This is a genomic window from Nonomuraea wenchangensis (genome assembly GCF_900111685.1).
Lineage (GTDB): Bacteria > Actinomycetota > Actinomycetes > Streptosporangiales > Streptosporangiaceae > Nonomuraea > Nonomuraea wenchangensis.
This window is the reverse complement of sequence record NZ_FOHX01000009.1, coordinates 225,224-282,894: the sequence shown is the minus strand read 5'-3', so window position 1 is coordinate 282,894 and position 57,671 is coordinate 225,224. Positions and strand designations below refer to the sequence as shown.

At 71.9% G+C, this 57,671-nt stretch carries 44 protein-coding genes, 1 tRNA gene and 1 pseudogene (2 of these 46 running past the window's edge); 29 read left to right on the top strand and 17 right to left on the bottom strand.

Features of this window, described 5'->3' with window-relative positions:
* The 6 genes from BMW85_RS27580 to BMW85_RS27555 form a co-directional block, all read left to right on the top strand.
* Positions 1 to 602, top strand: partial view of a class I SAM-dependent methyltransferase gene (locus BMW85_RS27580; RefSeq protein WP_177240913.1) — the 3' portion only. It extends 175 nt beyond the left edge of the window; 602 of the gene's 777 nt are visible here — the last part of the coding sequence; the start codon falls outside the window, past its left edge; the stop codon is at positions 600 to 602.
* A gap of 174 nt (positions 603 to 776) precedes the next feature.
* Positions 777 to 3,068 (top strand): hypothetical protein, encoded by a 2,292-nt coding sequence (locus BMW85_RS27575; protein WP_143082418.1) that lies wholly within the window; start codon positions 777 to 779, stop codon positions 3,066 to 3,068.
* Positions 3,069 to 3,071: 3 nt separating this feature from the next.
* The gene (locus BMW85_RS27570; RefSeq protein ID WP_091086916.1) at positions 3,072 to 4,889 is read left to right on the top strand and encodes a UvrD-helicase domain-containing protein; all 1,818 of its coding nucleotides are present in this window, start codon (positions 3,072 to 3,074) and stop codon (positions 4,887 to 4,889) included.
* A gap of 47 nt (positions 4,890 to 4,936) precedes the next feature.
* Positions 4,937 to 6,781, top strand: a complete 1,845-nt coding sequence (locus BMW85_RS27565) for a sigma factor-like helix-turn-helix DNA-binding protein (RefSeq protein ID WP_091086915.1) — start codon at positions 4,937 to 4,939, stop codon at positions 6,779 to 6,781.
* Between the two features lie 22 nt (positions 6,782 to 6,803).
* Positions 6,804 to 7,931, top strand: coding sequence for a cysteine--tRNA ligase (locus tag BMW85_RS27560; RefSeq protein ID WP_091086912.1), 1,128 nt, complete (start codon positions 6,804 to 6,806; stop codon positions 7,929 to 7,931).
* A 169-nt stretch (positions 7,932 to 8,100) separates the two neighbouring features.
* Entirely contained in the window at positions 8,101 to 10,560 is a 2,460-nt protein-coding gene (locus BMW85_RS27555) for a penicillin acylase family protein (protein WP_245775102.1), read from the top strand.
* Between the two features lie 15 nt (positions 10,561 to 10,575).
* Here BMW85_RS27555 and BMW85_RS27550 read toward each other — a convergent pair whose 3' ends face one another.
* From BMW85_RS27550 to mshB, 5 genes are read right to left on the bottom strand one after another with little or no spacing between them, the layout of a single operon-like run.
* On the bottom strand, positions 10,576 to 11,004 hold the full coding sequence (locus tag BMW85_RS27550) for a hypothetical protein (RefSeq protein WP_091086908.1): 429 nt from the start codon (positions 11,002 to 11,004) through the stop codon (positions 10,576 to 10,578).
* Between the two features lie 59 nt (positions 11,005 to 11,063).
* Entirely contained in the window at positions 11,064 to 11,627 is a 564-nt protein-coding gene (locus BMW85_RS27545; RefSeq protein WP_091086906.1) for a dihydrofolate reductase family protein, read from the bottom strand.
* Positions 11,628 to 11,667: 40 nt separating this feature from the next.
* Entirely contained in the window at positions 11,668 to 12,162 is a 495-nt protein-coding gene (locus BMW85_RS27540) for a flavin reductase family protein (RefSeq protein ID WP_245775101.1), read from the bottom strand.
* A 17-nt stretch (positions 12,163 to 12,179) separates the two neighbouring features.
* Entirely contained in the window at positions 12,180 to 12,596 is a 417-nt protein-coding gene (locus BMW85_RS27535; protein WP_091086902.1) for a DUF6113 family protein, read from the bottom strand.
* Between the two features lie 10 nt (positions 12,597 to 12,606).
* Positions 12,607 to 13,512 carry an N-acetyl-1-D-myo-inositol-2-amino-2-deoxy-alpha-D-glucopyranoside deacetylase gene (gene mshB / locus BMW85_RS27530; RefSeq protein ID WP_091087137.1) on the bottom strand — a complete coding sequence of 302 codons (906 nt, stop codon included), beginning with the start codon at positions 13,510 to 13,512 and terminating at the stop codon, positions 12,607 to 12,609.
* 44 nt (positions 13,513 to 13,556) lie between these two features.
* Between mshB and BMW85_RS27525 the strand changes: the two genes are divergently transcribed.
* On the top strand, positions 13,557 to 15,632 hold the full coding sequence (locus BMW85_RS27525) for a S9 family peptidase (RefSeq protein WP_091086899.1): 2,076 nt from the start codon (positions 13,557 to 13,559) through the stop codon (positions 15,630 to 15,632).
* 38 nt (positions 15,633 to 15,670) lie between these two features.
* Here BMW85_RS27525 and BMW85_RS27520 read toward each other — a convergent pair whose 3' ends face one another.
* The 3 genes and pseudogenes from BMW85_RS27520 to BMW85_RS27510 form a co-directional block, all read right to left on the bottom strand.
* Positions 15,671 to 17,422, bottom strand: a complete 1,752-nt coding sequence (locus BMW85_RS27520; RefSeq protein WP_091086896.1) for an ABC transporter ATP-binding protein — start codon at positions 17,420 to 17,422, stop codon at positions 15,671 to 15,673.
* 3 nt (positions 17,423 to 17,425) lie between these two features.
* The gene (locus BMW85_RS27515) at positions 17,426 to 19,129 is read right to left on the bottom strand and encodes an ABC transporter transmembrane domain-containing protein (protein ID WP_091086893.1); all 1,704 of its coding nucleotides are present in this window, start codon (positions 19,127 to 19,129) and stop codon (positions 17,426 to 17,428) included.
* 56 nt (positions 19,130 to 19,185) lie between these two features.
* Positions 19,186 to 20,403: pseudogene (locus BMW85_RS27510) on the bottom strand (MFS transporter).
* 45 nt (positions 20,404 to 20,448) lie between these two features.
* Between BMW85_RS27510 and BMW85_RS27505 the strand changes: the two are divergent.
* Genes BMW85_RS27505 through BMW85_RS27495 form a run of 3 tightly spaced genes read left to right on the top strand, consistent with a single transcriptional unit; the run spans position 20,449 to position 26,101 of the window.
* The gene (locus BMW85_RS27505) at positions 20,449 to 23,949 is read left to right on the top strand and encodes a nitrate reductase subunit alpha (RefSeq protein ID WP_091086890.1); all 3,501 of its coding nucleotides are present in this window, start codon (positions 20,449 to 20,451) and stop codon (positions 23,947 to 23,949) included.
* On the top strand, positions 23,949 to 25,565 hold the full coding sequence (gene narH / locus BMW85_RS27500) for a nitrate reductase subunit beta (protein WP_091086888.1): 1,617 nt from the start codon (positions 23,949 to 23,951) through the stop codon (positions 25,563 to 25,565). The genes BMW85_RS27505 and narH overlap by 1 nt, the downstream gene beginning before the upstream one ends.
* Positions 25,562 to 26,101 carry a transglycosylase family protein gene (locus BMW85_RS27495; protein ID WP_245775100.1) on the top strand — a complete coding sequence of 180 codons (540 nt, stop codon included), beginning with the start codon at positions 25,562 to 25,564 and terminating at the stop codon, positions 26,099 to 26,101. The genes narH and BMW85_RS27495 overlap by 4 nt, the downstream gene beginning before the upstream one ends.
* Before the next feature lie 19 nt (positions 26,102 to 26,120).
* Here the strand turns inward: BMW85_RS27495 and BMW85_RS48645 are convergent, their stop codons facing one another.
* Together BMW85_RS48645 and BMW85_RS51345 are read right to left on the bottom strand one after the other, a co-directional pair.
* Positions 26,121 to 27,338, bottom strand: coding sequence for an FG-GAP repeat protein (locus BMW85_RS48645; protein ID WP_177240912.1), 1,218 nt, complete (start codon positions 27,336 to 27,338; stop codon positions 26,121 to 26,123).
* Positions 27,335 to 29,539, bottom strand: coding sequence for a serine/threonine protein kinase (locus BMW85_RS51345; protein ID WP_342743441.1), 2,205 nt, complete (start codon positions 29,537 to 29,539; stop codon positions 27,335 to 27,337). Before BMW85_RS51345 ends, BMW85_RS48645 begins: the two co-directional genes overlap by 4 nt.
* A 67-nt stretch (positions 29,540 to 29,606) precedes the next feature.
* On the opposite strand from BMW85_RS51345, the gene rsmA reads away from it, so the two are divergent.
* Both rsmA and BMW85_RS27465 read left to right on the top strand, forming a co-directional pair.
* Positions 29,607 to 30,446: a 16S rRNA (adenine(1518)-N(6)/adenine(1519)-N(6))-dimethyltransferase RsmA gene (gene rsmA / locus BMW85_RS27470; RefSeq protein WP_425434378.1), complete on the top strand. Its 840-nt coding sequence runs from the start codon at positions 29,607 to 29,609 to the stop codon at positions 30,444 to 30,446.
* 435 nt (positions 30,447 to 30,881) lie between these two features.
* Complete coding sequence (locus tag BMW85_RS27465; protein WP_091086878.1) at positions 30,882 to 31,553, top strand: NlpC/P60 family protein; 672 nt, start codon at positions 30,882 to 30,884, stop codon at positions 31,551 to 31,553.
* On the opposite strand, the gene BMW85_RS27460 is transcribed toward BMW85_RS27465, so the two are convergent.
* Complete coding sequence (locus BMW85_RS27460; RefSeq protein ID WP_245775112.1) at positions 31,526 to 32,587, bottom strand: arginase family protein; 1,062 nt, start codon at positions 32,585 to 32,587, stop codon at positions 31,526 to 31,528. The genes BMW85_RS27465 and BMW85_RS27460 overlap by 28 nt on opposite strands.
* A gap of 171 nt (positions 32,588 to 32,758) precedes the next feature.
* Here BMW85_RS27460 and BMW85_RS27455 point away from each other — a divergent pair, with 171 nt between their 5' ends.
* Complete coding sequence (locus tag BMW85_RS27455) at positions 32,759 to 33,661, top strand: 4-(cytidine 5'-diphospho)-2-C-methyl-D-erythritol kinase (RefSeq protein WP_091086874.1); 903 nt, start codon at positions 32,759 to 32,761, stop codon at positions 33,659 to 33,661.
* A 340-nt stretch (positions 33,662 to 34,001) separates the two neighbouring features.
* Here the strand turns inward: BMW85_RS27455 and BMW85_RS27450 are convergent, their stop codons facing one another.
* Positions 34,002 to 36,239: an Orn/Lys/Arg family decarboxylase gene (locus tag BMW85_RS27450; protein WP_091086871.1), complete on the bottom strand. Its 2,238-nt coding sequence runs from the start codon at positions 36,237 to 36,239 to the stop codon at positions 34,002 to 34,004.
* 133 nt (positions 36,240 to 36,372) lie between these two features.
* Here BMW85_RS27450 and BMW85_RS27445 point away from each other — a divergent pair, with 133 nt between their 5' ends.
* A complete protein-coding gene (locus BMW85_RS27445) occupies positions 36,373 to 38,187 on the top strand; it encodes an ABC-F family ATP-binding cassette domain-containing protein (RefSeq protein ID WP_091086870.1) in 1,815 nt (604 codons plus the stop codon).
* A 198-nt stretch (positions 38,188 to 38,385) separates the two neighbouring features.
* Here the strand turns inward: BMW85_RS27445 and BMW85_RS27440 are convergent, their stop codons facing one another.
* Positions 38,386 to 38,892, bottom strand: a complete 507-nt coding sequence (locus tag BMW85_RS27440; protein ID WP_091086866.1) for a MarR family winged helix-turn-helix transcriptional regulator — start codon at positions 38,890 to 38,892, stop codon at positions 38,386 to 38,388.
* Positions 38,893 to 38,947: 55 nt separating this feature from the next.
* On the opposite strand from BMW85_RS27440, the gene BMW85_RS27435 reads away from it, so the two are divergent.
* From BMW85_RS27435 to BMW85_RS27425, 3 genes are read left to right on the top strand one after another with little or no spacing between them, the layout of a single operon-like run.
* Entirely contained in the window at positions 38,948 to 39,718 is a 771-nt protein-coding gene (locus BMW85_RS27435; RefSeq protein WP_245775099.1) for a trans-aconitate 2-methyltransferase, read from the top strand.
* A complete protein-coding gene (locus tag BMW85_RS27430) occupies positions 39,715 to 40,062 on the top strand; it encodes a VOC family protein (RefSeq protein ID WP_091086861.1) in 348 nt (115 codons plus the stop codon). The genes BMW85_RS27435 and BMW85_RS27430 overlap by 4 nt, the downstream gene beginning before the upstream one ends.
* A gap of 52 nt (positions 40,063 to 40,114) precedes the next feature.
* Positions 40,115 to 41,596, top strand: coding sequence for a CYTH and CHAD domain-containing protein (locus tag BMW85_RS27425; RefSeq protein WP_091086859.1), 1,482 nt, complete (start codon positions 40,115 to 40,117; stop codon positions 41,594 to 41,596).
* Here BMW85_RS27425 and BMW85_RS27420 read toward each other — a convergent pair.
* The 4 genes from BMW85_RS27420 to BMW85_RS27405 all read right to left on the bottom strand — a co-directional run bounded on the left by BMW85_RS27420 (position 41,571) and on the right by BMW85_RS27405 (position 46,485).
* Complete coding sequence (locus BMW85_RS27420) at positions 41,571 to 42,425, bottom strand: NUDIX hydrolase (protein WP_245775098.1); 855 nt, start codon at positions 42,423 to 42,425, stop codon at positions 41,571 to 41,573. The two genes, BMW85_RS27425 and BMW85_RS27420, sit on opposite strands and share 26 nt — an antisense overlap.
* Positions 42,415 to 44,475 (bottom strand): RNA degradosome polyphosphate kinase, encoded by a 2,061-nt coding sequence (locus BMW85_RS27415; protein WP_091086857.1) that lies wholly within the window; start codon positions 44,473 to 44,475, stop codon positions 42,415 to 42,417. The genes BMW85_RS27420 and BMW85_RS27415 overlap by 11 nt, the downstream gene beginning before the upstream one ends.
* Before the next feature lie 119 nt (positions 44,476 to 44,594).
* Complete coding sequence (locus BMW85_RS27410; RefSeq protein ID WP_425434377.1) at positions 44,595 to 45,503, bottom strand: TetR/AcrR family transcriptional regulator; 909 nt, start codon at positions 45,501 to 45,503, stop codon at positions 44,595 to 44,597.
* Positions 45,504 to 45,546: 43 nt separating this feature from the next.
* Positions 45,547 to 46,485 (bottom strand): acyl-CoA desaturase, encoded by a 939-nt coding sequence (locus BMW85_RS27405; protein WP_091086852.1) that lies wholly within the window; start codon positions 46,483 to 46,485, stop codon positions 45,547 to 45,549.
* Positions 46,486 to 46,751: 266 nt separating this feature from the next.
* Here BMW85_RS27405 and BMW85_RS27400 point away from each other — a divergent pair.
* The 12 genes from BMW85_RS27400 to BMW85_RS27345 all read left to right on the top strand — a co-directional run.
* Positions 46,752 to 46,823 (top strand) — tRNA-Gln (locus BMW85_RS27400).
* 135 nt (positions 46,824 to 46,958) lie between these two features.
* A complete protein-coding gene (gene glmU / locus BMW85_RS27395; RefSeq protein WP_091086849.1) occupies positions 46,959 to 48,410 on the top strand; it encodes a bifunctional UDP-N-acetylglucosamine diphosphorylase/glucosamine-1-phosphate N-acetyltransferase GlmU in 1,452 nt (483 codons plus the stop codon).
* The gene (locus BMW85_RS27390; RefSeq protein WP_091086847.1) at positions 48,407 to 49,384 is read left to right on the top strand and encodes a ribose-phosphate diphosphokinase; all 978 of its coding nucleotides are present in this window, start codon (positions 48,407 to 48,409) and stop codon (positions 49,382 to 49,384) included. The genes glmU and BMW85_RS27390 overlap by 4 nt, the downstream gene beginning before the upstream one ends.
* Positions 49,385 to 49,484: 100 nt before the next feature.
* Positions 49,485 to 50,117, top strand: coding sequence for a 50S ribosomal protein L25/general stress protein Ctc (locus BMW85_RS27385; RefSeq protein ID WP_091086845.1), 633 nt, complete (start codon positions 49,485 to 49,487; stop codon positions 50,115 to 50,117).
* A 64-nt stretch (positions 50,118 to 50,181) separates the two neighbouring features.
* Positions 50,182 to 50,766 (top strand): aminoacyl-tRNA hydrolase, encoded by a 585-nt coding sequence (pth, locus tag BMW85_RS27380; protein WP_091086842.1) that lies wholly within the window; start codon positions 50,182 to 50,184, stop codon positions 50,764 to 50,766.
* A 116-nt stretch (positions 50,767 to 50,882) separates the two neighbouring features.
* Positions 50,883 to 52,319, top strand: a complete 1,437-nt coding sequence (locus BMW85_RS27375) for a sugar transferase (RefSeq protein ID WP_091086839.1) — start codon at positions 50,883 to 50,885, stop codon at positions 52,317 to 52,319.
* Positions 52,319 to 53,083: a 3'(2'),5'-bisphosphate nucleotidase CysQ gene (locus tag BMW85_RS27370; protein WP_177240910.1), complete on the top strand. Its 765-nt coding sequence runs from the start codon at positions 52,319 to 52,321 to the stop codon at positions 53,081 to 53,083. Before BMW85_RS27375 ends, BMW85_RS27370 begins: the two co-directional genes overlap by 1 nt.
* A 19-nt stretch (positions 53,084 to 53,102) precedes the next feature.
* Entirely contained in the window at positions 53,103 to 54,017 is a 915-nt protein-coding gene (gene cysD / locus BMW85_RS27365; RefSeq protein WP_091086835.1) for a sulfate adenylyltransferase subunit CysD, read from the top strand.
* Entirely contained in the window at positions 54,018 to 55,280 is a 1,263-nt protein-coding gene (cysN, locus tag BMW85_RS27360) for a sulfate adenylyltransferase subunit CysN (RefSeq protein WP_091086833.1), read from the top strand.
* Between the two features lie 114 nt (positions 55,281 to 55,394).
* A complete protein-coding gene (locus BMW85_RS27355; protein ID WP_177240909.1) occupies positions 55,395 to 56,297 on the top strand; it encodes a sulfotransferase family protein in 903 nt (300 codons plus the stop codon).
* Positions 56,294 to 57,205 (top strand): glycosyltransferase, encoded by a 912-nt coding sequence (locus BMW85_RS27350; protein ID WP_091086830.1) that lies wholly within the window; start codon positions 56,294 to 56,296, stop codon positions 57,203 to 57,205. The genes BMW85_RS27355 and BMW85_RS27350 overlap by 4 nt, the downstream gene beginning before the upstream one ends.
* Positions 57,202 to 57,671, top strand: partial view of a WecB/TagA/CpsF family glycosyltransferase gene (locus tag BMW85_RS27345; RefSeq protein ID WP_091086828.1) — the 5' portion only. Its footprint extends 313 nt past the window's final position; 470 of the gene's 783 nt are visible here — the first part of the coding sequence; the start codon lies at positions 57,202 to 57,204; the stop codon falls past the right edge of the window. The genes BMW85_RS27350 and BMW85_RS27345 overlap by 4 nt, the downstream gene beginning before the upstream one ends.

The following is a 57,671-nucleotide window of genomic DNA, read 5'->3' as shown; positions in this document are numbered from 1 at the left end:
GCGGCGCCGAGGTCCTCGGCATCGACGGCTCGGCCGCGATGATCGAGAAAGCGCTGGCCCAGTACCCCGGCATCAACTTCATCGCCGGGGACGGGCACGACTTCTCCGTGGTGGACCCGTACGACGCGGTCTTCTCCAACGCGGCGCTGCACTGGATGAGCCGCGACCCCGACACCGTGATCGCCAACGTGCGCGAGGCGCTGACGCCCGGCGGGCGCTTCGTCGCCGAGATGGGCGGGGCCGGCAACTGCGCAGAGCTGACCGCCGCGATGCTGACCGCCTGGCGCGAGTACGGCCTGCGCGAGCCCGAGCTGCCCTGGTACTTTCCCTCGCCCGCGGAGTACGCCCGCCGCCTGGAGAAAGAGGGTTTCGTCGTCCGGTTGCTGGAATACTTCGACCGGCCGACCCCGCTCGACGAATGCCCTGGCGGAGCCGCCGACTGGGTGCGGATGTTCGCCTCGTCGGCCATCGCCGGGCTGCCCCCGGAGATCGTGGAGCCCCTGCTTCATCGCGTCAACGAACTGGCGGCGCCCGCGCTTCGCAGGGAGACTGGCTGGATGGCCGACTACGTGCGTCTACGCTTCGCCGCCGTACGGCGCTGATGCGTAGTGCATGATGCGTAGGGCTAATTTGCCGGACTATGGTCTGTTCCGTGGGCGGCGAGATGACGGCTGCACCGCCGCGGCGGCGTGAGGGGTGAACGGAACGGGATGAATTTCTGCCTGAGCGACCTCGTTCCACCGTTGAGGTGGAGCGACGCGTCGACGATCACGCTGTTGACCGGGCAGCCGGATCTGCCGGATGCGTGGTGGCGCACTCTGCCCGTGCCGCACGTCCTCGCCGCGATCGGCCCCGAGGCCCTGGCCGAGCTGCTCACGGAGATCGCCCTTGAGCACTGGCCGGCGGCGGCGGTGGGCGATGTGCTGCCCGCGCTGCACGTCCTCGACCCCGAGGAGGCCGACGAGCCGCCGGTCGCCATCGCGCTGGACCGTGCCGGATCGTGGACGGGGCTGCTCGCGCTGACCGGGCGGGAGCTGGCCGACCAGCCGTTCATCAGGGCGCGGCCGGTGCTGAGCACGTTGTTCGCGGCGGTGTTCACGCGGCTGGCGCAGCCGTACGCGGGCGCGGCGGGCGTTGGGTCCGCCGCCGCGGTGCCCGCTCCGCGGAGCGAGGCCGCGCCGGCCACGGCGGACGAGGCGCCGGCCCTCCTCGCGGTCCCCGCCCCGGCGGACCCGGAGCCCGCACCCGCCCAGGACGACCAGCGCCTTGCGGCCTCCGAAGCCCCGGCAGTCCCCGAGACTCCCGAGGCCCCGGAGCCGACCGACGCGACGCCCGCGGCCGAGGCGGACGCCGCGCCCGCAGAGGACGTCGCCGAGGAGGCCCCACGGCCCGAGGACGCCGCGCCGGTGGCGGAGGAGGCTCCCGTCCAGGAGCTCGCCGCCGTGGCCCCCACCGGGGAGGCGGAGCCCAGGGACGCCGACGGGGAGGAGGCGTCAGAGGGCGCCGCCCCCGCCGAGGAGCACGAAGCCGCTGCTGAGACCGCCGCCCCCGAGCCCCGGGCTGCCGAGGAGGGCGAAGCCTCCGAGGACGTCGCATCCGGCTCCGCGGAGGGCGAGCGGGCCGCGCACGCTTTCGCCGCCCTTGGGGAGGCCCCCGCGCACGCCTTCGCCGCCTCGGACGACGGCCCGGCGCACGCCTTCGCGGCCGCCGTCCCCCTGAAGGAGGAGGGCGAGCGGCCGGTGCTGGACGCGGACGCCGAGCCCGCCGCCGACGCGGGTGACGGTCCCGAGCCCACGCCCGACTCCGTCGACGAGCCCGCTCCCGAGCCCGCCGCCGCGGAGGCCGAGGCACTGGAGGCGGACGGCCCCGCGTCCGGCGCTCCCACCGAGGACGACGAGGTGGAGAGCCAGGAAGGCCGGGAGCTGCCCGAGCTCATCGAGGCCGCCTTCGCCGGCCTGGACGACAAGAGCTGGGCCGTGGCCCAGAACCGGGTCTTCACCGACGAGCCGTCGGCGGTGGACCAGCTCGCCAAGCTGTTCGCCGTCCCCCCGGCCGAGATCGCGGCCACGGAGAAGGAGTTCCGCGTCCGCCTCGGCGAGTGGCTGGACAGCGACGAGGCCGCCCCCTACCGGGCATATCTGGACGAGCTGCGCAACACGCTCGGCCCGGAGGCTCCCAGGGAGCGGGTGATCGGCGCGGCCGACTGGCACAAGGTCGAGATCCGCGCCCTGGAGGTCCCCGCCTGGCAGTTCGTGCTGGCGACCCTTCCCGGCAAGCAGGCGGTGCTGGCCGTGCCGGCCGCCGGGGCGGCCGGTGCCGGCGCCGCGGCCCCGCCGCCCCCGGTCGAGCTGCCGCCCCCTCCGTCCCCGAGGCTCGACCCGGTGCTGCACTTCGACGCGCCGCGGCAGCCGCCGATGGACATGCCGCCGCAGTCGGCGTTCGGGCCGGTGCCGCTGCCGCCGTCGCCGCCTCCTGGCCCGCCGCAGTTCCAGGCGTTCAAGCCGGTGGCGGCCCACGAGCAGAACGGCGGCTCGGGCGAGCAGAAGCCCTACCAGCCGCTCAAGGACGTCTCGCAGACCAGGCGCTGCTTCCGTCAGCCGGACGGCCGCTGGTGGTTGCGCGTGGACGTCACCGCCGAGCAGATGGCGGGCGGCGAGTGCGCGCTGCCGACGGGCTTCGCCGCCTACCTGGGGCTGTCGCCGGGCGAAACGAGGACGGTCAGGAGCGCCGCGGGCGAGCTGACCATGACCTGGCACGGCCGCCCGGTGCTGGAGTCCATCGAGCACCTGCTCGGCGACGTGGGCGCGCGCGAGGGCGGGCACCTGTTCCTCACGCTGTCGGACGAGGGCGTGCTGCGGGCCCGGCACCTGCCGGTGGCCGCCCAGGGCGCCGAGAAGATCACCAAGGCGCTGCGCCTGGTCGGCTACACCGCTCCGGGCGGCACGCGGGACCAGGCGGCGCGGGTGATCGCCACGAGGATCGGCATGACGGGCCCGGTCAGCCTGCCGGACCTGCTCACCAGGCTCCGCGAGCGCGGGGACCGCGACCTGCTCGCCCTGCTGGACTGAGCCGTGCCGCGGCTCGCGATCGGCCCTGAGTTTCCCAGGGAGCTCAGCGCACTGGCCCAGCCGGTGCGCAGGGACGCCGTGGTCGCGCTGCGCCGGTTCCTGCTCAACGTGGCCGGCGCTCCGCATCCCGAACGGGTGCGGGGCGCCAGGGACCCGCGGGTCGCCACGCTCCGGCTGGCCGACGGGCACCGGGGGGTGGTGGTGCGCCGCCGGGACGTCTACTGGCTGCGGACGGTGCTGCCGGACGCCGCGGCCTGGTCGTACGCCCGCCGCCACCGCTACACCGTCAACCCCGCGCTCGGGGTGGTCGAGGAGTGGGACGCCGAGGCCCTGGAACGTGTCGAGCCCGCCTTACGCCGCTCGGCCCGCTCGTCCGGGCTGTTCGCGCCGGTGTGCGACGGCGACCTGCTCTCGCTCGGCCTGGACGTGCACGCGCTGCCGCTGTTCCGCCTGATCACGACCGAGGCCGACGTGGCCGCGCTCGAACCGCTGCTGCCGCCCACCCAGCACCTGCCGCTCGCGGTGCTGGCCAGGGGCGGCTCGCTGGCGGAGGCGTGGCGCGAGCTGGACTCCTGGCGGGCGGCCGACGATCCGGGGCCGATCGATCCCGACGACCTCTACGCGGCCCTGCGCCGCACTCCCGACCAGGCGGCGTTCGCGCCGGACAAGGTGGCGCTGGACCGGGTGCTGGGCGCGCCGGGGTGGTGCACGTTCCTGCATCCGGCGCAGCACCGGCTGGCCAAGGCTCCCCGCTACGACCATCCGGTGCTGGTCGTCGGCGGGGCGGGCACCGGCAAGACCGTGGTGGCCCTGCACCGCGCCGCCTACCTCGCCGCGCACGGCAGCGGCCCCGTCCTGCTGGTCACGTTCTCGCAGGGGCTGGCCGAGGAGCTGTCCGCGCGTCTCGACACGCTCGTCGAGGACGAGCTCGTACGCAAACGGATCGAGGTGGACAACCCGGAGCGGCTGGCGCTGCGCATCGTGGCCGACGCCGAGGGCCGCCGTCCCGCGCTGGTGGGGCCGGGGGCGCGGACCCTCGCCCAGCTCACGGACGAGGCGCTGCGGCTGATGTCGTTGTCCACCGGCGACCTGCTGGACGACGTGGAGCCGGGGCGCAAGCCGTACCGGCACGTGGTGGTGGACGAGGCGCAGGACGTCAGCCCGGCGCAGTGGCGGCTGCTGCGGGCGGTCGCGCCGCACGCGCCCGACGACCTGTTCGTCGTGGGCGATCCGCACCAGCGGGTCACCGACACACGGGTGGCGCTCGGCGCGGTGGGGATCCCGGCCGAGCAGCACACGCTGAGGACGAGCTACCGGCTGCCGCAGGAGCTGTTGTCGTTCGTGGTGCGGCTGCGCGGCGGGGGTCTCGCGACGGGGCTGGCGAGGGGCGCGACCGACATGTACGGCTACCGCGCCACCCACAACGGCGAACGGCCGCGCGTGCGGGCGTACGAGTCGGCCGAGGCGGAGCTGGCCGGCCTGCGCGCCACGGTCGAGTCGTGGCTGGCCGACGGGGTGCCGCCGGGCGAGATCGCGGTCGGGGCGCGTACGACGCGGCTGGTGGGGCAGGCCAGGAAGGCGCTGGAGGGCCTGGACGTGCGGGCCGCGACCTTCCGGAATCTGAAGGGGCTGGAGTTCGAGCGGGTGGCGCTGGTCGGCGTGGCGGAGGGCGTGGTGCCCGAGCCGCCGCCCGAGGATCCCGGCGCGCGGGCGAGGATTCTGCAGCGCGAACGGAGCATACTGTTCGTCGCCTGCACCCGGGCCCGTGCCATGCTCTATATCTCCCATTACGGAAGAGGCAGCCCCTTTTTACCACTCTGATCACATAGTCTGAACTGCGGATACTTCCCATTGCCGGTTGGACCTCAATGAACCTCAGCCTGAGCGACCTCGCGCCACCCGTGCGCTGGACCTCCCCTGGGCAGGTCGCACCTGTCCTGGAGGAGCCACAGCTGCCCGAGGCCTGGTGGCAGGCGCTCCCCCTCGACCGTGCCTGCGCCGTCGTCGGCACGCAGACCGTGGCCGGCCACCTGGCCGACCTCGCCGTGGCCTTCTGGGGGCACCTGCAGCTGGGCGACATCCTGCCGCTGCTGCGCTTCTCCGACCCCGCCGAGGCCGAGCGGACGCCGGAGACGCTGGGCAAGGACGTGGCGCAGAAGTTGTTCGCCGGCGTGTTCGAGCGGCTGCTCGAACCCGTCCCCGAGGCGGCCCCGGCTCCCGCCCGGCCGGACCGGCCGCTCCCCGAGGTGATCGACGAGCTGTTCGCCGCGCTGGACGACCGGCAGCGCGCCATCGCCCGCGACCGCCTGTACGCCGCGCAGCGCGCCACGCTGGACGAGCTGGCGCAGCGGTTCTCGGTGACGCGCGAGCGCATCAGGCAGATCGAGCGCGACCTGCGCGACCACGTCGAGAACTGGCTGACCGGCCAGGACGCCGCGCCGCTCGTGGCCCACGTGTCATGGCTGCGCGGCCGGCTCGGCTCCGCGGCGCCCGCCGACGACCTCCAGGCCACCGTGCCCTGGCACCGCACCGAGCTGCGCTCCCTGGGCATCCCCGCCTGGCGGTTCGTCCGCACGCTGCTGACCGGCTACGAGCAGTCCGACGGCTGGCTGGTCGCGGGCGGGGCCGACGAGCTGCGCGAGAAGACCCGTCAGCTCTTCGCCGACGGCCCGCGCCCGATCGCCGAGGCCGTGGGCATGGTGTCCGGCCTAGGCGTGCGCGAGGACATCGCCGAGCGGTGGATCCAGGACGTGCCGCACCTGCGCGTGCTGGGTCAGCACGTGGTGCCGTGGCCGCGCAGCATCAACGAGAAGGCCGAGGCGGTGCTCGCGGTGGCCGGCACGCCGCTGTCGCCCGAGGAGATCCAGGAGCGCATCGGCGAGGACTACAGCCTGGTCGGCATCCGCAACCAGCTCACCGCCGACGACCGCTTCCTGCGGGTCGACCGCAACAAGTACGGTCTGACCCGCTGGGGCGGCGACGAGTACCTCGGCATCAGGGAGATGATCGCCCGCGAGATCGAGCGGGCCGGCGGCGAGGCGTCGGTCTCCACGATCGTGACGAACCTGACCTCCCGCTACGACGTCAGCGAGAGCTCGGTGCGCGCCTACTCCGGCGGTCCCGGGTTCGAGCGGACGCAGCGGGGCTGGATCCGGGTGGCGGGCACCTCGCCGAGCGGGGAGTCCGAGCCTTACCAGCCGCGCAAGGACGTCTCGCTGACCCGGCGCAGCTTCCGCTCCCGCGACGGGCGCTGGTGGCACCGGGTGGACGTCAACGCCGAGCACCTGCGCGGGTCGGGCTCGCCGCTGCCGACGGGGTTCGCGGCCTACCTGGGGATGGCGCCCGGCGGGCAGCTCACGGCCTCGGCGACGTCCGGCGACGTGGTGATCAGCTGGCACAACCAGCCCACCATGGGGTCGATCCGCAACGTGCTGTCGGAGTACAAAGCGAGCGAGGGCGACCACGTCTTCCTGACCGTCTCCGACGGCGGCGAGCTGCTGACCCGCTACCTGCCGGCCGCGCCGGTCGGGATGCCGCCCGTCAACCGGGCCCTCTACCTGCTCGGCTACACCGCTCCGGTCAGCTCGGAGATGGAGGGCCTGCGGCTCGTCGGGGCCAGGATCGGGCTGCCGGACACCGCGGCGCGCGAGGAGATCCTGGGGCGGCTGCGCGAGCGCGGCGACCGCGACATCCTCGGTTTCCTGGGCGGATGACGCCCCGGCTAGGCTCGGGAGAATGCTGCGGATCCACGACACGCGCGCCGGCCAGGTCGTCCCGGTCCAGTTCGGCAGGCTGGTGCGGATCTACACCTGCGGGCCTGCCGTCCATAGGCGGGCCCACCTCGGCGACCTGCGCACGCACGTGCTGTCCGACCTGGTGAGGCGGATCCTGGAGCGGCGGCGGGCGCGCGTGCTGGCCTGCCGGAACATCACCGACGTCGGCCACCTCAACGACTCCGAAGGCGACCACGAGGACGCCTTCCGCGCCGACGCCACCGCGCTCAACCTCCGGCCGCCGGAGCACACGCCGCGGGCGAGCGAGAACGTCGAGCCCATGATCGAGCTGGTCGCGAAGCTGGTCGAGCGCGGCCACGCCTACACGGCGCCGGACGGCTCGGTCTTCTTCGACGTACGCACGTTCCCGGCCTACGGCGAGCTCTCCGGCGACCGGCCGGAGGCGCCGCGGCCCGCCGACTGGGCCCTGTGGGAGCCCGGTGACGGCGAGCTGAGCTGGGACTCTCCCTGGGGGCGCGGGGTCCCCGGCCGGCACGTCGCGTGCTCGGCCCTGTCGCTGCGTTTCCTCGGCCCGGCCGTCGATCTGCACCTCGGCGACATCGAGCGGTGCTTCCCCCATGACGAGGCCGAGCGGGCGCAGTCCGACGCGGCGACCGGGCACGAGGTGGTGCGGCACTGGGTGCACGGTGAGCGGCTGCTGTTCGACGGGCGCGCCGGGTCCGACGTGGTGCTGCTCTCGGACGTGACGGCCGCCGGGCTCGACCCGCTGGCGGTGCGGATGGCGTTCCTGGAGCACCACTACCGCCGGCGGCTCGACCTCACCTGGGACACCCTGCGGGCGGCCGACCGCACGCTGCGGCGCTGGCGCTCGCGGGTCGCCGAGTGGGCCGAGTCGCCCAGCGCGCCGATGGCGGCCGGGCACGTGGAGCGGGTGGAGTCGGCGCTCGGCGACGACCTCGACACCCCGGCGGCGCTGCGCGTGCTGGGCGAGCTCGAACGCGACGGGTCGGTGCCTCCCGGGGCGAAGCTGGAGGCTTTCCTGCACGTCGACCAGGTGCTGGGGCTCGACCTGCCGATCGACATCGGCAAGGCGCCCACGCTGCCGGCGGGCGGCCAAACCTGGGCGTGAACCGGCAGACCCTGCCAATCCACTGCGAAGGTGAACGAAGACGGACGAACACGTCCGGAGTAGTGATCAAGGGCTGCCAGACTTAGTGCCAGTTCCGGGAAGTTGGAGGTGTCGGTCGGTGAGGCCCTATGCGTGGTTGCCGCGGCCGTTGCGGTGGTTCGCTCGGGTGGTGACCGTTCTTCTGGTGCTGGCGCTGGTGCTGGCCGGTGTGCTCGTCTTCATCGTGCGGCAGTCGTTCCCGCAGGTGGACGGGTCGGTGCGGCTCTCGGGGCTGTCCGGCAGCGTGGAGATTTATCGCGATAAATCAGGAATCCCGCACATTTACGCTTCCAGCCCGGACGACCTCTTCATGGCACAGGGCTACGTCCACGCCCAGGACCGCTTCTACGAGATGGACTTCCGCCGTCACATGACCGCCGGACGCCTGTCGGAGCTCTACGGCAAGTCCACCCTGGACACCGACAAGGCCCTGCGGACCATGGGCTGGCGGCGCGTCGCCGAGCAGGAGCTGCCCCTGCTGTCCGAGGACACCCGCGAGTATCTGGACGCGTACGCCAAGGGCGTCAACGCCTGGCTCAGCGCCAACCCGAACGCCTCCGACCGCAGCCTCGAATACTCCATTCTGAAGATCCAGAACGGCGACTACCACCCCGAGCCGTGGGGCCCCGTCGACTCCCTCGCCTGGCTCAAGGCCATGGCTTGGGACCTGCGCTCCAACATGGAGGACGAGATCGACCGGGCGCTGATCGCCGCGAAGCTGCCCCGCGACCGCGTCGAGCAGCTCTACCCCGGCTACCCGTTCGAGCGGCACTCCCCCATCGTCACCACCGGCGCCATCGACCGCGAGCGCTTCGACCAGGAGGCCGAGCCGCGCCTGCGCCTCGGCACCGGCGCCGTCTTCCAGTCGGCGGCCCGGACCCTCGACGCCGTGCCGAGCACCATGGGCACCGCCGACCGCGAGGGCATCGGCTCCAACTCGTGGGTGATCTCCGGCGCGCACACCAAGAGCGGCAAGCCGCTGCTCGCCAACGACCCGCACCTGTCGCCGCAGCTCCCGTCCGTCTGGTACCAGGCGGGGCTGCACTGCCGGCAGGTGAGCCCGGAGTGCCCGTACGACGTGACCGGCTTCACCTTCTCCGGCGTGCCCGGCGTGATCATCGGTCACAACGCCAAGATCTCCTGGGGCTTCACGAACCTGGGGCCCGACGTCGCCGACCTGTTCCTGGAGAAGGTGGACGGCGAGACGTACCTGTACCGGGGCGAGCGGCGCAGACTGGAGACCCGCAAGGAGCAGATCAAGGTCGCCGGCGGTTCCACCGTCACGATCACCGTGCGCAGCACCGTGCACGGCCCGCTGATCAACGAGGTCATGCCTGACGCCAAGCCCACCGACGAGGCGAACGCGGTCGCGCTCCAGTGGACGGCGCTGACGCCCGGCCACACCGCCAGCGCCATCTTCGCGCTGAACAAGGCGGGCGACTGGGCGCAGTTCCGCTCGGCGGCCTCGCTGTTCGAGGTGCCCGCCCAGAACCTCGTGTACGCCGACACCTCCGGCAAGATCGGCTACCAGGCGCCCGGCCGCATCCCCGTACGCGCGAAGGGCGACGGCAGGTGGCCGGTGCCCGGCTGGACCGGCGAGTACGACTGGCAGCCCGGCCCGATCCCCTTCGAACAGCTCCCGTCCGTCGAGGACCCCGCCGAAGGCTTCGTGGTGACCGCCAACAACGCGGTCATCGACCCCTCACGCTACAAGCCGCTGCTGACCGAGGACTGGGCCTACGGCTACCGCTCCGAGCGCATCCGCGCCCTCGTCGAGGAGGCCGTCGGCAAGGGCAAGGTGGACGCCGACACCATGTCCGCCATCCAGGCCGACACCCGCAACAACTTCGCCGCGACCCTGGTGCCCGTGCTCGCGAAGGTGGACCTGGCCGGCCCCGCCAAGCAGGCCAGGGAGCTGCTGACGTCGTGGGACGGCTCGCAGGGGCTCGACTCGGCGCCGGCCGCGTACTTCAACGCCGTGTGGCGGCAGGTGCTCGCCCTGACCTTCCACGACGAGCTGCCGGAGCAGGCGAGGCCCGCGGGCGGCGACCGCTGGTACGAGGTCGTCAGGCGGCTGCTCGACGCCCCCGACGACCCCTTCTGGGACGACGTCACCACCAAGAACGTCACCGAGCGGCGGGACGACGTGCTGCGGCAGGCGATGGCGTCGGCTTACCAGGAGCTGGCCGACCGGTTCGGCGAGAAGATCTCCGACTGGCGGTGGGGCGACCTGCACCAGCTCGACCTGGTCAACGGCTCACTCGGCACGTCCGGCATCGCGCCCGTGGAGGCGCTGTTCAACCGCGGGCCGATCGCGGTGCCGGGCGGCAAGGACGCGGTGAACGCGACCGGATGGAACACCCAGAAGGGCTACGCGGTGACCGCGGTGCCGTCGATGCGGATGGTGGTGGACCTGTCCGACCTGGACAAGTCCCAGTGGATCAACCTGACGGGCGCGTCGGGGCACGCCTTCCACGAGAACTACTGGGACCAGGCCGAGATCTGGGCCGGGGGCGGGCTGCTGCCGATGCGTTCCAGCCCCGACGCCGTACGCAAGGCGGCCGAGCACACGCTGAAGCTGAGTCCCTGACCTGACCGCCCGGAGTCATCCTCCGGCCCCGCCGTGCCGCCGCCGCCAGCGCGGCGGCACGCGGGGATATCCGCCGTCCTCCAGGTCGGCCAGCCGCTCGAAGACGTTGTACGTCGCCTGGTGCCCGCAGACCACCACCGAGGTCAGCATGGCGAGCAGGTAGAGGGGCAGCATGGGCAGCCCGACGCACCAGGCCCACTGCGTGGCGTGCCGCCCCTCGTGCAGGATGAGCCGCTCGTCGAGCGAGTCACGCCTGGTCAGGACCACGTTCCCGACGGTGAAGGCGCCCGCGACGGGGAAGCGGTAGCGGTAGCCACAGGCGAGGATGAGCCCGTCGGGGCCGGGTCGGCGGGTGGCGCCGCCGACGACCGAGATCAGCAGGCCGAACGGCGTGGCGAGGTTGACGTAGTTGGCCGCCCGCCGGACCCGATAGCGCCTTTCCATGAGACCCCTCCCACCGCCGATGATGCCGTGTTCACGGCGGTGGTCAAGGGCAGGACGGGTCAGCGGTGCCGGCGGTACCGCAGCTCCAGGATCCCGTTGTCGGAGGTGGCGCTGGAGACCAGGTCGAGCCGGTAGGAGCTGGGGTCGCCGTCGAACAGCCGGGTGCCCTCGCCCGCGACGTAGGGGAACACGCTCAGCCGGAGCTCGTCGATCAGGTCGAGCCGCATGAGCGAGCGCCAGAGGCGGACGCCGCCCCAGACCAGGATGTGGCCGTCGCCGCCCTGCCTGAGCCTGTCGACCTCTTCCTTCGTGTCGCCGGCGGCGATGGTGGTGTTGGCCCAGTCGGCCGTCTTCAGCGTCCTGGAGAAGACGACCTTGCGGGCGGGGTTCAGGATGCCGGCGAACGGGTGGTCGGTGGCGGTCGTCATGGCCTTGGAGATGGACTCGTAGGAGGTGCGGCCCATGACGTGCGTGTGGGTGCTCCGGAGGAAGTCGAGGTAGGCCGGGTCGTCGGGCCGGTCGTTCTCCGGCAGGCCGAAGCAGAACTTCCAGAAGTCGGTGCCCTCGTCGGCGAGCAGGCCGTCGAGGGAGTAGTTGAACACTGTCGCGATCAGTTTCCGCATGTGTTTGAGACCCCGGCGCCGCCGGGAAGTCATCGGCGCGCTAGAGACTTTTGTAGCGGCCTTCGTGGTAGAGCAGCGGCGGCCCGTCCGACGGCATCCCCAGGGACGTCACCTCGCCCACCACGATCGAGTGGTCACCGGCGTCGTGCACCGCGCTCGTGGCGACCTCCAGCGTGGCGATGGCCCCGTCGAACAGCGCCACCCCGGAGTCCCCCCGGCGGTGCGGCCACCGCACCAGTTGCCCGTCCACGGGCCGGCCGCGATGGGCGAAGAAGCGCGAGGCGTCCTCCATGTCGGCGGGCAGCACCGACACCCCCCACACCCCCGCCTCCAGCACCGCGCCGTGGAACCTGGCCACCTTCTCGGCGCAGAACAGCACGAGGAGCGGATCGAGCGAGACGGACGTGAACGAGTTGACGGTCATGGCGTGATCGAGGTCGCCGACCCTGGTGGTCACGATCGCGACCCCGGTGGCGAAGCGGCCGACGACCTTGCGGTAGGTGTCCGGGTCCACGTGCCGCTCTGTCGAATGCACGAAGTTACTTTATGCCCCTAAGTCTGGTTCTTTGCTGGGTACCCTCTCAAAAGCCACGAACCCCTGCTAGACGATGGCGAAAGCAGATAAGCCACCACAAGTGCCACCAGACACCCGTACAGGTAGACATATCCCGGCAATCCGCTGGCGATGACCAGATCACCCGACGCCAGCTGCACCGTGAACGGCATCGTCACCAGCAGCCACCCGGCCCCGGGCACCGCCGCCGCCAGCCGCGCCCGCAGCAGCCTGCCCGCCCCCAGACACACCAGGAACAACATCAGCACCCACACCACGGCCGCCCCCGGCAGCGGACCGACCGGCCACAGGGGATGCGTGAACCCGCCCACGACCCCCATGACGACCCCCAGCACGAACAGCATGCCGTACGCCGCTCCACCCAGGGCCGACTCGGCCTGGCTGCGATGCTCCATGCCGCTGAGGTTAGTGGATGCCCGCGAAGAGATCGTTCTCGCGGTTGTGCGGCTCACCCAGCCCGCCCGCCTCGATCGGCGGCCCCGGCACCGGCCGGCCCGGCACGCCGGCCGCCAGCACGAAGTGCTCGACGCCCAGCACCTCCTGCCCGATGTTGTTCGACAGCGCGAACCACGGCTCGCGGACGGTGATCTGGGTGACGTGCGCCCGCATCGCCGCGATCTTGTGCCCGAGCCACGGCCGGGCGTCGATCTCGGTGGTGACGTCCTCGTCGCGGTTGCCGAAGGGCATGTCCTCGACGTCCTCCAGCAGGAACCCGGTGCCGGCCTCGTGCAGCGCCTCCGCCGTGCGCCGCATCACGGACCTCGGCAGGGCGGTGTGGTAGAACTTCGCGATCTGCCACGGCTCGCCGTCGCCGAAGCCCGGCTTCGCGGCCAGCTCGACCGCCCTGCGCGCCACCCGGTGTGCCTGGATGTGGTCGGGATGGCCGTAGAAGCCGTTGGCGTCGTAGGTGACCAGGACCTGGGGGCGTACCTCGCGGATGACCTTGACCAGCTCGCCCGCCGCCTCGTCGAGGTCGGCGCGCCAGAACGCCCTCGGGTGGTCGTTGGTGGCCGCGCCCATCATGCCCGAGTCGCGCCAGCGGCCCGGCCCGCCGAGGAAGCGGTGGTCCTCGACGCCGAGCGCCGCGCAGGCCGCGGCGAGCTCGCCGACCCGGTAAGGGCCCAGCCGGTCCTCCCCGTCGGCGGACAGGTGCGCGAGCTCGGCGGGGATGACCTCGCCCTCCTCGCCCAGCGTGCAGGTGACCAGCGTGACGTGGGCGCCCTCGGCCGCGTACTTGGCCATGGTGGCGCCGGTGCCGATCGACTCGTCGTCCGGGTGGGCGTGCACGAGCAGCAGGCGTCGATCCGTCATGGTCACGAGCGTAACAAGGGCGCGTTCCTGGCAGGATTGGCCCCATGAGTGAGAGCTTCCCGCGTCTGTCTGCCAGGACCCGCCGGTTCACCCTCGGGGTGCCCAGGGGCTTCACCATCTCCCCCGAAGGCGGCCGGGTGGTCTTCCTGCGCACCCGCACCGGCACCGACTCGGTGACCTGCCTGTGGGAGCTCAACACCGCCACCCACGTCGAGCGGCTGGTCGTCGATCCGCGGCTGCTCCACGGCGACGAGGAGGAGAACCTCCCGCCGGAGGAGCGGGCGAGGCGCGAGCGCAGCCGGGAGGCGGCGGGCGGCATCGTGGCCTACGCCACCGACTCGATGGTGGCACGGGCCTCCTTCGCGCTGTCCGGCGGCCTCTACGTCGTCGAGCTGGCCACCGGTGAGACCCGCCGGCTGGAGACGCCGGGCGCGGTCATCGACCCCCGGTTGTCGCCCGACGGGCGGCACGTCGCCTATGTCACCGGCGGCGCACTCCACGTCCAGGACCTCGTCTCGGGCGAGGACCGCGCGCTCGCCACCCCGGAGTCGGAGACGGTGACGTACGGGCTGGCCGAGTTCATCGCCGCCGAGGAGATGGACCGGCTGCGCGGCTACTGGTGGGCGCCGTCGAGCGACGCGCTCCTGGTCGAGCGGGCCGACGAGGCGCCGGTGCGGATCTGGCACATCGCCGACCCGGCCAACCCCGACCGCACCCCGGTGGCCCACCGCTATCCGGCGGCCGGCACGCCCAACGCCGGCACCGAGCTCTACGTGCTCGGGCTCGACGGGTCGCGGGTCGCGGTGCCGTACGACGAGGAATACCTCACCACGGCCGCCTGGGACGCCCACGCGCTGTCCATCGTGACCCTGACCCGCGACCAGAAGACCATGCGGCTGTTCACGGTCGACCCGGCCACCGGGGCCGCCACGCTCGTGCGCGAGGACACCGACCCGGCCTGGGTCGACATCGTGACCGGCGTGCCCGCGCACCTCGACGACGGCTCCCTCGTCTGGGTGGCCAGCGGAGAGGGCGGCCACCGCCTGCACGTCGGCGACCGCGTGGTGACGCCGCCGACGCTCCAGGTGCGGGCGGTGCTGGACGTCGACCACGACAGCGTGCTGTTCAGCGCGAGCGGCGACCCGACCGAGATCCAGCTCTGGACCTGGGACGGGCACTCGCTGCTGCCGGTCTCGACCAGGTCCGGGGTGTTCTCGGGGCGGATGGCCGGCGGGGTCGGCGTGCTCGCCGAGCAGAGCCTCGACGCCGAGGGCGTGTCGGTGACGGTGGTGCGGCGCGACGGCATGGCGGTGCCGATCCCGTCCTACGCCGAGCGTCCCGGCCTCGACCTGCGGGTGTCCATCGGGCGTTCCGGGCGGCGCGAGCTGGCCACCGCCGTGGTGCTGCCCTCCTGGCACGAGCAGGGCTCGGGCAAGCTGCCCGTGCTCATGGACCCGTACGGCGGGCCGCACGCGCAGCGGGTGCTCAACCGGCGGGGCGCGTTCCTGGAGAGCCAGTGGTTCGCCGAGCAGGGCTTCGCCGTGGTCGTGGCCGACGGCCGCGGCACGCCGGGGCGGGGCACGGCGTTCGAGCGGGCGGTGCTCAACGATCTCGCCACCCCGGCCCTGGAGGACCAGGTCGACGCGCTGCAGGGCGTGGCCGAGCAGTACGGCGACGACCTCGACCTGTCGCGGGTGGCCATCCGGGGCTGGTCGTTCGGCGGTTTCCTGGCCGCGCTGGCGGTGCTTCGGCGGCCGGACGTCTTCCACGCGGCCGTGGCCGGGGCGCCGGTGATCGACTGGCGGCTGTACGACACCTGCTACACCGAGCGTTACCTGGGCCACCCGGACGAGCAGCCCGAGGTGTACGAGAACTCCTCGCTCCTCGCGGACGCCGCCAAGCTGGAGCGCCCGCTCATGATCATTCACGGGCTCGCGGACGACAACGTGGTGGCGGCCCACTCTCTGCGCCTGTCGTCGGCGCTGCTGGCCGCCGGCCGCCCGCACACGGTGCTGCCGTTGTCGGGCGTCACGCACATGACGCCGCAGGAAGTGGTGGCGGAGAACCTGCTGCTGCTCCAGGTGGACTTCCTGAAGAAGTCGCTGGGCATCGCCACCTGACCTCCTGGGGCCGTGCCGGGGTCACCCGGTCACCGAGGTCACCGGGGGACGGGGGCGCCGTGCCAGCTCGCCCACAGCGCCGCGTAGGACCCTCCCTCGGCGACCAGCTCCTCGTGCGGCCCCAGCTCGCTGATCCGCCCGTCCTCCACCACGGCCACCCGATCCGCGTCGTGCGCGGTGTGCAGCCGATGCGCGATCGCGATGACCGTCCGCCCGTCCAGCACGGCCGCCAGGGACCGCTCCAGGTTCCTGGCGGCCCGCGGATCGATCAGGGACGTGGCCTCGTCCAGCACCAGGGTGTGCGGATCGGCCAGCACCAGCCGCGCCAGGGCGAGTTGCTGGGCCTGGGCCGCCGGGACGGCCTGCCCGCCGGACCCCACCTGGGTCTCCAGCCCTTCGGGCAGGCCGAGCACCCAGTCGAGGGCGTCCACGGCCTCCAGCGCCTCGCGCACGGCCTCGTCGCCCGCGTCGGGCCGGGCGATGAGCAGGTTGTCCCGTACGGTGCCCTTGAACACGTGGTGCTCCTGGGTGACCAGGGCGACGTGCCCGCGCAGCTCGTCCAGCGGCAGGTCCACGAGCGGCACCCCGCCCACCGTCACCGACCCGGCGCGCGGCCCGTGGATGCCCGCGAGCAGCCGTCCCAGCGTGGACTTGCCCGCCCCTGAGGGCCCCACCATCGCCAGCCGCTCACCGGGCCGCACGGTCAGGGACACGCCGTGCAGCACGTCGTGGCCCTCCCGGTAGGCGTAGCGGACGTCCTTGGCCTCCAGCAGCTCGCCCGCCGGGCGCTCGGCGGCGGGCGAGCGGTCGTCGCGGACGTTGGCCACGCCGAGCAGCCGGGCCATGGCGGCGCCGCCCACCTGCAGCTCGTCGATCCACATCAGGAACCGGTCGAGCGGGTCGATGAGCTGCTGTGCGTAGAGCGCGGCGGCGGTGACCTGTGCGAGCGTCACCCAGCCCTCGGTGTAGAAGAGCCCGCCGACCAGCAGCGCGCTCACCACGGGGATGACGTAGCCGAGCTCGACCGCGGGATACCAGACGACCCGCAGCCCCAGCGTGTAGCGCTCGGCGGCGTAGGAGCGGGCGATGTCGTCGTCCGCGCGCGCCCGGCGGCGCTCCTGCAGCCCGAGCGCCTCGATGGCCCTGGCCCCCTCGACGGTCTCGGCGAGCCCTTCTGTCATGTCCGCGTAGGCGGCGTTCTCCCGGAGGTAGCCGTCCCTGGCCCGCTTGAGATACCGGCGGGTGGCGACGTAGATGACCGGCCCCGCGAGCAGCATCGGCAGCATGAGCAGCGGGCTGACCAGCACCAGCGCGCCCATGGTGATGAGGAACGTGACCCCCGCGATCAGCGTCTCCGGCACCGCGTGCCGCACCGTGCGCGACAACGAGTCCACGTCCCGGGAGGTGCGGGTGATCAGGTCGCCGGCCCCGGCCCGCTCGACGGTCGACAGCGGCAGCGCGAGCACCTGGTCCACGAACTCCTCGCGCAGCTCGGCCAGCACCCTCTCGCCCAGCTTGGCCGAGGCCAGCACGGCGTAGCGCATGAGCAGCCCCTGCACCAGCAGGAAGCCGCCGATGGCCACCGCCACGACGGCGACGTCGACCGCGACGCCCCGCTCGATTTCGTCCACCAGCCCGCCGAGCTGCCACGGCACCACGAGCCCCGACACGGCGGCCAGCGCGTGCAGCGCCAGCGCCGTGGCGAGCTGCCGCGGGTATTTGAGCGTCAGCCGCCTGGCGTAGGCGCGCACCTGCCTGCGGTCGGCGATCGGCAGGATCTCTCTGGCCATGGATCAGCCCTCCCCTCGGGTGACGGTCGCCGCGTACGCCGGCGAGCTGTCGAGCAGCTGCCGATGTGTCCCCTCCGCCAGCACCCGCCCGTCCTCGACATAAACCACGTGATCGGTGCGGTCGAGCACGAGCGGACTGGTCGTGCAGACCAGCGTCGTCCTCCCGACCCGGCTCTCCGCCAGCCGCTGGGCGATCCGCGCCTCGCTGTGGGCGTCGACCGCGCTGGTCGGCTCCACCAGGATCAGCACCTCGGGGTCGGCCAGCAGCGCGCGGGCGAGCCGCAACCGCTGCTGCTGCCCCCCGGAGAACTCCCGCCCGGCCTCGGCCACCCAGGTGTCGAGCCCGTCGGGCAGCGCCTCGACGATGTCCTCCGCGCAGGCGACGTGCAGCGCCTCCTTCACCCGCCCCTCGTCGCCGGGGGCCGCACCGTTCTGGGGGCGTACGTCCAGCTCGTCCCGCAACCGGCCGGTGAAGAGGCGGTCGCCGTTGTGGGCGACCAGGATCCGGCGGCGGATCTCGTCGAGGGGCAGCGAGCTCAGGTCGGCCGGGCCGAACGTGACGTCGCCGTCGGCGTAGCGGCCGAGGCGGTCGGCGATGGCGACGGCGTCCTCGGGGGAGCTCGCGGCCACCGCCGTCAGGACGCCCGGCTGGACGGTCACGCCGCTGTAGGAGTCGCGCAGCACCCCGCCCCCGCTGCCGCCCTTGCCTCCTTTGATCTCGGGCTCGATGGCCAGGATCCGGATCACCCGGCCGGCCGCCACGTGGCCCTTGGTGAGTTTGTCGGCGGCCTCGGTCAGCGTCCGCATGGGGCCGATCAGGAAGACCGCGTACAGGTAGAACGCGACGAGCTGGCCGGTCGGGATCTGGCCGGCGACGGCGAAGGAGGCGCCGACGCCGGTGACGATCGCGATGAGCAGGCCGGGCAGCAGGATCTGCGCGCCTTCGAGCACCGACTCGACGCGCGCGACCCGCACCCCGGCGTGCCGCACCCGCTGGGACTCCTCGCGGTAGCGGGTGGCGAACACCTGCTCGCCGCCGATCCCGCGCAGCACCCGCAGGCCCCCGACGATGTCGGCGGCCCTGGTGGACAGGTCGCCGGTCAGCTCGCGCTGCCTGGCCTGCCGCCGGTGCAGGGGTTTGAGCAGCGGCCCGACGGCGACGGCCATGAGCGGGACGCCGAACAGCACGAGCAGCCCGAGCGGCAGCGACGTCGAGATGAGGATCACGGTCACGGTGACGATCGCCACGACGGAGCCGGTGGCGCGCAGCAGGATGTCCATGGAGCTGCCGATGTGCGCGATGTCGGAGTTGCCGACGCTGACGACCTCGCCGGTGGACAGCCGCTTCGGCAGCGTCGCGCCCAGCCTGGCGGCGTGGCGGCTGGTCAGCTGCACGGTGCGGTAGGCGGCGGCCAGCCAGTTGTAGACGGCCATCCGATGGCGCATGATCCCGCTGAACGCCTGCACCAGCCCCAGCCCGAACAGGACGGCCGCCCAGGTCAGCAGCGCGTCGGTGTCCTTGGCGGTGACCGCTTCGATGCCCTTCCCGAGCACGTACGGCATCAGCGCCTGCACCAGCCACCAGAGGATGGCGTAGCCGATGCCGGCGAGCAGGGCCGGAGCCTGTCGCCGGGCGTTCCACCACAGGTAACGGAGCGGGCTGCGGAGGTCGGGCACGCCGGGATCGGCGTCAGGTAGGGAGCGCATAGCCTGACAACCTTGACAAGCGTCAGGCCGCACGGCAAACGATTTTCGCCGGGTGCCTACGCCTGGCGAAACGCCAGCCACGTGTACAGCAGGGCGGCCGCCGCGGTGATCGCCAGCAGCACGTACCCGATCGTGTACGTGCCGGTCGCCGCGTAGACCGCGCCCATGACGAGGGGCGGGAAGTAGCCGCCGAGCCCGCCCGCGGCGCCCACGAGGCCGGTGACCGTCCCCACCTTGGACGCCTCGACGAGCTTGGCGACGAGCGCGAACACGCCGCCCGTGCCCAGCCCCAGAAAGCAGGCCATGAGGACGAAGCTCACCCCCGCGGGCAGCTCCACGGGCGGCCGGAACAACAGGACGACCGCCATGACCACCACCCCGCCGAACGCGGCCATCAGCACCCGTACGGCCCCCAGCCGGTCGGACAGCGCGCCGCCCAGCGGCCGGGACAGCACGGCCGCGATCGAGAACCCGGCGGTGCGCATGCCCGCCTCGGTCTGGGCGAAGCGGTAGGCGTTCTCCAGCAGCGCCGGCAAGTACGTCGAGAAGGCCACGAACCCGCCGAACGACACCGCGTACAGGAAGGAGCACTGCCAGGTGGCCTTGACCTTCAGCGCCTCGCGGATGCGCGGCAGGGCGGGGGCGGTCGCCGGTGACCAGAGCGGCGAGGTACGGCTCGCGCCCAGCATGAGCACCCCGGTCAGCGCCAGCACGGCCGCCATCAGCAGGTGCGTGCCCGGCCGGCCGAGCTCGGCGGCCAGGCGCGGGGTGAAGAAGGCCGACAGCGCGGTCCCGCCCATGCCGGCCCCGAAGACGCCGGTGGCGAAGCCGCGGCGGGCGGGCTCGTACCAGGCGTTGACGAAGGGGATGCCGATGGCGAACGACGTCCCGGGGATGCCGAGGAGGAAGCCTCAGAAGAGCAGCCAGCCGTACGAGCCGGACCAGCCGACGAACAGGACGGGGATGATCGAGACGAAGCAGACGGCGGCGAACATGCGCCGTCCGCCGAACCGGTCGGCCAGCACCCCGACGGGGATCCGGCCCAGGGCGCCGACCACGACGGGGATCGCGACGAGGAGCGAGGTCTGGGTGGGGGTGAGCCCGAGCTGCCGGTTGTAGGTGGCGGCGAGCGGGCCGATGAGGTTCCAGGCCCAGAAGGTGACGGCGAAGGCGAAGGTGGCGAGGACCAGGTTGCGGGTCTGACCGGCGCGCAGGACGGCCAGGCCGGGGTCGCGGGAGCCGGGACCCTGCGAACCTTTACGAAGCTCAGACATACACCCTGTGTAACAGAGAATCACTCTCTGTGATGAAGTGGGGGTATGAGCGCCCAGGACGTCCTACTCAAGACCGGCCGTTTCCTGCGCAGATCGGCGGCCACCAGCGGTGACCTGCACACCCTGCGCCTGGCCGGCGGCACGGAGGGCGACGCCTTCTACCGGGACCGGTGGAGCCATGACAAGGTCGTCCGTTCCACGCACGGGGTGAACTGCACGGGTTCGTGCTCGTGGAAGGTGTACGTCAAGGACGGCATCATCACCTGGGAGGCCCAGGAGACCGACTACCCGAGCGTGGGCCCCGACCGCCCCGAGTACGAGCCCCGAGGCTGCCCGCGCGGCGCCGCCTTCTCCTGGTACACCTACTCCCCGACCAGGATCCGCTACCCGTACGCGCGGGGCGTGCTGGTGGAGATGTACGCCGAGGCCCGCGAGCGGCTCGGCGACCCGGTCGCGGCCTGGGCGGAGGTCACCGGCGACCCGGAGAAGCGGCGCGCCTACCAGTCGGCCCGCGGCAGGGGCGGGCTGGTCAGGATCAGCTGGGACCTGGCGGCCGAGCTGGTCGCCGCCGCGCACGTCCACACGATCAGCGCCTACGGCCCCGACCGGATCGCCGGCTTCTCGCCGATCCCGGCCATGTCGATGGTCTCGCAGGCGATCGGCTCGCGCTTCGTGTCGCTGCTCGGCGGCACCATGCTCTCCTTCTACGACTGGTACGCCGACCTGCCGGTCGCCTCGCCGCAGGTGTTCGGCGACCAGACGGACGTGCCGGAGTCCGCCGACTGGTGGGACGCCGCTTACCTGATGATGTGGGGCTCCAACGTGCCGGTGACGCGTACGCCGGACGCCCATTGGATGGCCGAGGCCCGCTACCGGGGCCAGAAGGTCGTGGTGGTCAGCCCCGACTTCAGCGACGCGGCCAAGTTCGCCGACGAGTTCCTGAGCGTGCGCCCCGGCACGGACGGCGCGCTCGCGATGGCGATGGGGCACGTGCTGCTGAAGGAGTTCTTCGTGGAGCGCGACACGCCGTTCTTCACCGGCTACGTCAAGCGTTTCACGGATCTGCCCTTCCTCGTCCGCCTGGAGCGGCGGGACGGCCGGCACGTGCCGGGCAGCTTCCTCACGGCCCGCGATCTCGGCCTGCGGGAGGAGGCGGCGGAGTGGAAGACGGTCCTGCTGTCGCGCAACGGCCGCCCGGTGGTGCCGAACGGCTCGGCCGGCTTCCGCTGGAGCGAGTCGGGCAAGGGCCGCTGGAACCTCGATCTCGGCACCGACCCCAAGCTGACCGTGATGGACGGGTGGAGCCAGGCCGTCGAGGTGCTGCTGCCCCGGTTCGACGGCGGCGAGCCGCTGGTCAGGGGCGTTCCGGTGACCAGGATCAACGGGCATCTCGTCACCACGGTCTACGACCTGCTCCTCGCCCAGTACGGCGTCCGCCGCCCCGGCCTGCCGGGCGACTGGCCGGAGGGCTACGACGACGCGGCGGGGCCGTACACGCCGGCGTGGCAGGAGCCGATCACCGGCGTGCCGGCGGAGCGGGCGGCCCGCGTGGCCCGTGAGTTCGCGCGGACCGCCGAGGCCACCGAGGGCCGCTGCATGATCGTGATGGGGGCGGGCGCGGCGCAGTGGTTCCACGGCGACACGATCTACCGGGCGTTCCTGTCGCTGCTGTTGCTGACCGGCTGCCAGGGCCGCAACGGCGGCGGCTGGGCGCACTACGTGGGCCAGGAGAAGTGCCGTCCGCTGGCGGGCTGGCAGGTGCTGGCGAGCGCCGCCGACTGGTCGCGGCCGGCCAGGCTGGTCCCTGGCACGCCGTTCTGGTATCTGCACACCGGCCAGTGGCGTTATGACCGTTTCGACGCGGGCGAGCTGGCCTCGCCGGTGGGGCGCGGCGCGTTCCGCGGGCGGCGCACGGCCGACCTGGTGACCGAGGCGGTGCGCAACGGCTGGATGCCGATGGCTCCGGCGTTCGACCGCAATCCGCTGGAGCTCGGGGAGGCCGCCGATCCGGTCGCGTACACGCGGGAGGAGCTGCGCGCGGGCCGGCTCCGCTACGCCGCCGAGAACCCGGACGACCCGCGTAACTGGCCGCGCGTGCTCACGCTCTGGCGCTCCAACCTGTTCGGCTCCAGCGCCAAGGGCAACGAGTACTTCCTGCACCACCTCCTCGGCGCGACCTCCAACCTGGAGCACCCGGATCCGGAGGCGGCGAGCGGGAAGCTGGACCTGCTGGTCACGCTCGACTTCCGCATGACGTCCTCGACGGTCTTCTCCGACGTGGTGCTGCCGGCCGCCACCTGGTACGAGAAACACGACCTCTCCTCGACCGACATGCACCCGTTCGTCCACGCCTTCAACCCGGCGATCAGCCCGCCCTGGGAGACCCGTACGGACTTCGCCGCCTTCCACACGATCGCCCGCGCCTTCAGCGGCCTGGCCCGCGAACGCCTCGGCGTGCGCAGGGACGTGGTGGCGACCGCCCACCAGCACGACACGCCGACCGAGCTGAGCCACGCCCGCGAGCCGGCCCTGCACGTCGTCGAGCGCGACTACGGCGCGGTCGCCGACCAGCTCGCCGCGCTCGGCCCGCTGACGGAGCGGCTGGGCCTGCCGGTCAAGGGGGTGACGTTCCGTCCTGACGAGGAGGTGGCCTGGCTCGGCGTGCGCTGCGGCCTGGTGCCGCGCGGCGTGGCGAAGGGACGTCCCGAGCTGGACACCGCCGCCAAGGCGTGCGAGGCGATCCTCGCGCTGTCGGGCGCGAGCAACGGCAGGCTCGCCGTGCAGGGCTTCCGTGAGCTGGCCGAACGCACAGGGACCGACCTGTCGGGGCTGGCCGATGAGGGCCACAGGATCGTCTTCTCCGACGCGCAGGCGCGGCCGGTGCACGTCTCGACGAGCCCGGAGTGGTCGGGCAAGGAGTCGACCGGCCGCCGCTACGCGCCGTTCACGATCAACGTCGAGCACGGCAAGCCGTGGCACACGCTGACCGGCCGGATGCACTTCTTCCTCGACCACGACTGGATGCACGAGTACGGCGAGGCGCTGCCGGTCTACCGTCCGCCGCTGGACCTCGCCGCGTTGTTCGGCGAGAGCGGCCGGCTGCGCTATCTGACGCCGCACAACAAGTGGTCGATCCACTCGGAGTATCAGGACAACCTGCTCATGTTGTCGCTGTCACGGGGTGGCCCGTCGATCTGGATGTCGGACGAGGACGCGGCCCGGCTCGGCGTGGCCGACAACGACTGGGTGGAGGCCGTCAACCGCAACGGCGTGGTCGTGGCCCGCGCCATCGTCTCCCACCGCATGCCGCCGGGGACGGTCTACATGTACCACGCCCAGGACCGCCTGATCGACGTGCCGCTGTCGGAGGCGACCGGCCGCCGCGGCGGCATCCACAACGCGCTGACCAGGGTGCTGATCAAGCCGACGCATCTGATCGGAGGGCACGCCCAGCTCTCGTACGGCTTCAACTACTTCGGCCCGACGGGCAACCAGCGCGACGAGCTCACGACCATCCGCCGCCGCTCCCAGGAGGTGCGCTACTGATGCGGATCATGGCCCAGATCGCCATGGTGATGAACCTGGACAAGTGCATCGGCTGCCACACCTGCTCGGTGACCTGCAAGCAGACGTGGACGAACCGTCCCGGAGTCGAGTACGTCTGGTTCAACAACGTCGAGACCCGGCCCGGCCAGGGCTACCCGCGCCGCTACGAGGACCAGGACCGCTGGCGAGGCGGCTGGACGCTGGACCGCAAGGGCCGGCTCCAGCCCCGGGCGGGCGGCCGGCTGCGCAAGCTCCTCACCATCTTCGCCAACCCGCTGCTGCCCTCCATCCAGGACTACTACGAGCCCTGGACCTACGACTACGAGAACCTCACGCGGGCCCCGCTGTCGTCCGACGTGCCCGTGGCGCCGCCGAGGTCGCTGCTGAGCAACCAGCCGACCAAGATCGAGTGGAGCGCCAACTGGGACGACGACCTCGGCGGCGACCCGTCGCCCGACCCGGTGCTGGCGCAGGTGTCTGAGCAGGTCAAGCTGTCGTTCGAAGAGGCGTACATGTTCTACCTGCCGCGCATCTGCGAGCACTGCCTCAACCCGTCGTGCGTGGCCTCCTGCCCCTCCGGCGCGCTCTACAAGCGTGAGGAGGACGGCATCGTGCTCGTCGACCAGGACCGGTGCCGGGGCTGGCGCATGTGCGTGACCGGCTGCCCGTACAAGAAGGTGTACTTCAACCACCGCACCGGCAAGGCGGAGAAGTGCACGTTCTGCTTCCCGCGGGTCGAGGTCGGGCTGCCGACCGTCTGCTCGGAGACGTGCGTCGGCCGCCTGCGCTATCTCGGCGTCCTGCTGTACGACGCCGACCGGGTCGCCGAGGCCGCCGCGGTCCCTGACGAGCGCGACCTGTACGAGGCCCAGCTCGACCTGTTCGCCGACCCGCACGACCCGGTCGTCGCGGCAGCGGCCCAGGCCGCGGGGCTGCCCGCCGAGTGGCTGGAGGCCGCCCGCCGCTCGCCGGTGTACGACCTGGTCAAGCGCTACCGGGTCGCGCTCCCCCTGCATCCCGAATACCGCACGCTGCCCATGGTCTGGTACGTCCCGCCGCTCTCGCCGGTCGTGGACGCGCTCGCCGGCACCGGCCACGACGGCGAGGACGCGGTCAACCTGTTCGCCGCCATCGAGGCGCTGCGCATCCCGGTCGGCTACCTGGCCGGGCTGTTCACGGCGGGCGATCCCGCGCCGGTGACCGCGGCGCTGCGCAAGCTGGCCGCGATGCGGTCGTACATGCGGGCCGTCAACCTGGGCCGCCCGCCGGTCCTGCCGCCCGAGGCGGGCATGAGCGAGGAGGACCTGGCGGCCATGTACCGGCTGCTCGCCCTCGCCAAGTACGACGAGCGCTACGTCATCCCGACCGCATACGGCAACCAGCCCGGCGTCGTGGACGAGGCCGGCTGCAGCCTCGACTACGACGGCGGTCCCGGCATGCAGGGGCCGTTCGGCGAGGCGTCGGGCCGCCCGCAGCCGGTGTCGGTCGAGAGCTTCCACGGGCTGAAGGAGCGCCAGACCGGCGACGAGGTCACCCATCAGCGGGTCAACCTGCTCAACTGGGACGGCCGGGGCATCCCTCCGGGGATGTTCCCGTCGAGGAGGCGGCGGCCGTGAAGGTGCTCTGGCAGGCCGCGGCCCACCTGCTGGCCTATCCGGACGAGCGGTTCTGGCGGCGGCTGCCGCTGATCAGGGAGGCGGCGGCGCCGTACTTCGCCCCGTTCCTCGACCGGGTCGCCAAGCTGGGGGCGGGCGAGCTGGCCGCGCACTACGTGGAGACGTTCGACCTGGACCGGCGCTGCTGCCTCCTGGTGGAGCCGCCGCTCTCCAGCTTCCCCAAGGACGGGACGGTCATCACGGTCAGGCCGCCGCGTACCGACCCGGTCGAGCCGTGGGTCGCCGCGCTCAACTGGCCGGCGCTGGCGGCGTGCGTGTCGAAGGGCGACCCGCGGGCGTACAACGCCGAGGGGCCCTACTACGGGATGTACCAGTTCAGCGTGCCGATGTGGAAGGTCGTCGGCGGGCCGGGGCTGCCGTCGGACTGGCCGGAGGAGGAGCAGACGTACCGGGCGCAACTGCTCTACCAGCATGTGGCGGGACGCTGGCAGGGCCAGTGGCCGACCTGTGGCGCCCGCCTCTTCACCCGCCCCTGACCCGGCCTCCGGCGGGGTCTCATCCGGCGACGGACACTCCGAACTGGGCGCCCTTGGGTGGTTTGACCGTCTCCAGGTTCTCGGCGTTGCGCCCGGCCACCGCCACCTGCCCGGCCGGCCGCGCGTCCGGCTGCCCCACGAACAGCTTGTTGCCGCTGAAGGCCACCGACCAGCCGAACAGCCCCTCGGCGTCCGTCAGCCTGCGGTCCTCGGCGGCGTCCCGCCACGAGACGACGCGCACGCCGCCCCCGTACGGGGCGCCGACGGCCAGCCTGCCGTCGGCCGAGGCCGCCAGCGCGAAGCCGAACCCGTCCTTGCCGCCCTGCTTGACCGTCCTGATGACCTTTTTGGCCGGGTCGAGCAGTTGCACGCTGCCGGCGCCCGGCGAGCTGATCGCGTACCCGGAGCCCTCGGAGTAGGCGACCGCGTAGCCGTAGCGGTCGCCGCTCCTGGCGGTGGGGGAGTCGAGCTTGAGACTGGTGAGCTTCGCCGCGAACACGTCGTCGAGGAACACCGCCGAACCCGAGTTGATCTTGCCGGCCTCGACCTGGCGGCCCGCGCCGTCGTCGTTCTCGTACGGCACGCCGACGAGCAGCGCGTTCTTCGGCCCCCACGCCATCGACCAGCCGAACTGGTCGCCGACCTCGCTGTTGCCGCGTACGTCCACGCTCTCCTGGCTGATCCTGCGCAGCTCGCCCTCGCCCTTGCGCACGTAGACGGCGCCGGCGTCGGTGAACTGCTTGTCGTCCTCGTACGGCGCGCCGATCGCCAGCAGGTCGCCCCGCGCCGCCAGCGACCAGCCGAAGTGCGCGAACCGCTGCGGCCGCGCCGCCGTCAGCCGCACCGGCGCGCGGGTGCCGCCGCCGTAGACCACGTACACCGCCCCCGCGTCCTGCTCGCCGCCCACGTCCGCGTACGGCGCCCCGACGACCAGGTCGGCGCAGGGGTCGCCGTCCACGTTCGCCAGCCGTACCGACCAGCCGAAGCCGTCGCCCGTCGCCAGGCCGGGAACGGGCACCGGCACCACCTTGCCGCCGGACACCACCTGCACCGCGCCCTTGTCGTCGTCGCCGAACGGGTCGCCCACCGCCACGTCGTCCACGCCGTCGCCGTCGAAGTCGGCGGGTGTGGCGCAGGCCGCCGCCGCCCGCCCGGTCAGCGCCCACGCGGCCGTCACCGGCGTCACCGTCGTCCCCACGATCAGCAGCAGCGCCGCGGGCACGCCCCCGAGTCTCACAACGCCACCTCGATCTGCTTGCCGTTCTCCAGCATCGTCGCCGTCAGCTTGACCGGCCTGCGGTACGTCGCCAGGTCGAACACGAACGCGCTGTCCACCCGCGCGCCCGGCAGGATCGCCGGAGGCAGCGTGACGGCGGCCGGGTCGTGCTCGCCGCCGCGGTCGTCGAGCAGCGTGACCACCGGCTGGACCAGCGGCCTGCGCTCGCCGCCCGGGTTGAGCATCGTCCAGCGGATCACGCAGAGCTGGCCCTGGGTGGCGACCTTGCCCTCGTACTCCTTCAGCCCGCACCGCGGTGCGGACGAGATGATGGCGATCGGGTCGTCGAGCTCGCCGCCCAGCGGGAACCTGCGGCCCACGTCGTTGGGCGCGGCGCCGGCGCCGGTGGTCGCGGTCCGCGACGGGCCGCCGCCCGCGGTCGAGGTGCCGGGGCCGCGGCCGGACGTCACGATCAGCACGCCCACCGTGACCACGATGGCCAGCACGGCCGCCGCGGCGGCGATCAGCCACCGGGTGCCCGCGGTACGGTCGCCGCCGAGGGTGTCGGGCTCGTTCGGCAGCGGCTCGGGGGAGATGGCGGTGCGCCGGTCGCCGGGCTGGGTGTCGGCGGCGCGCTGCTCGGAATGCGCCATGCGCTGCAACTGCTCCCGCGCGGGCACCCCCCCAGGCCCCCACGCCTCACCCGCCCGCCCGGCCGGCCCCTGACCCGCCCAGCCGCCCCGGTCCTGAACCGGCCGGCCAGCCGTGTCCTGGTCCGCACGTCCGGTCCCGCCCTGCGGCGGACGACCTGGCGTGTCCTGTCGCGTTCGGGCTAAGGGCTCGCCGGGGTGCTCGGTGGCCGAGAGGGTGGCTGCTGTGCCGGTCGGCGGAACCCTCGTCCCGTCGCCCTTCCGCTCGCCCTCGCCACCATCCCCTTCGGACGCGCGCTCGTCGCCCTTGTTGCGCTTGAACAGGCCGCGTACACGTCCGGGACCAGCGCCGGCGTCCTCCTGCCCGCCGCCCTGGGAGGCGGGCCAGCGGGCCAGCTCTTCTTTGGCCGCCAGCTCCTCCCTCCGCGCCAGCTCCTCGAACGCGGCCTGCCCCCGCCCCGAGGATTCGGCCGGGGGCCCGGTGGATGCGCCGGACGGTGACCGCCCGGCGTTGGATAAGCCGCCTGTCCCTGCCGCCGCACCGGTCGGCCCTCGTTGGGCCCCGCCGCTCGCGCCCGTGCCCTTGCCGGCCGCGTTCTCCGGCGGCGGCGTCGTCGTGAACGTGGCCGTGATGTCCGGCTCGTCCACCACGTTCCTCGGCGGCTGCCAGTCGCTGAGCATCTCGGTGGCGACCAGCGTCGGCGGGTTGATCGACGGTGCCGGGGTGTTCCCGCCCACCAGCGCGATCAGCAGGTCCTGCGCGGTGGGGCGTGCCGCCGGGTCCATCGAGGTGGCCAGACGTACGAGCTCGTTGAGCGGAGCGGGCAGCGCGCCCAGGTCCGGCGGCGTGTTGAGCACGCGGTGGGCCATCGTGATGGGGTCGCCACGGCCGAACGGGTGCCGTCCGTTGCCCGCGTACGCGATGAGACAGCCCCAGGCGAAGATGTCGACGGCCGGGCTGATCGCCTCTCCGCGTACCTGCTCGGGCGCCCACCACCCGGGACTGCCCAGCAGCTCGCCCGACATCGTGAACCCGGTCTCCCGGTCGAGCGCCCGCGCGATCCCGAAGTCGATCACGCGAGGCCCGGACAGGGAGAGGATGACGTTGGCCGGCTTGAGGTCGCGGTGCACGAGCCCGGCCACGTGGATCGCGGCCAGCGCCGCCGCCACACCGAGACCGACGCCGTGTAACGGCCCCGGGTCCAGCGCTCCGAACTTGGCGATCTGCTCGGAAAGCGGGGTGCCCGCGATGTACTCGGTCACCATGAAGGGGCGGCCGTCGCCGGTGTTGCCGTTGTCCAGCACCTGAGCGGTGCAGAACGACGCCACGCGGCGCGCGTTCTCCACCTCCGCGTGGAACCGGGCCGCGAACCCCTCCTGGTTGGCGAACTCCGCCTTCACGACCTTGAGCGCGACGAAACGGCCCGTCGGCGCGCGGGCGAGGAAGACGGTCCCCATGCCGCCTTCGCCGAGTCGCCCCAGCAGGCGGTACGGGCCGATCTCCCGCAGGTCTGTTGGGCGGAGCGGCGCGGCGCCCGTTGGCTCCATGAGGGACGTCCCTTCCTGTTCCACGCCATCCTCTCCTTTGGTCTCCCCATCCGCCATCTCCAGTTCTTCGATGCGGGAGACTGGTTGGATGATGAGCCTGTTGGGCCCGGCAGAAATACGTATTTTGGCGGACAAGCTGAATCTTCGTCCGACAAAAAAGCTCGGCCAGAACTTCGTGATCGACGCGGGGACCGTCCGCCGGATCGTCCGGGTGGCCGACCTCTCGGCCGACGACGTGGTCATAGAGGTCGGCCCCGGGCTCGGCTCGCTCACCCTGGCCCTGCTGCCGTCGGCCGCGCACGTGGTGGCCGTCGAGATCGACCCGGTGCTCGCGACCCAGCTCCCTCTCACGGTCGCCGAACGCGGTCTGGCCGACCGCCTCACGGTGGTCAACGCCGACGCCATGAGGATCACGCCCGGTGACCTCGGCGGTCACGTACCGACGGCCCTGGTGGCGAACCTGCCGTACAACGTGGCCGTCCCCGTCGTCCTCCACCTCCTGGAGGCCCTTCCGTCCCTGCGCAAGGGGCTGGTCATGGTGCAGTCGGAGGTGGCCGACCGCCTCGCGGCCGGCCCCGGCTCCAAGGTGTACGGGGTGCCGTCGGTCAAGGCCGCCTGGTACGCGGACGTACGGCGGGCCGGTCCGGTCGGCCGTACCGTCTTCTGGCCCGTCCCCAACGTCGACAGCGGCCTGGTCTCCCTCGCCCGCCGCGAGCCGCCGGCCACGAAGGCCACCCGCAAGCAGGTCTTCGCCGTCGTGGACGCCGCCTTCGCCCAGCGCCGCAAAACCCTGCGCGCCGCCCTGGCGTCCTGGGCGGGCAGCGCCCCCGAGGCGGAGAACATCCTGCGCGCGGCAGGTGTGGACCCGTCCGCGCGCGGCGAACAACTCGACATCACCGCCTTCGCCCGCATAGCCGAACTCAAGCCCTAACCCCGACCACCCACACCCCCCACCTCGTACAGCCACCCCGCTCCCACGCCACGGGGTCCAACGCCCTGCGCCGTTCGCCCCCGCGCCGTTCGCCCCCGTGCCGTTCGCCCCCGTGCCGTTCGCCCCCGTGCCGTTCGCCCCCGTGCCGTCGGAACCCATTCCACTGGACTCCCCTGTGCCGTTAGGGCCCCTGCCCATGCGGCCGGGCGTCAGCCTGCTCCCACAAAGCCGCTGAGGCAGCCGCCCGTGCACCGTCCAGCCGCCGAGTAGCGGCGAGGTGGTCAGGCGCCCGCCGCCTGCCACTCCCTGTCCACAGGCATTCACCTCACCCGCCCTCTCATCCACAGAACCCCGTTCGGCCCTTCGGCGGCCCGCCATCCCGCAGGACCCTGGCCTCGTTCTCGTTCGTCCTCGTTCACGACCACGGAGGCCCGAATGTCCCGCACCAGCACCGCAGCGTCGCTCTCCGCCACCTCACCCGCCGCCTCGCCCGCCGCCCCTGATGCCCGCGCGGCCGCTCCCCGCCCCCTGGCCCGCATCGCCGCCCTGACCTGCGCCCTCTTCACCGCCACCACCGCCCTGGCCACCACCACAGAAGCCACGGCGACAACGACCATGGCGGCGACGACGGCAGCCGAAGCCACCCGCCACACGAAGAAACGCCTGGCCAGAAAGAAATCCATCAAGAGGAAGCTCACGAGAGGCCAGATCGCCGCCTCCGCGGCCCTGGCCCAACTCGGCGTCTCCTTCTCCTGGGGCGGCGGCTCGACGAAAGGCCCCACTCTCGGCATCGGCAGAGGCGCGGCGACCCGCGGCTTCGACTGCAGCGGTCTCACCCTCTACGCCTGGTCCAGAGCCGGCGTGCGGCTGAGCCACTACACCGGGGCCCAGTTCCGCCAGGGCCGCAGGATCGCCCGCACCGCCCGCCGCGCCGGCGACCTCCTCTTCTTCGGCGGCGGCGGAGGCGACCCCACGCACGTGGCCCTCTACCTGGGCGGCGGTTTGATGGTCCACGCACCCAAGACCGGCGACGTGGTCCGCACGACGAGCTTCCTCAACTCCTCCTACTACCGCGCCGTCTACCGGGGCGCCGTACGCCCTGGATGACCAGCGACGGCAGCCACCACCCCGCCGACCAGCTCCGCCAGCACTTCCCGATCCCCGTCCGCCTCGTCCTCCAGGTCGCCGGCCTCATACTCCATGAGCCCGAGCCCGGCCACCTCGAATCGACCGCCGATCGCCGTCACCAACGAAAGCAGCCGCTCAGGATGCATGCCACCAGGTGTAGGACATCCCACGCTCCGGAAGACCTCCGGGTCGAGCACGTCGAGGTCGATGTGCACGTACACAGCCGCATCGGGGCCGCCGACCGCCTCGATCGCCGCGAGGAGAGCTTCCGCCGTCCCCGTCTCCGCCATCGTCACCCACCGGATTCCGGCATGGGTCACGAAGGCCGCCTCCGGCGGATCGAGATCCCGCACCCCGGCCAGCACGATGCGCCGAGGGTCCAGCGGCTCCTCGGCCGCCAGCCCCTCCGGGCCCTCGCCCGTGAGCGCCCGCAGCACCATCCCGTGATAGGCGCCTGACGGCGACGACTCCGGCGTGTTCAGATCGCCGTGGGCGTCGAACCACACCACCACCAGCCGATCGCCATACCGCCTGCGCGCCGCAGAAACCGGCTCCAGCTCGACCCCGCAGTCCCCGCCCACAGCGACGACCAACACGCCATCGCCAACCCCCTCAACGGCAGCCCGCACCCGACCCGCCGCAACCCCCAAACTCCCATCCTCAACCGCCGCCCGCACCCGACCCGCCGTCGCAGCAGGCCCATCATCCTCTACGGCAGCTCGCACCGGAGCCGCTGTCGCGGCAGGACCGCCATCCTCAACGGCTGCCCGCACCCGACCCGCTGTCGCGGCAGGCTGGCCGTCCTCGATCGCTACCCGCACCCTGTGCGCGACCTCGCCCACCACCCGCACCGTCGCCGCGTCGACCAGGTCGGCGACGACCCGTGCCCCTTCGCGCAGCCGCTCCGCCGTAGGCGACCCAGACCCCCGCCACTGCGGCACTTCGACAACCGCAACTTTCCGCAACGTCGCCACAATCCCGTCCTTAACCTCACGAGACCCCACGTCTGCCATCACCCGTCGTAACTGCAGAGCATGGGGGCAAATGGTCACCAACCTGACTGTACGTGTCGAGGATCCGACCGTTCCACGGCTCATCTTTCGAGAACCGCATGTCAGGGCTCCGGGCACCGATAACATCGAGTGTCCTTGACCCCGGCAAGCGATGAGAGTGGCAGAAGATCGATGAGTTCGGTGACCGTACGTGTGCCCGCGAAGGTCAACGTGCAGCTTTCTGTCGGCCCGCTCAGGGATGATGGCTACCACGACCTGGTCAACGTCTTCCATGCCGTGTCGATCTTCGACGAGGTGGTGGCCAAGGAGTCCGAGTCCATCACCGTGTCGGTCAACGGCAAGTGGGCCGACCAGGTGCCGGTGGACGACGCCAACCTGGCGATCCGCGCTGCCCGCGCCCTCGCCAAGCACGCGGGACGCACCTACGGCGCACACCTGATCATCAACAAGGACATTCCGGTGGCGGGCGGCATGGCGGGCGGCAGCGCCGACGCCGCCGGCGCCCTGGTGGCCTGCAACGAGCTCTGGGGGCTCGGCCTGCCGTTCGACGATCTGATGGAGATCGCCGGGGATCTCGGCAGCGACGTCCCGTTCTCCCTGCTCGGCGGCACTGCCGTCGGCACCGGCCGGGGCGAGCAGCTGAGCGAGCTGCCGACGGGCGGCACGTTCCACTGGGTGTTCGCGCTCGCCGACGGCGGCCTCTCCACGGCCAGCGTGTACGCCGAATGCGACCGGCTCCGGGCCGCTGAGGCGGCGGAGGTGCCCTGGCCGCAGCTCAACGACTCTCTCCTGGAGGCTCTGGGCACCGGCGACGCCTACGCCCTCGGCTCCCACCTCAGCAACGACCTCCAGCCGGCCGCGCTCAACCTGCGTCCGGAGCTCGCTCCTACGCTGGAGGCCGGTCGCCAGCACGGCGCGCTGGGCGCCATCGTCTCCGGCTCCGGCCCCACCTGCGCGTTCCTCGCCATCGACGCCCTCCACGCCCGTGACCTGGCCGGCAGCCTCACGGCCACGGGCGCCGCGCACACCGCCGTCCCCGCCCACGGCCCCGTCCACGGCGCGACCCTGGTCTGATCCCGCGATTGCGCCGCTTCGCTTCCGTGGGTTGGAACGGTCGATGCGCCGCGAGCAGTCCGGCGGGGTCGGGGGCGGGGTCGGGGCGGCGACCAGGCCGGTGCGCAGATCGAGCCCCGATCATGACCGGCTCCTCACAGTCGGTCCCACGTCTCCGATCAAGACCGGCCGTTCACAGCTCTCGCTCGCAACCGTTCAAGCCTCCGCACGAGGCGCGCGTGCAAGGGACGGCCGGGAGCGTCACCGCCTCGGCGCGCGTGAGGGCGGTGTGAGTTCGAGCGCACGTCACAGCCTTGAGAAGGGGGTCAGTCGCGGGCGGGGGCGGGGCGGGAGGGAGTGGTTAGTTTTTGAGGACTTCCAGCCAGTAGCGGCCGTCGGTGTCGCGGTGGGCGCCGTGGATGTCGGTGGCCAGGTCGGGGAAGGCCCGGTCGAAGTCCTCCAGGACGCGCAGGTAGGTCATCAGTGGCCCGTCGGCGGGGCCGGTCGCCTCGCCGGGCATCAGCATGGGGATGCCGGGCGGTGTGACGACCACCGTGGCCGCGGCGGCCCGGCCCGGCAGGTGGCTCAGCGGGACGCGTTCGGTGCGGGCTCGGATCATGGCCTGGTAGCAGTCGGCGGGTGTGGCGACGGGCTCCGGCAGGAAGGTGAAGACCTGGTCGAGGAGCTTTCCGGCTCCGGAGTCGCGCAGCTTCTCGTGGACCAGGGTGCAGAGCTTCTGGAGCGAGATCGCGGGCGGGCCGAAACCGGGCAGCACCTCCGCCAGAGGGAGGTCGGCGTCGTAGGCGTTCTTGAAGTCGGTGAGGGCGTCGATCAGGGTGCCCCACTTGCCTTTGGTGATCCCCATCGAGAACAGCACCAGCAACGTGTGGTCGCCGGTCTTCTCCACCACGATGCCGCGTCGCTGGAGGTAGGCGGCCACGACGCGGGCCGGGATGCCCCAGTCGAGCGTGCCGGTGGCGGCGTCGGCGCCTGGGCAGGTGATGGTCACCTTGACCGGGTCGAGCAGGCAGTAGCCCTCGGACATGCCGTCGAAGCCGTGCCAGGCGGCTCCCGCCTCTAGGGTCCAGCAGCGGGGTTCGGAGCAGAGCAGCGCCGGGTCGGCGTCGGCGAACGGGACGGTCCGGCCGGTGCGCGGGTCGGTGACGGCGGGTGGCTGCCACACGCCGAAGAACCAGCCGGGCCGCGTGCCGTCCTCGCGGATGCGGGCGGCCAGGCGCATCATCGCCTGCCGGAACCGGACGGCCTCGACGATGGCCTCCCCGGTGAGGAACGGTCCCGACGGGCCGTCCATCATCGCCGCCGCGACGTCCAGGGAGGCGATCATCGGGTAGAGCGGCGACGTGGAGGCGTGCATGAGGTAGGTCTCGTTGAAGGCGTCGTAGTCGACCGGCGCCCGCTCCGAGGGGCGGACGTGCAGCATCGCGGCCTGCGACAGCGCCGCCAGCAGTTTGTGCGTCGACTGGGTGGCGAACACGGTGGGGCGGTCCGGGCCCGGCAGCGTGTGCTGGTCGACGGCCATGCCGTAGCGGCCGGCGTAGAGCGGGTTGAACCGGGCGTAGGCGAACCACGCCTCGTCGAAGTGCAGCCGCGGCACGCTGGCGCCCAGCAGCTCGCCGACCCGCACCGCGTCGTAGCACACGCCGTCATAGGTGGAGTTGGTGATCACGGCATAGGCCGGGTCGCCGGCGGCGAGAGGGTGGGCGGCCACCCGGGCCCGGATCGCGGACGCCTCCAGCGCGGCGGGCGGGATCGGACCGGCCAGGCCGAGCCCGTTGCGCTCGGGCACGAGGTAGACCGGGCGGGCGCCGCTGATGGCCAGCGCGTGCTGGACCGACTTGTGGCAGTTGCGGTCCACGAGGACGGTGTCGTCGCGGGCGATGGCGTGGTGGCCGACGATGCGGTTGGCCGTGGAGTTGCCGTTGACCACGAAGAACGTGCGGTCGGCGCCGAAGACGCGGGCGGCGTTGCGCTCGGCCTCGCCGATGGGGCCGGTGTGGTCGAGCGGCGACCCCAGCTCGGTGACCGAGATGGACAGGTCGGTGCGCAGCAGCCGCTCGCCGTAGAAGTCGAAGAACGCCCGGCCCACAGGCGACTTGAGGAACGCCACGCCGCCGGCGTGCGCCGGGGTGTGCCAGGAGTAACGGTGGTGGTCCTGCAGCCGCCGCAGGGCGCCGAAGAAGGGCGGGAGGATCTTCTCGGCGTACTGGTCGGCGGCGTGGGCGATGCGCCCGGCGATGAACTGCGGGGTGTCCTCCAGGGGGTAGACATAGCCCTGGATGACCTCGTAGACCCACAGCGGGAGCTCCTGCTCCTGGGTCATCAGGAAGACGGGCAGCGCGCGGAACCGTTTGGCGACCGCGCCCAGCAGCTCTTCGGCTCCCGGCGCGTCCCATGACGCCAGCACCGCCGTGAGCGAGGCGTCCGAGCCGACCACCGCGAGGGCGTCGTGGGCCCGGTGGGTCCAGCGCACGTGGAGCCCGAGCTCGTCCATCGCGGCGCAGACGCGGCGGATCTGCTCGGCGAGTGCCGAGTCGGCGTCGGGACGTTCGGTGACGGCGGCCAGAACCGTTCGCTCCATGCGGCACTCCGTGGTCGGGGGGAAAGGCCACTCATCATGGTAACGGTCTGCTGTCGAATGGCAACTTTAGGTAATGAAGGAGGCGGGGGAGACGGCGAGGAGCTGGGCGGGGAGCCGATACCCTGGGTAGGTCATGAATCTGGTCAATCTTGAGTCGGTCTCCCACGCCTACGGGCCCAAACCGCTCCTCAGCGACGTCTCCCTGGGCATCGAGGCCGGGGAGCGCATCGGCGTCGTCGGACGCAACGGAGGCGGCAAGACGACCCTGATGTCGGTGATCGCGGGGGAGGTGCGGCCCGACAGCGGACGGGTCACGCACACCCGCAACCTCCGGATCGGGTTCCTGTCGCAGCACGACGCGCTCGACCCGGCCGCCACCATAGGCGAGATCGTGCTGGGCGAGCTGGCCGAGCACGAGTGGGCGGGCGACCAGGCGATCCGTGAGATCCTCGCCAACCTGATCGGCGACCTCGACCTCGGCTCCAGGACCGCGGACCTGTCGGGCGGCGAGCGCAGGCGCACCGCGCTGGCCAAGCTGCTCATCGACGACCACGACCTGATCATGCTGGACGAGCCCACCAACCACCTCGACATCGAGGCCATCGCCTGGCTCGCCGCGCACCTGTCGGCCCGCAAGAGCGCCCTGCTGGTGGTGACGCACGACCGGTGGTTCCTCGACGCGGTCTCCACCCGCACCTGGGAGGTCGTGGACGGGCGCGTCGAGCGCTACGAGGGCGGTTACGCGGCCTACGTCCTCGCCAAGGCCGAGCGGGCGCGCATCGCCCAGGCCGCCGAGGAACGCCGCCAGAACCTCATGCGTAAGGAGATCGCCTGGCTGCGGCGCGGCCCGCCCGCCCGTACGTCCAAGCCGAAGTTCCGCGTCGAGGCCGCACAGGCCCTCATCGCGAACGAGCCCCCGGCGCGCGAGACCGTCGAGCTGATGCGCTTCGCCGCGGCCAGGCTCGGCAAGACGGTGTACGACCTGGAGGACGTCACCCTGCACGCCGGCGGCCCGGGGAGCGGACCGCTGGTGCTGGACCGGTGCACGTGGCAGTTCGGGCCCGGCGACCGCATCGGGCTGATCGGCGTCAACGGCTCCGGCAAGTCGTCGGTGCTGCGCCTGCTCGCCGACACGGTCCAGCCCGACTCCGGCCGCGTCGTCAGGGGCCGCACCGTACGCCTCGCGCATCTGTCGCAGGAGCTCACGGAGCTGGACCCGGCGCGACGGGTGCTGGAGTCGGTCGAGGAGGTGCGCAAATACCTCCAGCTCGGCAAGAAGGAGTGGTCGGCCTCCCAGTTGCTCGAACGGCTCGGCTTCAAGGGCGACGCGCAGTGGAAGGTGATCGGCGACCTGTCCGGCGGCGAGCGCCGGCGGCTGCAGCTCCTCAGGCTCCTCATGGACGACCCCAACGTCCTGCTGCTCGACGAGCCCACCAACGACCTCGACATCGAGACGCTCAACGAGCTTGAAGACCTGCTCGACGGCTGGCCCGGCACGCTCGTCCTGGTCAGCCACGACCGCTACTTCCTGGAGCGCGTCACCGATCGGTGCGTGGCGCTGCTGGGCGACGGGCGGCTGTCGCTGCTGCCCGGAGGCGTGGACGAATACCTCGAACGGCGGGCGGCGGGCACCGCGCTGACCGCCCGGGTGGCGGGCGGCGCCCAGGCGCCGGCTTCCGCCCCGGCGTCGCCGGAGAGCGGAGGCGCCACGGCGACCGGCGAGCTGTCGGCCAAGGAGGAGCGCGAGCTGCGCAAGGAGCTCAACCGGCTCGAACGCCAGCTCGACAAGCTGGCCGGGCAGGAGGAGCGGCTGCACGCGGCCATGGCGGAGGCGGCCAGCGACTACGCCAGGCTCGGCGCTCTGGACGGCGAGCTCCGGGAGATCACGGCGCAGAAGGACGCGATCGAGTCGGAGTGGCTCGAACTCGCCGACCGTCTCGGCGACTGACCCTGTGCCGGCCGGCCCCAGGGAGGGGCCGTGCCAGAGGTCTGCCCACGTCAAGGGGAGGGATACCAGGCGCGCGGCCGGGGTAAGGGGCCGCTGGGACGTGGGGTGAAGGCGGGGCCCCTTGAGCGAGGGGCGCCCGGCGTGAGCGGTGCCGACCCCCCGACGTCAGCGAAGGGGATGAGGCGGCGTTGGACGGGGTCAGCCGGGGGAGTCGAACGGGGCCAGCAGGGTCCGGAGCAGTGAGGCGAGCGTCCGCTGGTCGGCCGCCCCCAGCCCGGACAGCAGTTCGTGCTCCCGCCGCAGCAGGTCGGCGAAGGCCGCGTCCACCCGGGAGAGCCCCGTGTCCGTGAGGGACACGAGGACGCCGCGCCGGTCCTCGGGGTCGGGCCGGCGTCGTACGAGGCCGGCCTGGGCGAGGCGGTCGATGCGGTTGGTCATGGTCCCAGAGGTGACCAGGGTGGCCCGGAGCAGGGTGCCCGGGCTCAGTTCGTACGGCTTGCCGGCCCGGCGCAGCGCGGTGAGCACGTCGAACTCCCACGGTTCGAGGTCGTGCTCGGCGAAGGCCGCCCGCCGCGCCCGGTCGAGATGCTTGGCGAGACGGGACACTCTGGAGAGCACCTGGAGCGGCTCGACGTCGAGGTCGGGGCGTTCCGTCCGCCAAGCGGCGACGAGGCGATCGACCTCGTCCCTAGCTTCCTCCGTCATGACACAAGTGTACTGTCTTGACATCGAGATATCTCTCTCGATATCAATTATCTTCATGTCAAGAGATATGTGGGACCCGGTGGCCTACGCGGTGTACGCCGACGAGCGTTCCCGGCCGTTCATCGAGCTCATCTCCAGGGTGGGGGCGGTCGATCCCGATTATGTCGTGGACGCCGGCTGCGGCAGCGGCGAACTCACCGCAGAGTTGGCCACCCGGTGGCCGAGGGCGACCGTCGAGGGCTTCGACTCCTCGCCCGCCATGATCACCAAGGCTCGCGGCCTCGGCACGTCCGTACGGTTCGCCGTCGCCGACGCCGAGACCTGGCGGCCCGACCGGCCCGTGGACGTGATCGTCTCGAACGCCCTCCTCCAGTGGGTGCCCGGCCACCGCGCGGTGCTCGAACACTGGATGGAGGCGCTGGCCGCGGGCGGCTGGCTGGCGTTCCAGGTGCCGGGCAACTACGACGCCCCGAGCCATGTCGCCATCCGGGAGCTGTGCGCCTCGCGCGCCTGGTCGGACAAGCTCGGCGACTACCAGCGGCTCGCCGAGGTGGACGACGCCCTCGGCTACTGTGACCTGCTCAACCAGGGCGGTACGCAGGTGGACGCCTGGGAGACGACATACGTGCACGTGCTGAAGGGCGAGAACCCCGTGCTGGACTGGGTGTCGGGCACGGCCCTGCGCCCCATACTCGACCGGCTGGACCACGGCGACCAGCGGCGCTTCAAGTCCGACCTCGGCGAGCTGCTGGCGCAGGCGTATCCGGCGAGGACGTACGGCACGCTGTTCCCGTTCCGCCGCGTCTTCGTGGTGGCGCAGAAATGATCACGGGGCTGCACCACGTCCAGCTGGCCGCGCCGGTCGGCAGCGAGCCGCTGCTCAGGGAGTTCTACGCGGGGGTGCTCGGCCTGCGCGAGGTGCCCAAGCCGCCGGAGCTGGCCGCCCGCGGCGGCGTCTGGTTCCGGGGCGAGGGCGTGGAGGTGCATCTGGGCGTCGAACGGGACTTCAGGCCGGCGCGCAAGGCGCATCCCGCCTTCCTGGTGGACGACGTGGACGCCTTCGCCGCCGCGATCCCCGGGGCCGTGCCCGACGACCTCCTGCCGGGCTACCGCCGGGTCTACGTCGCCGACCCGGTCGGGAACAGGATCGAGCTGCTGCAACCACGGTGATGTTCACCTAAGGGTGGCAGAATTGTCCTAAATCGGACTTTTGTGAGGTGCAGTGGGCATCGAGATCGAGGACAAGTTCGACGTTCCGCGGGATTACGCACTTCCCGACCTGAACGACCTCGCCACCGACGTCATCGGGCCGAAGAGTTACCAGCTCGTGGCGCTCTACTATGACACCCCCGACCTGCGGCTGGCCGCCAGAGGCGTGACGCTCAGACGGCGAAGAGGCGGCGACGACGCCGGCTGGCATCTCAAGCTGCCCAAGGCCAAGGGCGTACGACAGGAGATCGCCGTGCCGCTCACCCGGACCACCAGGGCCGTCCCCCCGGAGCTGGCCGAGCTGGTCCGCGCCTACACCCGCGGCGCCGAGCTGGAGGTGGTCGCCGAGCTGGACACCCGCAGGAGCGTCACCGTCCTGCGCGACGGCGAGACCCGGCTGCTGGAGCTCGCCGACGACAACGTCAAGGCCATCGACCGCCGCGAGGGCGGCCGGGTCCTGCGCTGGCGCGAGGTCGAGGCCGAGCTGATCGACGAAAACCAGCGGACGCTGCTGGCCAAGGTCGGCAAGCGGCTGAGGAAGTCCGGCGCCGAGCCGTCAGGGGCCGCCAGCAAGCTCGCGAAGCTGCTCAGGCCGGCCCCGCCGCCCCTGGCCCGCTGCGAGCCCGACTCGGCGGGCGAGGTCGTGCTCGCCTACCTCGCGAGCCAGGTCGACGCCCTCCTCTCCCAGGACCCCCGGGTACGCCGCGCCGAGGACGACGCCGTCCACCAGATGCGCGTGGCCTGCCGGCGGCTGCGCAGCGCGCTCAAGGCGTTCAAGACCGTGGTCACCGGCACCGAGCAGGTCCAGGACGAGCTGCGCCGGCTCGGCGACGTGCTCGGCGAGGCCCGCGACCTGGAGGTCATCAGGGCCAGGTTCGGCGAGAGGCTGGCCGGGCTGCCGCCCGGGCTGGTCGTCGGCCCCGTACAGGAGCGCCTCGGCGCCGACCTGCTCGCCCGCGAGCGGGACGCGTACGAGCGAATCAAGGACACCCTCAGCGGCGAGCGCTACTACACCCTGCTGAACGACCTCGACGCGCTGCTCGCCGGCCCGAGCCTCGGCAAGGCCGCGCCCAAGCCCGCGAAGGAGCGGCTCGCCGCCATCGCGGCGGACAACTGGAGCCGGGTGACCAAGGCGTACGACCGGGCCAGGACCGTCGAGGACCCGGAGCGCCGCGAGACCGCCATGCATGACGTGCGCAAGGCGGCCAAACGCGCCCGTTACACCGCCGAGGCGCTCCGGCCCACCCTCGGCAAGGACATGGTCAAGCTCGCCGGGCGGGCCGAGGACATCCAGGAGGTCCTGGGGGCGCACCAGGACGGCGTGGTCGCGCAGGAGACGCTGATCGAGGAGGCGGAGCGCGCCCGGCGGGCGGGCGAGGACACCTTCACGTACGGGCTGCTCGTCGGGATCGAGCGCGACCTCGCCGCGCGGGCGCACGACGACTTCCCGGAGGTGTGGGCGGAGACGGTCAAGGCGGTGGAGAAGCTGCTGTGACCGGGTGGCGTTCGACGCCGACGACCCGGTCGCCCACCCGGTGCAGCACGGCGAACGCGCCCTTGCGGAGGTTGATCTCCTTGCCGGTGAGGGCATGGAGCAGTCCGGGCAGCACCTTGCCGTGGCTGCACACGGCCGCGGGGACGGTGAGCTCGCGCACCAGGACAGGCGTCTTGCGCGGGTCCTGGCCCTCCTCGCTGAGCAGCGGATCCAGCAGGATCTCGCCTCCGTACGGCTCCAGCGTCTGCACGCAGCGCGCGCTCGGCGAGCTCATCAGCAGCTCCGGCCGGTAGGCGGGCAGCGCCGTGGCCAGGGTGGCGGCCTGGCGCCGCCCGCCGGCGTCGAGCGGGCGGCGCTCGTCGTCGCCGTCCCACTCGGCGCGGGAGCCGGCTGTGGCGTGCCGGACGAGCACGAGGGGCACGGTCTCCAGCGGCGCGTCGGCCAGGCGGCGCACCAGCCCGGCGTCCCACCCGTACGTCAGCAGCGCCCCGGCCTCCTCCACCGGCAGCCAGCGCAGCTCGTCGACCTCCTCGCCGGGCGTGAAGCCGTCGTCGGCGACCACGCGCGCGGTCCAGTAGTCGACCCGCTTGAGCCGGCCCCGTACGAGGTAGTGGACGGGTGGCAGGGCGCGGCCGAGCGTGACCGTGAGGCCGGTCTCCTCGCGGACCTCGCGCAGCGCGGCGGCGACGACGTGCTCGCCGGGTTCGAGCTTGCCCTTGGGGAGGGTCCAGTCGCCGTAGGCGGGGCGGTGGATGACGGCGACCTCGGGACGGCTCGCCGGCCCCCGCCAGACCACGGCTCCGGCGGCCCGGAGCAGGTCAGTCGTCAACGGTCCTCCATCGCCTGGTGCTGATGAGGTGGGTCTGGAGGTCCTCGCCGGGCCGGCGGGTCCAGGAGCCGTCGGGGCCCAGCCACCATGTGCTCGTCGTCTCGGCCATGGCGAGGTCCATCAGCTCGACGAGGTACGCCTTGTGCTGCTGCGAGGTCACCTTGACCAGGGCCTCGACGCGGCGGTCGAGGTTGCGGCGCATGAGGTCGGCGCTGCCGATCCAGATCTCCGGCCGCCGCCCGAGCCCGAACTCGTAGACGCGGGAGTGCTCCAGGAACCGCCCCAGGACCGACCGGACGCGGATGTTCTCCGACAGGCCGGGAACTCCGGGACGGAGCGAGCAGACGCCACGTACCCAGAGATCGACCGGCACCCCGGCTCGCGAGGCCCGGTAGAGCGCGTCGATGATCGGCTCGTCGACCAGCGAGTTGGTCTTGATCCGGATGCGGGCGGGCCGCCCGGCCTGCTGGTGGGCGATCTCCCGCTCGATCCTGGCCACCAGGCCGCTGCGCATGGAGTGGGGGGCGACGAGCAGGCGGCGGTAGGCGGTCTGGTTGGAGTAGCCGGTCAGGTGGATGAACAGGTCGGTGACGTCCTCGCCGACCAGCGGGTCGGCGGTGAGCAGGCCGAAGTCCTCGTACTGGCGGGCGGTCTTGGGGTTGTAGTTGCCGGTGCCGATGTGGCAGTAGCGGCGCAGCTCGCCGGAGGGCTCCTGACGGACGACCAGGGCCAGCTTGCAGTGGGTCTTCAGCCCGACCATGCCGTAGACGACGTGGCAGCCGGCCCGCTCCAGCTTGCGCGCCCAGGAGATGTTGGCGTGCTCGTCGAACCTGGCCTTGATCTCCACGACCACGACGACCTGCTTGCCCGCCTCGGCGGCGTCGATGAGCGCGTCGACGATGGGGGACTCGCCGCTGGTGCGGTAGAGGGTCTGCTTGATCGCCAGGACGCGCGGGTCGGCGGCGGCCACCTCGATGAAGCGCTGGACGCTCGTGGCGAAGGAGTCGTACGGGTGGTGCAGCAGGACGTCGCGCTCGCGCAGCGTGGTGAAGATGTCGTCCTCGGCGCTGACGGCCTCGGCAGGCACGAACGGGCGGTAGCAGAGCTCGCCGCGTTCGAGGTCGGCGATGGCGTGCAGGCCCGACAGGTCGAGCGGTCCCGGCAGCCGGTAGATCTCGTGCGGGGCCAGCTCCAGCTCCTCCACGAGCAGGGCCAGCACCTCGGGCGTGATCGTCTCCTCGACCTCCAGCCGCACCGGCGGGCCGAAGCGCCGCTTGAGCAGCTCCTTCTCCAGGGCCTGCATGAGGTTCTCGGTGACGTCCTCGTCGACGTCGAGGTCCTCGTTCCTGGTGACGCGGAAGACGTGGTGCTGGAGGATCTCCATGCCCTTGAAGAGCTGGCCCAGGTGGGCCGCGATGACGTCCTCCAGCGGGACGAAACGGTCCTTCGACGCCAGGATGAACCGGGGGAGCTGCGAGGGCACCTTGACCCGGGCGAAGACCGTGTGGTCGTTGGCCGGGTTGCGGACCAGGACGGCCAGGTTGAGGCTGAGGCCCGAGATGTAGGGGAACGGGTGCGCGGGGTCCACCGCCAGCGGCGTGAGCACCGGCCGGATGCGCTCCCTGAACAGCTTGCGCAGCTCGGTGCGCTCCTCGCGGTCGAGGTCGTCCCAGCGGACGATCTCGATGCCCTCGCCGGCGAGCTGCGGGCAGATCTTGTCGTGGAAGACGGCGGCGTGCCGCCGGGCCAGCGCCTCGGCGACGCCGGCGATGCGGATCAGCTCCTCGCGGGGCTTGAGTCCGCTCTTGGTGCGCAGCAGCAACCCGGTGGCCATCCGCCGTTTGAGCCCGGCGACCCGGACACGGAAGAACTCGTCCAGGTTGCTCGCGAAGATGGCGAGGAAACGCACCCGCTCCAGCAGGGGGAGAGCGGAGTCCTCCGCCAGTTCGAGCACGCGCTCATTGAACTGGAGCCAGCTCTCCTCCCGGTTGAGGAAGCGTTCCTGCGGTAGCGGCAGATCGTTGGCAGGAGACACCGGTTCTGCGGACATATGGCGTATATTGCCCCGTTCGGTTGAACATCACGTTAACGGCGCCGCAACGCTCGTTTCCGCTGATCAGCGCCCTCTTCCTCCTATGGTCACCCACGGCTGCCGTTCCGTTCAACCCGTCACTCCGACTGATCTACCTGTTCGAGACGCGCGGCCCGCTCGGCGAGCTTGGCCTCCCGCTGGCGGATCTTGTCCTCGCGCTCGCGGGCCTTCTCCGCCTCCTTGAGCAGCCGCTCGCGCTCCTTCAGCTCGCGGACCCGGGCTTTCTCGGCCTCCTTCAGCTCGCGCTGGCGGACCTTCTCGGCCTCCTTCAGCTCGCGCTCGCGGGCCTTCTCCAGCTCGCGCAGCTCCTTCTCGCTGCTCGGGCGGGGCTTCGGCGGGGCGGTGTCGCGCGCCCGGGTGACGGCGCTGATGGCCGGCTGGGGGTTGAGCCCTCTCAGACCGTTCCAGGCCAGGTTGACCAGGTGGGCCGCGACCTCCTCGCGGCCCGGCTTGCGTACCTCCAGCCACCACTGCCCGGTCAGCGCGACCATGCCGACCAGCATCTGGGCGTACATGGGGGCGGACTTGGGGTCGTAGCCCCTGGCCGCGAACTCGTCGGCGAGGACGTCCTCGACCTGGCTGGCGATCTCACTGATCAGGCTCGCGAAGGTGCCGGTGCCCGAGGCGGCGTGCGAGTCGCGGACCAGGATGCGGAAGCCCTCGCTGCTCTCCTCGATGTACTGGAGCAGCGCGAGGGCGGCCCGTTCGACCTTGATCAGGGAGTGGGAGGCCGCCAGCGCCTCGGTGATCATCGTGAGCAGCTTCTGCATCTCGCGGTCGACGACCACCGCGTAGACGCCTTCCTTGCCGCCGAAGTGCTCGTAGACGACGGGCTTGGACACCTGCGCGGTGGCCGCGATCTCCTCGATGGAGGTCCCGTCGAACCCCTTCTCCGCGAAGAGGGTGCGGCTGATGCGGATCAGCTGCTCTCGTCGCTCGCTACCGGACATGCGCCTGCGAGGTCGGGGTTCGGTCACAGGTTCCATAATGACGGCCACGCTCCCGTGGCCGCTCATCGGATGTTCCTCGTCAGGCAATCCGCTTCGCCGCCAGGCGCTCAGGGGTCGGCCAGCGCACGTCGTGGACCCAGCCGAGCCGCTCGAAGATCCTGATCAGGCCGGCGCTCAGGTCGATCTGGCCCTTGAGCGCGCCGTGGCGGGCGCAGGTCGGGTCGGAGTGGTGCAGGTTGTGCCAGGACTCGCCGAAGGACGGGATGGCCAGCCACCACACGTTGCGGGACTTGTCACGCACCTGGAAGTCCTCCTCGCCGAAGACGTGGCAGATGGAGTTGATGGACCAGGTCACGTGGTGCAGCAGGCCGATGCGGATCAGGGAGCCCCAGAAGAAAGCGGTCACCGCGCCCTGCCAGGACCAGGTGACGAGGCCGCCGAGCACCGCGGGCAGCAGGATCGAGGTGAGGGCGAGCGGGCCGAACCACTTGTGCAGCTTCATCACGTCCGGGTCCTTGCACAGGTCCGGGGCGTACTTCTCGCGGTTGGTGCGCTCGCTCTCGAACAGCCAGCCCATATGGGCGTAGAGCAGGCCCTTGGCCATGTTCTTGAAGCCGGGGCCGAAGCGCCACGGCGAGTGCGGGTCGCCCTCCTTGTCGGAGAACTTGTGGTGCTTGCGGTGGGTGGCCACCCAGTCGAGCACGGACATCTCCAGCGACAGGCTGCCGGCGATGCCCATGGCGATCTTCAGCGGCCGCTTGGCCTTGAACGAGCCGTGCGTGAAGTAGCGGTGCAGGCCCACGGTGACGCCGAGGCCGGAGACGACGTAGAAGACGAAGGCGATGATGACGTCCGTCCAGCCGAGACCCCATCCCCAGGCGAACGGCACGGCCGCGGCGACCGCGACGATGGGGAGCCCGACGACCAGGCCGAAGGTGACGAGTTCGGCGCGGGATTTCGGCTCGGGTTCGAAGTCCGGCTTGGGTGCGGGGGCGGGGCGTTCGGCGACAACGGTCATGGGCGACCTCCAACAGCATGTATGGGGAGAATGTCCGGGCTACGCAACCGTAACCTACGCCATCGTAGGTTAGGAAGTCCTGTTGCGCGCATGGCGGAGAAGTGACGCTCTTCCCCATAAGGTGGGTGGGAATCATCGCTTGTGGCGGTTGGCACGTTCTGTTATGAGAAGCGGCCCTGATACCTGCGCGGATGGTCATTCGCGGCGCGGGACCCGGTCAGGGCTCGGTATCGTAGGAGTGTGTCGGACGCCACGTGTCCGATCTGTCCCGGATCGTCTAATCGGCAGGACAAGTGGTTTTGGTCCACTTTGTAGGGGTTCGAGTCCTCTTCCGGGAGCTTTGAGGCAAGACCCGGCGAGATTGTCCGGGGGGCGGACAGGTATCCTCACGGTGTCGGGAGGGTAGCGGTGCGGTAGTCATAGAAGAGCCGTACCAATGGCCCTGATCGTCCAGTCACAGGGAGCCTCAGTCCGTGAGTGTGCCGCGCCCGGCAGCCGTCATCGTCCTCGCCGCGGGCGAGGGCACCCGGATGAAGAGCCAGACCCCGAAAGTCCTGCACGAGCTGTGCGGCCGCGCCTTGGTCGACCACATGCTCGCCGCCGCCCGTGAGCTCGGTCCCGAGCGGCTCGTCGTCGTCATCGGCCACGCGCTGGAGCAGGTCGGCGGCCATCTGGCGGCCCACAGCCCCGACGCGCGCGCCGTCGTCCAGCGTGAGCAGCGGGGCACCGGCCACGCGGTACGCACCGTGCTGGAGGAGCTGGGCACCATCCCCGGCACGGTCCTCGTCACCTACGGCGACGTGCCTCTCCTGCGCACCCAGACCCTCGCCGCGCTGCTCGAACGGCACGCCGCCGACGGCAACGCGGTCACCGTCCTCACCGCCGAGGTGCCCGACCCGACCGGCTACGGCCGGATCGTCCGCGACGAGTCGGGGGCGGTCCTCGGGATCGTCGAGGAGAAGGACGCCACGCCCGAGCAGCGGGCGATCAAGGAAATGAACTCCGGCATCTACGCCTTCGACGGCGAGCTGCTCGCCGACGCCGTCAAGCGCGTGTCCACCGACAACGCCCAGGGCGAGGAATACCTCACCGACGTCCTCGCCATCCTGCGCGGCGACGGCCACCGGGTCGGCGCCTGCGCCGCCGGCGACCACGTCGAGGTCGAGGGCGTCAACGACCGGGTGCAGCTCGCCGCCGCCCGCCAGGTGCTCAACCGGCGCCTGCTGGAGGACCACATGCGCGCCGGGGTCACCATCGTCGACCCCGGCAGCACCTGGATCGACGTCGGCGTGCGGATCGCGGCCGACGCCGTCATCCACCCCGGCACCCAGCTCCACGGCGAGACCGTCATCGAGGCCGGCGCCGAGGTCGGCCCCGCCACCACGCTCACCGGCACCCGCGTCGGCGAGCGGGCGGTCGTCCGCAACGCCGTCTGCGACCACGCCGACATCGGCCCCGAGGCCAACGTCGGCCCCTACGCCTATCTGCGGCCCGGCACCGTGCTCAAGCACAAGGCCAAGGCCGGCACCTTCGTCGAGACGAAGAACACCACCGTGGGCGAACGCTCCAAGGTGCCGCACCTCACCTACGCCGGCGACGCCACGATCGGCGACGACGTCAACATCGGCGCGTCCACCGTCTTCGTCAACTACGACGGGGTCAACAAGAGCCACACCACCGTGCGCGACGGTGCCTTCGTCGGCTGTGACACCATGCTCGTCGCCCCGGTGACCGTCGGCGACGGCGCCTACACCGCGGCGGGCTCGGTGATCATCGACGACGTTCCCCCCGGAGCCATCGGGGTGGCGCGAGCGCGACAGCGCAACATCGAGAAATGGGTCTTGCGCAGGCGCGCGGGCACCAAGTCGGCCGCGGCCGCCGAGCGTGCGCTGGCGGAGCGAGAGCAGCAGGAGAATCAGCAGTGACCAGCATCAAATCGCCCGGCGAGAAGAACCTCATGCTCTTCTCCGGCCGGGCCCACCCGGAGCTGGCCGAGGAGATCGCCCGGCACGTGGGCGTCTCCCTCACCCCCACCAAACTCATCGACTTCGCCAACGGCGAGATCTACGCCCGCTACCTCGAGTCGGTGCGCGGCTGCGACGCCTTCGTGATCCAGAGCCACACCGTCCCGATCAACCAGTGGATCATGGAGCAGCTGATCATGGTGGACGCGCTCAAGCGCGCCTCCGCCAAGCGCATCACCGTGGTCATGCCCTTCTACGGCTACGCCCGCCAGGACAAGAAAGGCCGCGGGCGCGAGCCGATCACCGCCCGTCTCATCGCCGACATGTTCAAGACCGCGGGCGCCGACCGGCTCATGTCGATCGACCTGCACACCTCGCAGATCCAGGGCTTCTTCGACGGCCCGGTCGACCACCTGTTCGCCATGCCGGTCCTGGAGAACTACCTCAAGAACAAGCTCGACCTGGACAACACCACCATCGTCTCGCCCGACACCGGCCGGGTGCGGCTGTCGGAGCGCTGGGCCGACACGCTCGGCACCCCGTTGGCGTTCATCCACAAGCGCCGCGACCTCGACGTGGCCAACCAGGTCAAGGTCAGTGAGGTCGTCGGCCGCGTACGCGGGCGCACCTGCGTGCTCATCGACGACATGATCGACACCGCGGGCACCATCTGCAAGGCCGCCGACGCGCTCTACGAGCAGGGCGCCACCAACGTGGTCGTCGCCGCCACCCACGCGGTCTTCTCCGACCCCGCCGTGGACCGGCTGAAGAACTCCCGCATCAGCGAGGTCGTCGTCACCAACACGCTGCCGTTGTCGCAGGCCGCCAGGTTCGACAAGCTGACGGTGCTGTCCATCGCCCCGCTGATCGCGCGGGCCATCACGGAGGTCTTCAAGGACGGCTCGGTCACGAGTCTGTTCGAGGGTGACACCTGAGCCCTATAAACTGAATTGGTTGCGCTCGTAACGCCTTCCGCTAGGGCGGGTGAGGGTGAGCGCAGACGACCGATTCCCCACTGCATCCCTAGGAGATGTCGTGTCCGAAGTACGTATCGCCGCCGAGCCCCGCACCACGTTCGGCAAGGGCGCGGCCCGCAAGATCCGCCGCGCCGACAAGGTGCCCGCAGTCCTCTACGGGCACGGCATCGAGCCCAAGCACCTCACCCTGCCCGGCCACGAGGTCCTGCTCGCGCTCCGCACGGCCAACGTGCTCATCCGGCTCCAGGGCGAGGGCGTGGACGAGCTCGCGCTGCCCAAGGGCGTCCAGCGTGACCCGATCAAGGGCTTCGTCGAGCACGTCGACCTGCTGCTGGTCAAGCGCGGCGAGAAGGTGACCGTCGAGATCCCGGTCACCACCGTCGGCGACGTCAACAGCGAGGGCCTGCTCGACCTGCAGCTCACCGCCCTGCCGGTCGAGGCCGAGGCCACGAACATCCCGACCGGCGTCGAGGTCGACGTCGAGGGCATGGAGGTCGGCGCCTCCGTGACCGCCGGCGAGCTCAAGCTGCCGGAGGGCTCCTCCCTCGCCACCGACGCCGAGACGGTCGTCGTCCAGGTCATCGCCAAGCCGACCGAGGCCGTCGAGGAGGCCGAGGGCGAGGCCGCCGAGGGTGAGACGGCCGCGGCCGCCGCCGAGGGCGAGAGCGCCGAGGCCACCGCCGCCGAGTAACGGGTTTCCTTCGAGAACGGGGCGGCCGCATCCGAGCCGTCCCGTTCCGCTATAAGGGGTGCATATGGACCGCTGGCTGATCGCCGGCCTGGGCAACCCGGGGCCCGAATACGCGGGCAACCGGCACAACGCCGGCTTCATGGTGCTCGACGAGCTGGCCGCCCGGGCGGGCGGGCGGTTCAAGGCGCACAAGAGCCGGGCCGAGGTGTGCGAGACCCGCGCCGCCATCCTGGCCAAGCCGCTGACCTACATGAACCTGTCCGGCGGGCCGGTCAAGGTGCTGTCCGACTTCTACAAGATCGGCCCCGAGCGGCTGATCGTCGTCCACGACGAGCTGGACGTCCCCTACGGCGCGCTGCGCGCCAAGCTGGGCGGCGGCGACAACGGCCACAACGGCCTGAAGTCGATCACGAAGGTGCTCGGCACCCGCGACTACCTGCGGGTGCGCTTCGGCATCGGGCGCCCGCCCGGCCGCATGGACCCCGCCGCCTTCGTGCTGAAGGACTTCGCCACCGTCGAGCGCAAGGACCTCCCCTTCCTGGTGGACCGGGCGGCCGACGTCGTGGAGTCGCTCATGGCCCACGGCCTGGAGGTCACCCAGAACGAGTTCCATCGGGCTGATCTGCACATATCCGGCCCTCCACGCTGATCCCCGCATAGGGTCGTTCGCCGGACCGCCGTCCTCCGCACCGCTACCATCTGTGACTGTCCGTTGCAGAATGGTCACCCGGAGGAAGTGCGTTGCGCGGCCATGGTGAGAGTCTCATGACCGTCGGCTCCGGTCACGTCGTCTCGCGGCGGGGCGGCCCGCGCGAGCCGGCCTGGGTGCACGCCTACCGGATCAAGGCCGTGGTGGCCGATCTGTGCGGCGCGGGCATCGGGGCCGCGGTGGCCTTCACGGTGCGGTTCGGGGGGTTCACCCCCTATGTGTTGCCGTACGTGCTGGTGAGCCTGGCGCTGCCGATCGTCTGGACGCTCGCGGTGGCGCTGCACCGGGCGTACGAGCCGCGCCTGGTCGGCGTCGGCTCCGAGGAGTTCCGCCGCGTCCTGCAGTCCGGCCTCACCCTCACCGCCGGCACCGCCATCGGCTCCTACGCGACCAAGACCGACGTCGCCCGCGGCTACGTGGTCCTCGCGCTGCCCCTGGTCACCCTCTTCTCCCTCCTCTTCAGGTACGCCCTGCGCCGCGGCCTGCACCGGTGCCGCGCGGTCGGCGGCTGCATGCGCAAGGTGGTCGCCGTCGGGCACGCCGCGTCGGTCGCCGAGCTGGTCGCGCTGTTCCGCGCCGAGCCCTACCACGGCCTTCACGTGGTGGCCGCCTGCCTGCCCGAGGGCGTGCCCGGCGAGCGGGTGGCCGAGGTGCCGGTCGCCGGCGACCTCAGCGACGTGCCGATCGCGGTCGACCAGTTCGACGCCGACACCGTGGCCGTGCTGGCCTGCCCCGAGATGGACGGCGAGGCGCTGCGCAGGCTGGCCTGGCGGCTGGAGCGCACCCGCACCGAGCTGGTCGTCGCCCCCGCGCTCATGGACGTCGCCGGGCCGCGCACCACGATCCGCCCGGCCGCCGGGCTGCCCCTGCTGCACGTCGAGCATCCCGAGCTGGCCGGGCTGCGGCAACTGCTCAAGAACGTCTTCGACCGCCTGGTGGCCGCGGCCCTGCTGGTGCTGCTGGCCCCGCTCATGGCCGGTCTCGCGATCGCGGTCCGGGCCACCAGCCCGGGTCCCGCGCTGTTCCGGCAGACCCGGGTGGGCCGGGGCGGGCGGCTGTTCACGATACTGAAGTTCCGCACCATGCGGCGGGGCGCCGAGCAGCAGAAGATCACGCTGGTGAGCGACCGTGAGGGGCTGCTGTTCAAGGTCCGCAACGACCCGCGGGTGACGCCGTTCGGCGTCCGCATGCGCCGCCACTCGCTCGACGAGCTGCCGCAGCTCATCAACGTCGTGCTCGGCCACATGTCGCTCGTGGGGCCGCGTCCTCCGCTGCCCGAGGAGGTTGCGCGTTATGGTGACGACGTGCGGCGACGGCTGCTCGTCCGGCCCGGGCTCACGGGGCTGTGGCAAGTAAGTGGTAGATCTGACCTATCGTGGGAGGAATCGGTCCGGCTGGACCTGCGTTACGTGGAGAACTGGTCCCTCACCCTGGACCTGCAGATCCTGTGGAAAACCTGGTCGGCCGTCGCCCGCGGGCAAGGAGCATATTGATGACGATTCGCGACGACCACGCCGTCGCCGCCGACCTGGCGAACGAGGCAGGCGAGAGGCTGCTGCAGGTTCGCCGGCGCATGGGCTTCGACGACGCGGCCGCGCTGAAGGCCGAGGGCGACCGCAGCTCCCACGTCTTCCTCATGGAGGCGCTGGCCCGGCTGCGGCCGAGCGACAGCGTCCTGTCGGAGGAGGCCACCCGCGAGGAGCGGCTCGACCCGCGCCGCCTGTCCGCCGAGCGGGTGTGGATCGTCGACCCGCTCGACGGCACCCGCGAGTTCTCGGAGGAGGGGCGCGCCGACTGGGCCGTGCACGTGGCGCTCTGGGAGCGCGGACGGCTCGCGGCGGGCGCCGTGGCGCTGCCCGCGCAGGGCCGTACGCTCACCACCGCCGAGCCGCCCAAGCTGCCGTCGTCCGCCGGCGGGCGCTTCCGCATCGCGGTCAGCCGCACCCGCCCGCCGGAGTTCGTCCAGAAGCTCGCCTATCTCGTCGGCGCCGATCTGGTGCCGATCGGCTCGGCCGGGGCCAAGATCTCCGCCGTGCTCACCGGTGAGGTGGAGGCGTACGTGCACGCCGGCGGCCAGTACGAATGGGACTCCGCCGCGCCGGTCGCCGTGGCGCAGGCCGCCGGAGCCCACGCGAGCCGCGTGGACGGCGCCGCGCTGGCCTACAACCAAGCCGACCCCTCACTACCAGATATTCTGGTTTCCCTACCGGAGCTGGCGGCATCCCTGCTCGCCGGGATTCGGGACCTGCACGCCTAAACCGCCGGAGGAAGCTCCCATGCTGCAGCGCGACTACACAACGTCGCAGCTCGACGTGCTCGAAGCCGAAGCGATCCACATCATGCGCGAGGTGGCGGCCGAGTTCGAGCGCCCCTGTCTGCTCTTCTCCGGTGGCAAGGACTCCATCGTCATGCTCCGCATCGCGGAGAAGGCGTTCTGGCCCGCGGCCATCCCGTTCCCCCTCATGCACGTCGACACGGGCCACAACTTCGACGAGGTCATCGACTTCCGCGACCGCCGCTCCGGCGAGCTCGGCGCGCGGCTCATCGTGGCCAGCGTCCAGGACTCGATCGACCAGGGCAGGGTCGTGGAGGACACCGGGCGGCGCGCCTCGCGCAACCGCCTGCAGACCACCACGCTGCTCGACGCGATCGAGGAGCACGAGTTCGACGCGGTCTTCGGCGGCGCCCGCCGCGACGAGGAGAAGGCCCGCGCCAAGGAGCGGGTGTTCTCCTTCCGCGACGACTTCGGCCAGTGGGACCCGAAGAACCAGCGCCCCGAGCTGTGGAACCTCTACAACGCGCGCATCCGCAAGGGCGAGCACATCCGCGTCTTCCCGCTGTCCAACTGGACCGAGCTGGACGTCTGGGACTACATCCGGCGCGAAGGCATCGAGATCCCCTCCATCTACTTCGCCCACACGCGCAAGGTGTTCGAGCGCGACGGCATGCTGCTGCCCGACTCCGAGGTGGTCCAGCGCGGCGAGGACGAGCCGCTGTTCGAGGCGGTCGTGCGCTACCGCACCGTGGGCGACATGACCTGCACCGGGGCCGTCCAGTCCCAGGCCGCCACGGTCGAGGAGATCATCGAGGAGATCGCGGCGACCCGCATCACCGAGCGCGGGGCCACCAGGGCCGACGACCGCTCGTCCGAGGCCGCCATGGAGGACCGCAAGCGAGAGGGCTACTTCTAAATGGACATTCTGCGCTTTGCCACGGCGGGAAGCGTCGACGACGGCAAGTCCACCCTCATCGGACGCCTGCTGTTCGACTCCAAGGCGATCTTCGAGGACCAGCTCGAAGCCGTCGAACGCACCTCCCGCGACCGGGGCACCGAGTACACCGACCTGTCGCTGCTCACCGACGGCCTGCGCGCCGAGCGGGAGCAGGGCATCACCATCGACGTCGCCTACCGCTACTTCGCCACGCCGCGCCGCAAGTTCATCATCGCCGACACCCCCGGCCACATCCAGTACACCCGCAACATGGTCACCGGCGCCTCCACGGCCGACCTGGCGATCATCCTCATCGACGCTCGCAAGGGCGTGCTGGAGCAGTCGCGGCGGCACGCGTTCCTGACCTCGCTGCTGCGGGTGCCCCACCTGGTGCTGGCGGTCAACAAGATGGACCTCGTCGACTACGCGCAGGAGCGCTTCGAGGAGATCAGGGAGGAGTTCACGGCGTTCGCCTCCAAGCTCAACGTCTCCGACCTGACCTTCATCCCGATCTCCGCGCTCAACGGCGACAACGTCGTCTCGCGCAGCGAGAACATGCCCTGGTATCTCGGCACCTCGCTGCTGCACCACCTGGAGAACGTGCACATCGCCTCCGACCGCAACCTGACCGACGTGCGCTTCCCCGTCCAATACGTCATCCGCCCCCAGCGGGCCACCGACCACGCCTTCCACGACTACCGGGGTTACGCCGGACAGGTCGCGGGCGGCGTGCTCAAGCCCGGCGACGAGGTCGTGCACCTGCCCTCCGGGCTGAGCACCCGCATCGCCTCCATCGACACCTTCGACGGGCCGGTGGAGGAGGCGTTCCCGCCCATGTCGGTGACGCTGCGCTTCGAGGACGACCTCGACATCTCGCGCGGTGACATGATCGCCCGGCCCAACAACCAGCCGCACGTCGCGCAGGAGCTGGAGGCGATGGTCTGCTGGATGGCCGACGGCGTCAAGCTGACCCCGCGGTCCAAGCTGACGATCAAGCACACCACCCGTACGGCGCGGGCGCTCGTCCGCGACCTGCACTACCGGCTCGACGTCAACACCCTGCACCGCGACGAGGAGGCCACCTCGCTCGGCCTCAACGAGATCGGCCGGGTGTCGCTGCGGGTCACGCAGCCGCTGTTCGTCGACGACTACGCGCGCAACCGGCTCACCGGCGGCTTCATCCTCATCGACGAGGCCACCAACGGCACGGTCGGCGCGGGGATGGTGCTCGACGCGCGCTGAAGGTAGATCTTTCTGGCGTTCCGTGACCGGGTGATTACCCATAGCGATAAGGTCGTCGCACGTTCGCGCTCATAGTCCACGCTGAGCGCGATGTTCTGATGCGAGGCCACTCCGTTGACCGATCACGAGCACGCCACCCAGGTGATCTACCTCGGTGGTCTGGGGCGCAGCGGCACCACGCTGCTCGAACGGCTCCTCGGCGAGCTGCCCGGCGTGATGGCCCTCGGCGAGGTCGTGCATCTCTGGGAAAGGGGAGTGCTCGCAGGCCAGCCCTGCGGGTGCGGGGCGCCCTTCCCCGCCTGTCCCTTCTGGCGGCAGGTGGGGGAGCGCGCCTTCGGAGGATGGTCGGCCCGGCTGGCGGAGCGGGTGCTCACGCTGCGCCGGCGGGTCGATCGCACGCGCCGCGTCCCGCGCATCGCCCATCCCGACCTCGGCGACTACGTCCAGGTCTACCGCAGGCTCTACGCCGCCACCGGGGCCCGCGTGGTCGTCGACTCCAGCAAGCACGCCTCCCTGGCCTGCTGCCTGGCGAGCGGCGGCATCGACGTCCGGGTCGTCCAGGTGGTGCGCGATCCGCGCGCCGTCGCCCACTCCTGGGGCCGCACCGTCGAGCGGCCCGAGGACGGCCTGCCGATGACCCGGTGGGGTCCCGCCCGCACCGCCCTGCACTGGACGGCCCAGAACGCCGCGCTGGAGCTGCTCGCGCGGCGCGGCGTCCCGGTCACCACCGTCCGCTACGAGGACCTGCTGGCCGACCCCGGGCCCGCGCTCGCCGCGCTCGGGCACGAGCTGGGGCTCGACGAGACGGCCGCCGGGCTGTCGTTCATCGACGGGCGCACCGCCTGGCTCGGGCCGTCCCACACCGTCTCCGGCAACCCCATGCGCTTCCAGGTCGGGCGCGTCAAGCTGCGCCGCGACGACTCGTGGGCGACCGCGATGGCCGGGGGCGACCGGCGCGTGGTCAGCCTGCTCACCTGGCCGCTCCGCCTGCGCTACGGCTACCGGGGGGCCGCGTGACGTCCGTCGGCGTGGTCGTCCCCACCCGTGGCGACCGGCCCGTCCTGCTGCGCCAGGCCGTCGAGAGCGTGCTCGGGCAGGCGCACTGGGGCACGCTGACAGTGGTCGTCGTGGTGGACGGCGGCGGGCCCGTGGCCCAGATCGCCGCAGGGCTCGCCGGGCTGGGCGACGGCGCGCGACGGCGGGTGCTGGTGCTGCCCAACACGCGTACGCCCGGCCTGCCCGGAGCCCGCAACACCGGCCTCGACGCCCTCGACGCCGCCGACCTGGCCGCCTTCTGCGACGACGACGACCTGTGGCTGCCGGGCAAGCTCGCCGCCCAGCTCCGCGCGCTGCGCCGGGGCGGGGGCGAGTTCGCGAGCTGCGGCATCGAGGTCGAGCACGGCGGTCACCGGGTGCCGCGCCTCGCGGGGACGTCCACGGTGAGCGCCGCCGACCTCGTACGCTCCCGCATGGTCATGGTCCACTCCTCGACGTTCCTGTTCGAGCGCGGCGCCCCACGCCCCGACGAGAGCGCGCCCGGCGGCCAGAACGAAGACTGGGACCTCGCCCTGCGCGCCGCCAAGCGCCACCCGATCACCTACGTCGACCGGCCGCTCGTACGGGTCCGCTGGGGCTCCTCCCACTACGCCGCCCGCTGGGCGGACCGCATCGCCGGCCTCGACTGGATGCTCGCCCGGCACCCCGAGCTGGCCGTGGACCCGCGCGGCGCGGCCCGCGTCTACGGGCAGCTCGCCTTCGGGCACGCCGCGCTGGGCCACCGGCGGGCGGCCCTGCGCTGGGCCGCCCGCGCCCTCGCCTCCCGTCCGGCCGAGCCGCGCGCGCCGATCGCGCTCGCGGTGGCGGCCGGGCTGGTCTCCGCGCCGGCGGTGCTGTCCCGGCTGCACGACCGGGGGCACGGCATATGACCCTGCTCGCGACCGCGCCCCGGCGGATCAGGGTCGGCGGGCTGGGGCTGGACCCGGTCCGCGAGCACGACGTCGTCGAGCGGGTGGCGGCCGAGCTGGCCGCCGGGCGGGGCGGCCGGATCGTCACCCCCAACGTGGACATCTGCCGCCTCGCCGCCGCCGACCCCGCGCTCGGGCGGCTCGTGGCCTCGGCCGACCTCGTCGTGGCCGACGGCATGCCGCTGGTCTGGGCGGCGCGGCTGCTGGGCACGCCGCTGCCGGAACGGGTCACCGGCGCCGACCTGCTGCGGGCGCTCAGCGCGCGGGCCGCCCGCCACGGATGGCCGGTCTACCTGCTCGGCGGCCCCTACGGCGCTCCCGAGCGGGCCGCCCGCGAGCTCGTCAGGGCCTTTCCCGGGCTGCGGATCTGCGGCGCGCATGCGCCCGCCCACGGCTTCGACTCCTGCCGCGAGGGGCGGGCCGCCGT

What these genes read in the sequence shown, in the direction of transcription:
- BMW85_RS27565 (WP_091086915.1), top strand. Translation starts at nt 4,937, where the DNA reads ATGAACCTCAGCCTGAGCGACCTCGCGCCACCCGTGCGCTGGACCTCC.
- BMW85_RS27560 (WP_091086912.1), top strand. Translation starts at nt 6,804, where the DNA reads ATGCTGCGGATCCACGACACGCGCGCCGGCCAGGTCGTCCCGGTCCAG.
- BMW85_RS27550 (WP_091086908.1), bottom strand. Translation starts at nt 11,004, where the DNA reads ATGGAAAGGCGCTATCGGGTCCGGCGGGCGGCCAACTACGTCAACCTC.
- BMW85_RS27545 (WP_091086906.1), bottom strand. Translation starts at nt 11,627, where the DNA reads ATGCGGAAACTGATCGCGACAGTGTTCAACTACTCCCTCGACGGCCTG.
- BMW85_RS27535 (WP_091086902.1), bottom strand. Translation starts at nt 12,596, where the DNA reads ATGGAGCATCGCAGCCAGGCCGAGTCGGCCCTGGGTGGAGCGGCGTAC.
- mshB (WP_091087137.1), bottom strand. Translation starts at nt 13,512, where the DNA reads ATGACGGATCGACGCCTGCTGCTCGTGCACGCCCACCCGGACGACGAG.
- BMW85_RS27525 (WP_091086899.1), top strand. Translation starts at nt 13,557, where the DNA reads ATGAGTGAGAGCTTCCCGCGTCTGTCTGCCAGGACCCGCCGGTTCACC.
- BMW85_RS27520 (WP_091086896.1), bottom strand. Translation starts at nt 17,422, where the DNA reads ATGGCCAGAGAGATCCTGCCGATCGCCGACCGCAGGCAGGTGCGCGCC.
- BMW85_RS27515 (WP_091086893.1), bottom strand. Translation starts at nt 19,129, where the DNA reads ATGCGCTCCCTACCTGACGCCGATCCCGGCGTGCCCGACCTCCGCAGC.
- BMW85_RS27505 (WP_091086890.1), top strand. Translation starts at nt 20,449, where the DNA reads ATGAGCGCCCAGGACGTCCTACTCAAGACCGGCCGTTTCCTGCGCAGA.
- narH (WP_091086888.1), top strand. Translation starts at nt 23,949, where the DNA reads ATGCGGATCATGGCCCAGATCGCCATGGTGATGAACCTGGACAAGTGC.
- rsmA (WP_425434378.1), top strand. Translation starts at nt 29,607, where the DNA reads ATGAGCCTGTTGGGCCCGGCAGAAATACGTATTTTGGCGGACAAGCTG.
- BMW85_RS27465 (WP_091086878.1), top strand. Translation starts at nt 30,882, where the DNA reads ATGTCCCGCACCAGCACCGCAGCGTCGCTCTCCGCCACCTCACCCGCC.
- BMW85_RS27460 (WP_245775112.1), bottom strand. Translation starts at nt 32,587, where the DNA reads ATGGCAGACGTGGGGTCTCGTGAGGTTAAGGACGGGATTGTGGCGACG.
- BMW85_RS27455 (WP_091086874.1), top strand. Translation starts at nt 32,759, where the DNA reads ATGAGTTCGGTGACCGTACGTGTGCCCGCGAAGGTCAACGTGCAGCTT.
- BMW85_RS27450 (WP_091086871.1), bottom strand. Translation starts at nt 36,239, where the DNA reads ATGGAGCGAACGGTTCTGGCCGCCGTCACCGAACGTCCCGACGCCGAC.
- BMW85_RS27445 (WP_091086870.1), top strand. Translation starts at nt 36,373, where the DNA reads ATGAATCTGGTCAATCTTGAGTCGGTCTCCCACGCCTACGGGCCCAAA.
- BMW85_RS27440 (WP_091086866.1), bottom strand. Translation starts at nt 38,892, where the DNA reads ATGACGGAGGAAGCTAGGGACGAGGTCGATCGCCTCGTCGCCGCTTGG.
- BMW85_RS27435 (WP_245775099.1), top strand. Translation starts at nt 38,948, where the DNA reads ATGTCAAGAGATATGTGGGACCCGGTGGCCTACGCGGTGTACGCCGAC.
- BMW85_RS27430 (WP_091086861.1), top strand. Translation starts at nt 39,715, where the DNA reads ATGATCACGGGGCTGCACCACGTCCAGCTGGCCGCGCCGGTCGGCAGC.
- BMW85_RS27415 (WP_091086857.1), bottom strand. Translation starts at nt 44,475, where the DNA reads ATGTCCGCAGAACCGGTGTCTCCTGCCAACGATCTGCCGCTACCGCAG.
- BMW85_RS27410 (WP_425434377.1), bottom strand. Translation starts at nt 45,503, where the DNA reads ATGGAACCTGTGACCGAACCCCGACCTCGCAGGCGCATGTCCGGTAGC.
- BMW85_RS27405 (WP_091086852.1), bottom strand. Translation starts at nt 46,485, where the DNA reads ATGACCGTTGTCGCCGAACGCCCCGCCCCCGCACCCAAGCCGGACTTC.
- pth (WP_091086842.1), top strand. Translation starts at nt 50,182, where the DNA reads ATGGACCGCTGGCTGATCGCCGGCCTGGGCAACCCGGGGCCCGAATAC.
- BMW85_RS27375 (WP_091086839.1), top strand. Translation starts at nt 50,883, where the DNA reads ATGACCGTCGGCTCCGGTCACGTCGTCTCGCGGCGGGGCGGCCCGCGC.
- BMW85_RS27370 (WP_177240910.1), top strand. Translation starts at nt 52,319, where the DNA reads ATGACGATTCGCGACGACCACGCCGTCGCCGCCGACCTGGCGAACGAG.
- cysD (WP_091086835.1), top strand. Translation starts at nt 53,103, where the DNA reads ATGCTGCAGCGCGACTACACAACGTCGCAGCTCGACGTGCTCGAAGCC.
- cysN (WP_091086833.1), top strand. Translation starts at nt 54,018, where the DNA reads ATGGACATTCTGCGCTTTGCCACGGCGGGAAGCGTCGACGACGGCAAG.